At 59.9% G+C, this 57,671-nt stretch carries 45 protein-coding genes, 5 tRNA genes, 1 pseudogene and 1 CRISPR repeat array (2 of these 52 only partly in view); of the genes and pseudogenes, 28 read left to right on the top strand and 23 right to left on the bottom strand.

Annotation, left to right across the window (positions count from 1 at the left end; translation table 11 throughout):
- Window positions 1–2,148: the 3' portion of a starch-binding protein gene (locus IPK09_13250; protein ID MBK7984574.1), read on the top strand. The gene continues 24 nt to the left of window position 1, outside the view; only the last 2,148 of its 2,172 coding nucleotides appear in the window; its start codon lies off the left edge, out of view; its stop codon occupies window positions 2,146–2,148.
- Between the two features lie 59 nt (window positions 2,149–2,207).
- Here the strand turns inward: IPK09_13250 and IPK09_13245 are convergent, their stop codons facing one another.
- Window positions 2,208–2,663 (bottom strand): hypothetical protein, encoded by a 456-nt coding sequence (locus tag IPK09_13245; protein ID MBK7984573.1) that lies wholly within the window; start codon window positions 2,661–2,663, stop codon window positions 2,208–2,210.
- 178 nt (window positions 2,664–2,841) lie between these two features.
- Window positions 2,842–3,675, bottom strand: a complete 834-nt coding sequence (locus IPK09_13240; protein MBK7984572.1) for a 3'-5' exonuclease — start codon at window positions 3,673–3,675, stop codon at window positions 2,842–2,844.
- Between the two features lie 118 nt (window positions 3,676–3,793).
- Between IPK09_13240 and IPK09_13235 the strand changes: the two genes are divergently transcribed.
- Genes IPK09_13235 through cas2 form a run of 7 tightly spaced genes read left to right on the top strand, consistent with a single transcriptional unit; the run spans window position 3,794 to window position 11,392 of the window.
- Window positions 3,794–6,034 (top strand): CRISPR-associated endonuclease Cas3'', encoded by a 2,241-nt coding sequence (locus IPK09_13235; GenBank protein MBK7984571.1) that lies wholly within the window; start codon window positions 3,794–3,796, stop codon window positions 6,032–6,034.
- Window positions 6,035–6,049: 15 nt separating this feature from the next.
- A complete protein-coding gene (cas5c, locus tag IPK09_13230) occupies window positions 6,050–6,718 on the top strand; it encodes a type I-C CRISPR-associated protein Cas5 (protein ID MBK7984570.1) in 669 nt (222 codons plus the stop codon).
- Window positions 6,715–8,493 (top strand): type I-C CRISPR-associated protein Cas8c/Csd1, encoded by a 1,779-nt coding sequence (cas8c, locus tag IPK09_13225; GenBank protein MBK7984569.1) that lies wholly within the window; start codon window positions 6,715–6,717, stop codon window positions 8,491–8,493. The genes cas5c and cas8c overlap by 4 nt, the downstream gene beginning before the upstream one ends.
- The gene (cas7c, locus tag IPK09_13220) at window positions 8,486–9,373 is read left to right on the top strand and encodes a type I-C CRISPR-associated protein Cas7/Csd2 (protein MBK7984568.1); all 888 of its coding nucleotides are present in this window, start codon (window positions 8,486–8,488) and stop codon (window positions 9,371–9,373) included. Before cas8c ends, cas7c begins: the two co-directional genes overlap by 8 nt.
- A gap of 6 nt (window positions 9,374–9,379) precedes the next feature.
- Complete coding sequence (cas4, locus tag IPK09_13215; GenBank protein MBK7984567.1) at window positions 9,380–10,042, top strand: CRISPR-associated protein Cas4; 663 nt, start codon at window positions 9,380–9,382, stop codon at window positions 10,040–10,042.
- Entirely contained in the window at window positions 10,027–11,052 is a 1,026-nt protein-coding gene (gene cas1c, locus IPK09_13210) for a type I-C CRISPR-associated endonuclease Cas1 (GenBank protein MBK7984566.1), read from the top strand. The genes cas4 and cas1c overlap by 16 nt, the downstream gene beginning before the upstream one ends.
- 46 nt (window positions 11,053–11,098) lie before the next feature.
- Window positions 11,099–11,392: a CRISPR-associated endonuclease Cas2 gene (cas2, locus tag IPK09_13205; protein ID MBK7984565.1), complete on the top strand. Its 294-nt coding sequence runs from the start codon at window positions 11,099–11,101 to the stop codon at window positions 11,390–11,392.
- Between the two features lie 188 nt (window positions 11,393–11,580).
- Window positions 11,581–15,337: a CRISPR direct-repeat array (repeat unit 37 nt; unit sequence GATTCGCCCGCCTTAATTGGTGGGCGCGGATTGAAAC).
- A gap of 177 nt (window positions 15,338–15,514) precedes the next feature.
- Here the strand turns inward: cas2 and tnpA are convergent.
- Window positions 15,515–15,933, bottom strand: a pseudogene (gene tnpA / locus IPK09_13200) (IS200/IS605 family transposase).
- A 592-nt stretch (window positions 15,934–16,525) separates the two neighbouring features.
- Between tnpA and IPK09_13195 the strand changes: the two are divergent.
- Entirely contained in the window at window positions 16,526–17,635 is a 1,110-nt protein-coding gene (locus IPK09_13195) for a hypothetical protein (GenBank protein MBK7984564.1), read from the top strand.
- A 7-nt stretch (window positions 17,636–17,642) separates the two neighbouring features.
- Here the strand turns inward: IPK09_13195 and IPK09_13190 are convergent, their stop codons facing one another.
- Both IPK09_13190 and IPK09_13185 read right to left on the bottom strand, forming a co-directional pair.
- A complete protein-coding gene (locus IPK09_13190) occupies window positions 17,643–18,632 on the bottom strand; it encodes an aldo/keto reductase (protein MBK7984563.1) in 990 nt (329 codons plus the stop codon).
- 1 nt (window position 18,633) lies between these two features.
- Window positions 18,634–19,470 carry a hypothetical protein gene (locus IPK09_13185; protein ID MBK7984562.1) on the bottom strand — a complete coding sequence of 279 codons (837 nt, stop codon included), beginning with the start codon at window positions 19,468–19,470 and terminating at the stop codon, window positions 18,634–18,636.
- A 122-nt stretch (window positions 19,471–19,592) separates the two neighbouring features.
- On the opposite strand from IPK09_13185, the gene IPK09_13180 reads away from it, so the two are divergent.
- Entirely contained in the window at window positions 19,593–20,258 is a 666-nt protein-coding gene (locus tag IPK09_13180; GenBank protein MBK7984561.1) for a TetR/AcrR family transcriptional regulator, read from the top strand.
- A gap of 123 nt (window positions 20,259–20,381) precedes the next feature.
- A complete protein-coding gene (locus IPK09_13175) occupies window positions 20,382–20,771 on the top strand; it encodes a DUF2852 domain-containing protein (protein ID MBK7984560.1) in 390 nt (129 codons plus the stop codon).
- Window positions 20,772–21,033: 262 nt separating this feature from the next.
- On the opposite strand, the gene IPK09_13170 is transcribed toward IPK09_13175, so the two are convergent.
- Window positions 21,034–21,110: transfer RNA gene (locus IPK09_13170), tRNA-Arg, on the bottom strand.
- 365 nt (window positions 21,111–21,475) lie between these two features.
- Between IPK09_13170 and IPK09_13165 the strand changes: the two genes are divergently transcribed.
- Window positions 21,476–22,237, top strand: coding sequence for a cytochrome c5 family protein (locus IPK09_13165; protein MBK7984559.1), 762 nt, complete (start codon window positions 21,476–21,478; stop codon window positions 22,235–22,237).
- 71 nt (window positions 22,238–22,308) lie between these two features.
- Window positions 22,309–24,135 (top strand): ABC transporter ATP-binding protein/permease, encoded by a 1,827-nt coding sequence (locus IPK09_13160; protein MBK7984558.1) that lies wholly within the window; start codon window positions 22,309–22,311, stop codon window positions 24,133–24,135.
- Window positions 24,136–24,137: 2 nt separating this feature from the next.
- On the opposite strand, the gene IPK09_13155 is transcribed toward IPK09_13160, so the two are convergent.
- From IPK09_13155 to mutS, 5 genes are read right to left on the bottom strand one after another with little or no spacing between them, the layout of a single operon-like run.
- The gene (locus tag IPK09_13155; GenBank protein ID MBK7984557.1) at window positions 24,138–24,386 is read right to left on the bottom strand and encodes a hypothetical protein; all 249 of its coding nucleotides are present in this window, start codon (window positions 24,384–24,386) and stop codon (window positions 24,138–24,140) included.
- Between the two features lie 20 nt (window positions 24,387–24,406).
- Entirely contained in the window at window positions 24,407–25,378 is a 972-nt protein-coding gene (locus IPK09_13150; GenBank protein MBK7984556.1) for a type II secretion system F family protein, read from the bottom strand.
- Window positions 25,379–25,397: 19 nt separating this feature from the next.
- Complete coding sequence (gene treS, locus IPK09_13145) at window positions 25,398–28,721, bottom strand: maltose alpha-D-glucosyltransferase (GenBank protein MBK7984555.1); 3,324 nt, start codon at window positions 28,719–28,721, stop codon at window positions 25,398–25,400.
- Between the two features lie 53 nt (window positions 28,722–28,774).
- Window positions 28,775–29,611, bottom strand: a complete 837-nt coding sequence (gene otsB, locus IPK09_13140) for a trehalose-phosphatase (protein MBK7984554.1) — start codon at window positions 29,609–29,611, stop codon at window positions 28,775–28,777.
- Between the two features lie 57 nt (window positions 29,612–29,668).
- Window positions 29,669–32,278 (bottom strand): DNA mismatch repair protein MutS, encoded by a 2,610-nt coding sequence (gene mutS / locus IPK09_13135; GenBank protein MBK7984553.1) that lies wholly within the window; start codon window positions 32,276–32,278, stop codon window positions 29,669–29,671.
- 337 nt (window positions 32,279–32,615) lie between these two features.
- Here mutS and IPK09_13130 point away from each other — a divergent pair, with 337 nt between their 5' ends.
- From IPK09_13130 to IPK09_13075, 12 genes are all read left to right on the top strand, one after another.
- On the top strand, window positions 32,616–33,200 hold the full coding sequence (locus tag IPK09_13130; GenBank protein MBK7984552.1) for a hypothetical protein: 585 nt from the start codon (window positions 32,616–32,618) through the stop codon (window positions 33,198–33,200).
- A gap of 364 nt (window positions 33,201–33,564) precedes the next feature.
- A complete protein-coding gene (gene corA / locus IPK09_13125; GenBank protein MBK7984551.1) occupies window positions 33,565–34,527 on the top strand; it encodes a magnesium/cobalt transporter CorA in 963 nt (320 codons plus the stop codon).
- Window positions 34,524–35,024, top strand: coding sequence for a nicotinamide-nucleotide amidase (gene pncC / locus IPK09_13120; GenBank protein ID MBK7984550.1), 501 nt, complete (start codon window positions 34,524–34,526; stop codon window positions 35,022–35,024). The genes corA and pncC overlap by 4 nt, the downstream gene beginning before the upstream one ends.
- Window positions 35,002–35,535 carry an RNA 2',3'-cyclic phosphodiesterase gene (gene thpR / locus IPK09_13115; protein MBK7984549.1) on the top strand — a complete coding sequence of 178 codons (534 nt, stop codon included), beginning with the start codon at window positions 35,002–35,004 and terminating at the stop codon, window positions 35,533–35,535. The genes pncC and thpR overlap by 23 nt, the downstream gene beginning before the upstream one ends.
- A gap of 93 nt (window positions 35,536–35,628) precedes the next feature.
- Window positions 35,629–36,708 carry a recombinase RecA gene (recA, locus tag IPK09_13110; protein MBK7984548.1) on the top strand — a complete coding sequence of 360 codons (1,080 nt, stop codon included), beginning with the start codon at window positions 35,629–35,631 and terminating at the stop codon, window positions 36,706–36,708.
- Entirely contained in the window at window positions 36,686–37,162 is a 477-nt protein-coding gene (locus IPK09_13105) for a regulatory protein RecX (protein MBK7984547.1), read from the top strand. Before recA ends, IPK09_13105 begins: the two co-directional genes overlap by 23 nt.
- A gap of 31 nt (window positions 37,163–37,193) precedes the next feature.
- Window positions 37,194–39,821 carry an alanine--tRNA ligase gene (gene alaS, locus IPK09_13100; GenBank protein ID MBK7984546.1) on the top strand — a complete coding sequence of 876 codons (2,628 nt, stop codon included), beginning with the start codon at window positions 37,194–37,196 and terminating at the stop codon, window positions 39,819–39,821.
- Between the two features lie 216 nt (window positions 39,822–40,037).
- The gene (locus tag IPK09_13095; protein ID MBK7984545.1) at window positions 40,038–41,270 is read left to right on the top strand and encodes an aspartate kinase; all 1,233 of its coding nucleotides are present in this window, start codon (window positions 40,038–40,040) and stop codon (window positions 41,268–41,270) included.
- A 108-nt stretch (window positions 41,271–41,378) separates the two neighbouring features.
- A complete protein-coding gene (gene csrA / locus IPK09_13090; GenBank protein MBK7984544.1) occupies window positions 41,379–41,588 on the top strand; it encodes a carbon storage regulator CsrA in 210 nt (69 codons plus the stop codon).
- Between the two features lie 78 nt (window positions 41,589–41,666).
- Window positions 41,667–41,760, top strand: a tRNA-Ser gene (locus IPK09_13085).
- 69 nt (window positions 41,761–41,829) lie between these two features.
- Window positions 41,830–41,906, top strand: a tRNA-Arg gene (locus IPK09_13080).
- Window positions 41,907–42,136: 230 nt separating this feature from the next.
- The gene (locus tag IPK09_13075; GenBank protein ID MBK7984543.1) at window positions 42,137–42,988 is read left to right on the top strand and encodes a carbohydrate ABC transporter permease; all 852 of its coding nucleotides are present in this window, start codon (window positions 42,137–42,139) and stop codon (window positions 42,986–42,988) included.
- 75 nt (window positions 42,989–43,063) lie between these two features.
- On the opposite strand, the gene IPK09_13070 is transcribed toward IPK09_13075, so the two are convergent.
- From IPK09_13070 to IPK09_13020, 11 genes are all read right to left on the bottom strand, one after another.
- Window positions 43,064–43,140 (bottom strand) — tRNA-Pro (locus IPK09_13070).
- An 85-nt stretch (window positions 43,141–43,225) separates the two neighbouring features.
- Window positions 43,226–43,525 carry an integration host factor subunit alpha gene (gene ihfA, locus IPK09_13065; protein MBK7984542.1) on the bottom strand — a complete coding sequence of 100 codons (300 nt, stop codon included), beginning with the start codon at window positions 43,523–43,525 and terminating at the stop codon, window positions 43,226–43,228.
- 4 nt (window positions 43,526–43,529) lie between these two features.
- Window positions 43,530–45,908 (bottom strand): phenylalanine--tRNA ligase subunit beta, encoded by a 2,379-nt coding sequence (gene pheT, locus IPK09_13060; GenBank protein MBK7984541.1) that lies wholly within the window; start codon window positions 45,906–45,908, stop codon window positions 43,530–43,532.
- Between the two features lie 10 nt (window positions 45,909–45,918).
- Window positions 45,919–46,935, bottom strand: a complete 1,017-nt coding sequence (pheS, locus tag IPK09_13055) for a phenylalanine--tRNA ligase subunit alpha (protein ID MBK7984540.1) — start codon at window positions 46,933–46,935, stop codon at window positions 45,919–45,921.
- Window positions 46,936–47,044: 109 nt separating this feature from the next.
- Entirely contained in the window at window positions 47,045–47,407 is a 363-nt protein-coding gene (rplT, locus tag IPK09_13050) for a 50S ribosomal protein L20 (protein ID MBK7984539.1), read from the bottom strand.
- Window positions 47,408–47,427: 20 nt separating this feature from the next.
- Window positions 47,428–47,625, bottom strand: a complete 198-nt coding sequence (rpmI, locus tag IPK09_13045; GenBank protein ID MBK7984538.1) for a 50S ribosomal protein L35 — start codon at window positions 47,623–47,625, stop codon at window positions 47,428–47,430.
- A gap of 83 nt (window positions 47,626–47,708) precedes the next feature.
- The gene (gene infC / locus IPK09_13040) at window positions 47,709–48,230 is read right to left on the bottom strand and encodes a translation initiation factor IF-3 (GenBank protein ID MBK7984537.1); all 522 of its coding nucleotides are present in this window, start codon (window positions 48,228–48,230) and stop codon (window positions 47,709–47,711) included.
- An 18-nt stretch (window positions 48,231–48,248) separates the two neighbouring features.
- Window positions 48,249–50,165, bottom strand: a complete 1,917-nt coding sequence (thrS, locus tag IPK09_13035; protein MBK7984536.1) for a threonine--tRNA ligase — start codon at window positions 50,163–50,165, stop codon at window positions 48,249–48,251.
- Window positions 50,166–50,296: 131 nt separating this feature from the next.
- Window positions 50,297–50,373: transfer RNA gene (locus IPK09_13030), tRNA-Val, on the bottom strand.
- Between the two features lie 79 nt (window positions 50,374–50,452).
- Window positions 50,453–51,931, bottom strand: a complete 1,479-nt coding sequence (locus IPK09_13025) for an alpha-amylase (protein MBK7984535.1) — start codon at window positions 51,929–51,931, stop codon at window positions 50,453–50,455.
- Between the two features lie 200 nt (window positions 51,932–52,131).
- A complete protein-coding gene (locus IPK09_13020) occupies window positions 52,132–53,214 on the bottom strand; it encodes an ADP-ribosylglycohydrolase family protein (protein ID MBK7984534.1) in 1,083 nt (360 codons plus the stop codon).
- Between the two features lie 164 nt (window positions 53,215–53,378).
- Between IPK09_13020 and IPK09_13015 the strand changes: the two genes are divergently transcribed.
- Window positions 53,379–53,996: a toll/interleukin-1 receptor domain-containing protein gene (locus IPK09_13015; protein ID MBK7984533.1), complete on the top strand. Its 618-nt coding sequence runs from the start codon at window positions 53,379–53,381 to the stop codon at window positions 53,994–53,996.
- Between the two features lie 55 nt (window positions 53,997–54,051).
- Window positions 54,052–54,711, top strand: a complete 660-nt coding sequence (locus IPK09_13010) for a hypothetical protein (protein ID MBK7984532.1) — start codon at window positions 54,052–54,054, stop codon at window positions 54,709–54,711.
- 21 nt (window positions 54,712–54,732) lie between these two features.
- Here the strand turns inward: IPK09_13010 and uvrB are convergent, their stop codons facing one another.
- Window positions 54,733–56,772, bottom strand: a complete 2,040-nt coding sequence (gene uvrB / locus IPK09_13005) for an excinuclease ABC subunit UvrB (GenBank protein ID MBK7984531.1) — start codon at window positions 56,770–56,772, stop codon at window positions 54,733–54,735.
- A gap of 90 nt (window positions 56,773–56,862) precedes the next feature.
- On the opposite strand from uvrB, the gene IPK09_13000 reads away from it, so the two are divergent.
- Window positions 56,863–57,671, top strand: the 5' portion of a protein-coding gene (locus tag IPK09_13000; GenBank protein ID MBK7984530.1) for a pyridoxal phosphate-dependent aminotransferase. 376 nt of this gene lie beyond the right edge of the window; only the first 809 of its 1,185 coding nucleotides appear in the window; its start codon is at window positions 56,863–56,865; its stop codon lies beyond the right edge, outside the window.

Raw genomic sequence — 57,671 nt, 5'->3', positions numbered from 1 at the left:
AAAAAGCCCGCCGATTGGGCTGACGATCTCCATATCCATTTCTGGGATATCCGCCCGCCCGCGGCCCTCATCGACTGGCCCGGCGTACCGATGAACGATGCTGGAAATGATTGGTTCGTTTATCGATTCAGCGGCGTCACCAGCGCGCGCTTGCTGTTCCACGACGGGCGCGGCCGGCAGACCAGCGACCTGCAACGGGATCGTCTGGGTTGGTATACCCTCGATGGCGGCTGGTCGAATCACAACCCGGAGGAGCTGGCTTCGGAAACTTTTAGCGGTGGGGGCGGCGAGCCCGGTGGCTCGCGCGCCCCCACTCCGTCCATGTCCTATCCCGCCGCCCTGACCGGCCAGGACTTCCGTGAGGAGACGATTTACTTTCTGCTGACCGCGCGTTTTTACGAGGGCGACCCCAGCATCAGCTTCTTTTGCCGCGACCGCATCAAGTTCAACCAAAACGGCCAGCCGGAAGACCCGCACTGGCGCGGCGATTTCAAGGGCTTGATCCAGCGGCTCGATTACCTCCGCGATCTCGGCTTCACCGCGATCTGGATCACCCCGCCGGTCGAGAATCGCAGCGGCCTCGATTATCACGGCTATCACGCCTACGACTGGACCCGGATCGACCCCCGCCTGGAATCGCCGGATGCGACCTATCAGAATCTGATCGACGAAGCGCATAAGCGCGGCATTAAGATCATTCAGGACGTGGTGGTCAATCACTCCTGTCAGTACGGCATTCGCGGCAAGGTGCATATCGACCACCTGCCGATCAAGTATTACGTGCCGCAAGGTTCGGAACCGGGCCGGGTCAATCACGGGCCGTATCAAGGCAGCCTCGGCAATTACGCCTGGCCGAACCGGGACGACATCGACAATCCGGTCGCGCCCGATTGGTATAAAGAACGTCACCACCGCGATCCGAACGGCGTGGAGCCGCTGGTCGATCCCCAAACCGGGGAGACGGTGCCCAAGCCCGGCTATAACCCCGGCCGCTTCTTCGGCATCGACGCCAACCACCTCGACCCGGAATGGTACATGCAGCACGGCTTCATCTGCGGCGGCGACTGGGAAAGCGCGGCGGTGCAGTTGAAGCACATCGCCGGGGATTGCATCAACCTCGCCACCGACCGCCAGAACGTCAAGGATTATCTGATCGGTTCGATCAACCATTATCTCGACATGGGCGTGGACGCGCTGCGCATCGACACCGTGAAACACGTCCCGCGCGACAATCTGCTGGAATACGTCAACGCCTGGAAGGCGCACAAACCCGGCTTGTTCGTGTTCGGCGAAAATCTGGTGAAAGGCTACGGCTTCGGCGATCTGGGCCACGGCGACAACGGCCCGTCCTTCATCCGGCCCTGGTGGTACACCCGGCTCGGCCACGATCCGCGCGATCCCAACTCCGGCGGCGATTCCGGCTTCGCGGTGCTGGATTTCGGCCTGTTCTCGACCTTCCGCGACAACCTGAGCCGGGGCAGTTTCGGCGGCGTCAAGGCCGTGCTGGACATGGATTGGATTTTCGGCGACCCCTCGACCCTGGTGACGTTTCTGCAAAATCACGATGTCGGCCCGGACAACGACTTCCGCTTCCGCTTCAAGGGTGATCAATGGATGGCGGCGGCGGCCTATAACCTGCTGTGGACGGCGCGCGGCATTCCTTGCCTGTATTACGGCGAGGAAATCGAATTCATGAAGGGCGCGCCGCAGGACGTGATCGGCAACGACGACACCCTGGATCAAACCGGTCGCGCCTATTTCGGCGATCACCTGAGCGACGAGCGCATCGGTCAGACCCAGAGCCATCCGCTGTATCAGCACATCAAGCGGCTGAACCAAATCCGCCGCGCCATCCCCGCGCTACAAAAAGGACCGATGAGCAGCGTTAACGAATGGGGCAGCGGCCTCAGCTTCGTCCGCGATTTCAACAACGGCGAGAGCTACGCCGTGGTGGGTCTGACCATCGGCGGTGGCCAGGACATCAGCGTCGGCGGTATCCGCAACGGCCATTACCGCGACGCTGTGAGCGGTCGCGAGATCACCGTCCACGACGGTCACCTCTCATTCCACGTCCAGGGTAATTCGGCGGGAATTTATGTGCTCGACGGGCCGGGCAAGATCGGCGCGGATGGGGCGTATTTGCGGTAACTCGCCAAGCCGGTGAAGCGCGGGCGCGCCTCACCGGCTTCAAAGGCCGCGTCGCGACTTCAATCTTTTTTCACGACCATCATGGTCGTTTGGTATTCGATGACCTGCTGGTCGCGCTGGTTGTAGGCTTTATTTTGATAGATGAACAAAAATCGTTGCGGGTTCTTGGTGGCTCGCAAATCGACTACCTCGGCGTCGGCTCTGAGCGTGTCCCCAAACAGCACCGGCGAGGTGATCTTCATATTGTCCACCCCAAGATAAGCGTGAATTTCGTAGCCGTCTTGAGCGAGCAGCTCGGCGATGGTGTCCGCATGGTGGACCAGACCGTCGGCCACGGTGAAAATGAGGGGTCCGGCCAGCGAGCGCTCCTTGAACCAAGTTCCCTTGGCGTATTCGGAATTACTGTGAATCGCCATGTTGAACCAGGTGAGTTGATGAAGGATGGAGAAGTCCCCGACATCGAGCGTCCTACATACCCGGCACGGAATTTTAGCGCCCGCGACAACTTTATTCATAAGCTTTTGATTCCTTTTTTAAAGTTAACTTAATCAGGACGCTCGAAAATCCTGGGCCGAAATAGCTTGTTCGGTCCAGTTTGGCGGGGCCAAAATAAGCGATCCCTCGCTATCTGAACCGGTCGAAACTGAAAGAGCATTGAAAATCCAGTCGGCGGGCGGGTTGCGGAACCCACTGTCACGACAACACGTCCTCGCTTCGCAAATGCGATTCAGGCGCTTGCGGCCCCGGCTGGCCCAGCGGCTCGTTGACGAACAGCGGACAGGGCCGCTCGCTGGTTTGCCAGCGGTCGATGAACTCCCCCCAATGCGCGTACGCCTCGCGACCGCCTTCGAGATACTCCAGCAGATTTTGCACGCTGGCGTTGTGGCCGCGCGGACTGAGGCGGGTGCTGAAATGCGCCCAGCGCAAATAAAGGACGTAGGTGTTCAGCACGTCCCCTTCGCAGTAGCGGTTGATGGCGGTGTAATCGCCAGCGGCGACTAAATCCGCCACCTCAGCGCCATGCCCGTTCCACTTCCCCGGCAATCCTAAGGCTTGCGCCGCCTCATCCAAACCCAGGCGCGGCGATGCGCCGAAATCGCACAGCACGTCCATCAAATCGCAGTGCCAATCGGTTTGAAAGCGGTAGTCGTAGCCGAAGCGCGGCTCGGTGCGGTGCCAGTTGTAGGCCGTCAGGCCATGAATCAGCGAGCGTTGCTTGAGCACGGCGGCGTCGAAGCCGCGCCCGTTCCAGGTGACCACGCGCGGCCGGTTTCGATCCACCATTTGCCAGAATCCGGCCAGAATCTCCCGCTCGCCTCGCTCGGCGATGCTGGCCGATCCCAGCTTGCGCACCACGTAACGCTCGCTCTGACCGTCGCGCTCGATGCGCGCCAGCAAAAAACCGAGCGTGATGATTTGATGCTGGATCGGCTTGGGAAAGGCCTCTGGATCGCGGTCGGCGGGCAGGATGGCCGCATCGGGCCGGGTTTCGAGGTCGATGACGAGGAGATTGAGGGGACTAGCCATATTGGCTTTGATTACCGTTACTGTTCGAGATTTAAATAACTAGCTCTTTTCATTTATAAAACTAACTTAAAATGGATGATCGCAATTTCGCTTCTACTTAGCAATCGGGAATTTAGCCATGTCTGAAAAATCGTCTATTTTTCTCGCTCATGTCAGACAAGACCGTAATGGACAATGGGTAAAGCATCTTCTCGACGAGCATTTACGCGGCGTTGCGAGCCTAGCTGAATCGTTCGCCGCCGCGTTCGAAGCCGGCGATTGGGCTAGGCTGGCGGGTTTGTGGCACGACCTCGGTAAATATCGCGAGGCGTTTCAGCATTATATCTGTAGCGCCTCCGGCTACGACGCCCATATCGAAACCGCGCCCGGCAAAGTCGATCATTCCACAGCGGGCGCGCTTCACGCGATGGATCGGATGAAAGGTTCAGGTCGAATTCTCGCCTATCTGATCGCTGGCCATCATGCAGGCTTACCGGATTGGCAAAGCGCGGAAGCTCCCGCTTCCAGTCTGATCAATCGTTTGAGCCAAGCTGATTTACTGGCGGATGCGCTAGCTGCCGAACCGCCCGCCGACATTCTCAACGCGCCGTTGCCAGTGTCCCATCCCGGTGGCGAACGCGATCATGCGTTGTGGATCAGATTGCTGTTTTCCTGCTTGGTGGATGCCGATTTTCTCGACACCGAACAGTTCATGACGCCCGATAAAGCTGGCTTGCGCGGTTGTTATCCCACGCTGGCGGACTTGGAGCCACGCTATGACGCTCATATGGCGGGATTGGCTGAGCGAGCGAGCGACACTCCGGTCAATCGAATGCGGGCGGCGGTGCTGGAACGCTGCCGGAATACCGCCGGGCAGTCGCCAGGTTTGTTTTCGCTGACGGTGCCCACCGGCGGCGGCAAGACGCTGGCCTCGTTAGCTTTTGCTCTGCGCCACGCCCGCCAGCATGGCAAGCGCCGGATTCTTTACGTTATCCCTTACACCAGCATCATCGAACAGACGGCGGATGTGTTTCGCGCCGTGTTTGGTGCGGATGCCGTGCTCGAACATCACAGCCTTTTCGAGGCCGACCGTGAAACGCCCAGCAGTCGGCTGGCCTGTGAGAATTGGGATGCGCCGTTGATCGTGACCACGAGCGTGCAATTTTTCGAGTCGCTGTTCGCTAACCGCCCTAGCCGAACCCGCAAATTGCACAACATCCTCGACAGCGTGGTGATTCTGGATGAAGCGCAACTACTGCCACCGGATTTTTTGACCCCCATTCTCCGCACAGTCCGCGAATTGAGCCGCTATTACGGTGTCAGTTTTGTGCTGTGTACCGCCACGCAGCCGGACCTTTCCTCCCGGCATAGCTTTGATTTTTCTCTGAAAGGGTTGGACGACGTGCGTGAGATCGTGGGCGATGCGGCGGCGGTGCGCGAACTGCATGATAGCTTGCGCCGGGTGAAATTGACTTTGCCGACTGATTTCCAAACGTCGATCACTTGGGAAGCGCTCGCCGCCGAACTGGAAGACCACCCCCGCGTATTGTGCATCGTGGACCGGCGCGACGATGCCCGCATTCTGCATGGCTTATTGCCACCCGATACCGTGCATCTCTCGGGCCTCATGTGCGGCCAACATCGCTCTGACGTGATTGCCGGGATTAAAAAGCGGTTAGAAAACTCCGACGAGCCACTGCGAGTGATCAGCACCCAACTAGTGGAAGCCGGTGTCGATTTGGATTTTCCAGCGGTTTACCGGGCGCTGGCGGGCTTGGATTCCATCGCGCAAGCGGCAGGACGTTGCAACCGTGAAGGCCGCCTGTTCAATTTTGGACAGGTGGTGGTGTTTGTGCCGCCGACTCAACCTCCAGCGGGTCACTTGCGCCAAGCTTGCCAGGCAGGGCGGCAGATATTGCAGCGTCGTCCGCCCGACCCGCTAGCCCCGGCGTTGTTCGCCGAATATTTCCAGAGCCTGTATTGGCAAAAAGGAGCAGAACAGCTTGATGGAAAAGGGATATTACCACTCCTGAAGAACAACCAGCGATTGGAATTTAGCTTTCGCACCGCCGCCGAACGTTTTCAACTTATCCCGGAAATTCAAGCGCCGGTCATCGTTCGCTACGGCGATAACGAACCGCTCTTGGCCCAACTCACCCGCTCCAGCGATGGTTTGGAACGAAAGCTGCTTCGTCAATTGCAACGTTACGTCGTGAATATCCCGCGCCGGGTTCATCGGGTGCTATTGACTGATGGAGCTATCATCGAACGACAGCCCGGCATCTTCATCCAGGTCGCGCCGCTTTACGATTCGGTGCTCGGTTTGCGGGTCGATGACACGCAAACCGCCCGTTATTCGCCGGACGATCTGATCGCATGACAGGAGGTTGGAAGAATGTCGCCTAACACAGTGTGCTTGCGAGTCTGGGGTGATTACGCCTGTTTCACCCGTCCGGAGATGAAAGTCGAGCGAGTTTCCTACGATGTGATGACGCCATCCGCCGCGCGCGGCGTGCTAGAGGCAATCTTTTGGAAGCCGCAAATCGTCTGGCGAGTTACGAAAATCGAGGTGCTCAAGCCGATCCGTTGGGCCTCGGTGCGGCGTAATGAAGTTGCCAGCGTGATTTCCACCGACAATGTGAAAACCGCGATGAACCGGGGCAAGGGCGCGCTGGCGCTCTACGCGGACGAAGACCGCCAGCAACGCGCCGCACTGCTATTGCGCGAGGTGGATTATCGGATTCATGCCCGCTTTGAATTAACCACCCACGCTGGTCCTGACGATACGCCCGCCAAATATGCGGCCATGTTTCACCGCCGCGTCGAAAAGGGCCAATGTTTCCATCAGCCCTATCTCGGTTGCCGGGAATTTTCGGCCGACTTCGCTTGGGTGGACGCCACCGAATCACAACCCGAACCTATTGCCGACAACCGCGATTTAGGCTGGATGCTGTATGACCTGGACTATCGCGGCGCTGAACCGACGCCCTGTTTTTTTCGCGCTCAACTCGATAACGGCGCGGTGCGGGTGCCAGAGTGGAATAGCGAGGAGATTGTCCGATGATCCTGCAAGCGCTCTGCGATTACTACCAGCGACAGCAGAACGAACTGCCGCAACCCGGTTTCGAGCGTAAAGCGATTCCTTTCATCATCGTGCTGGATCGGAATGGCGGCTTTGTCGATCTTGAAGACACCCGCAGCGGTGATAACAAGCGGGATAAGGGACGGCTGTTCGTCGTGCCACAGGGTGTCAAACGCACTGTCGGGATTGCCGCCAACCTGCTCTGGGACGGCATGAGCTACGTGCTGGGCGCGGTCAGCGCGGCCCGTGCCGCCAAGCTGGACGCCGCCGCCTTAAAAAAAGAACAAGCGCGCGCGCGGGAAACCCATGCTGCATTCCTACAACGCATCCACGAGGTTTTTCCAGCACCTGTCACCGATGAAGGCATCCGCGCAACGCTGACCTTTTTAGAGCGGGGCGACTTCAGTTCTGTATTTGGACACCCGCTTTGGGCGGAACTCAACAAAACCACCGAATCGATCAGTTTACGCCTGGAAGGTGATTTGGAGCTGATCTGTCAGCGGGAAGCAGTCCGGCAGGCCATCATGGCCGCCCAGCAAAGTACGGCCTCTGCCCGCAAGCGCTGTCTGGTCAGCGGCAAACTAGATGCGATTGCCCGACTGCATCCAGCAATCAAAGGCGTCCGAGGCGCGCAGAGTAGCGGAGCTAATCTTTTTTCCTTCAACTTTTCCGCCGCTTGCTCTCACGGCAAGGAACAGGGTCAAAACGCGCCGGTCGGCGAATATGCGGCTTTCGCCTACACCACGTCGCTGAATACCCTACTGCGCGCCGACTCGCGCCAACGATTATCGGTCGGTGAGGATACGTTCGTATTCTGGGCTGAGAAGCCCGACCCGGCCGAGGAATTATTCGCCGCTTGGCTGCAACCCGATCCTGACGACCCGGCGCGTGGCGTGGAAGCGATCAAGGCACTGTATCAGGCTCCGACGCACTCGGGCGCGCGGCCATTGAATCAGGACGATACCCGCTTTTTCGTGCTCGGCCTCGCGCCGAATAACGCCCGGCTGGCCGTGCGGCTGTGGAGCGTGAGCACGGTGCGCGAATTAGCAGGGAACATCCGCCGACATTTTGATGATCTCGCCATCGTTCGCCCACCGCGCGATCCTGAGTTTTTACCGGTGTGGCGTTTGCTGGTCGCCATCGCCGCGCAAGGCAAAAGCGAGAACGTTCCGCCGCTGCTGGCCGGTGAAGTGTTGCGAGCGATCCTAGATGGAACTCCTTACCCGCAAACCTTATTGATCGCGGTCTTGCAGCGCATCCGCGCTGAACAAGGCGCAGTCACTTACATTCGCGCGGCTTTAATCAAGGCCGTGCTGCTTCGCCATGCCCGCTTTCACCATCCCAGCCAACAGGAGGTTGACGTGTCGCTCGATCCAAAAAATCCCAATATCGGCTATCGCTTGGGCCGATTGTTCGCCATTCTCGAACGCGCTCAGGAAGCGGCAAATCCCGGCCTGAACGCCACCATTCGCGACCGTTTCTACGGTGCGGCCTCGGCCGCCCCAGTGACGGTTTTCCCTTACCTCATCAACAAACTTACTCCGCACCATCTCAACAAAATTCCCTCAGGACAAAAAATTTGGCTGGAAATCACCATCGGACAGATTTTAGAGGCCGTCACTCAATTTCCCCCCCACCTCAATCTGGACGATCAAGGACGATTCGCCATTGGTTATTACCATCAACGCCAGGATTTATTCACCAAAAAAGCTTTAGCTAATCCATCGACCGATCAGGGAGAGTCCAATCATGACTGATGCCATTAAAACTCGTTACGACTTCATCGTGCTGTTCGATGTGATCGACGGTAACCCCAACGGCGATCCCGACGCCGGCAATCTACCGCGCATGGACCCCCAAACAGGCCACGGACTGGTTACGGATGTTTGCCTGAAACGCAAGGTGCGTAACTATGTTGGACTCAAACAGCACGAGCAGCCGCCCTTCGAAATCTACATCAAGGAAAAAGCTGTTTTGAACCGCCAGCACGAACGCGCCTATGTGGCTCTTGGCTTGACCTTGTCCGGTGAAAGCGGCAAACGCAAGGGCGGTGGCGGCGAGGTTGAAAAAGCCCGGCAGTGGATGTGCCAGAACTTTTATGACGTGCGCGCGTTTGGGGCGGTGATGTCCACCGGTGTCAATTGCGGCCAAGTGCGCGGCCCGGTGCAAATGACCTTCGCCCGCAGCATGAATCCGATCACGCCCGCCGAACATTCGATCACTCGGATGGCGGTCGCCACGGAAGCCGAAGCCGAAAAGCAAAGTGGCGACAATCGCACGATGGGCCGCAAATTCACCGTGCCGTATGGCCTATATCGGGCGCACGGCTTTATTTCCGCCCATCTGGCGGCGCAAACCGGCTTTTCCGACGCTGACCTGACGCTGCTATGGGAAGCCTTGGGCAACATGTTCGAGCACGATCATTCCGCCGCGCGCGGTCAGATGACCACGCGCGGCCTGTACGTGTTCCAGCATGACTCAGCGCTCGGCAACGCTCCTTCGCATCGCCTGTTCGAGCGAGTTTCAGCCGCATTGAACGACCCTGCCAGCACGCCGCGCGCTTTCGGAGATTACAGCGTTTCGGTGGATGAGGCAGGCTTGCCGGATGGCGTCCGTTTGTTGCGCTTGGTCGGGTAAAACCACATGACCGCGCCGGACGATGGCTCGGAAGACGCAATCATGATTTCGGCGCTCCAACACTACAGCTACTGCCCGCGTCAGTGCGCGCTGATCCACGCCGAACAAGCGTGGGACGAAAACGTGTACACCTTGCGCGGACGAGCGGCGCACCAGCAAGTGGATACGCCCGAAAGCCGCGCCGAAGGTGGGCTGCGCGTCGAGCGTGCCTTGCCGCTGTATTCACGCCGCCTGGGATTGGTGGGGCGAGCCGATGTGGTGGAATTTCTGGCGGATGGGACGCCCTTCCCAGTCGAATACAAGCATGGCCCGCGTCGTGCCCGCCAGCACGACGATTTGCAATTGGCGGCGCAGGCGCTGTGTTTGGAAGAAATGTTAGGTCGTCCCATCCCGCGCGGTGCGATTTTTCACCACAGTTCCCGACGGCGGCGCGAAGTGGTCATCACACCCGCCTTGCGCACCCTGGTCGAGGAACTCGCCCCGAAGATTCGCACTCTGCTGTCCAGCGAACGGCTACCGCCGCCGGTCAACGATTCTCGTTGTAAGGAATGCTCGCTGTTCGATGTCTGCCAACCGTCGCTGATCGCGGGAACCGCTCGCTTACGTTCGTTGCGTAAAACCCTTTATGACCCGGACGAGGACCAGGAGGAGCCGTGCACCACCTCTTGAACACATTGTATGTGATGACCCAAGGGGCCTATCTCCACCTGGAAGGAGAAACGCTGGTGGTCGAAATCGAGCGCCAAAAACGCTTGCAAGTCCCGTTGCATCATTTGGGCAGCGTGGTGATTTTTGGTGACATCATGGTTAGCCCAGCGGCATTGCATCGTTGCGCCGACGATGGCCGAGGGGTGGTGTTGCTGGATCGGCGCGGCCAATTCAAGGCGCGACTGGAAGGACCATTGACTGGAAATATCCTGTTGCGACAAGCGCAACATCGTGCCGCCGCCGCTCAAGCATTGGAACTGGCTAAAGGGTTCGTGGCGGGCAAGCTCCGCAATGCCCGGCAAATCATCTTGCGCGGCGCGCGCGACAGCGGCAATGACGCAGATCAAGAAGCATTGAGGCACAGTGGCCGATTATTGGCCGGCCATATCCGGCGGCTACCTTATGAAGAATTTCTTGACGGGGTACGAGGCGTTGAAGGCGATGGCGCTCGCGTTTATTTCGCCGCGATCCGCCATCTAATTCGTCCTGATTGTCGTGAAGTTTTTTCATTTGAGCGGCGGAGCCGTCGTCCACCATTGGATTGTTTCAATGCCTTGATCTCATTTCTCTATACCTTGCTGGTTCACGATTGCCGAGCAGCAGTGGAAGGTGTGGGATTGGATACCCAGTTGGGCTTCCTTCACGCGGTGCGTCCGGGCCGACCGGCTTTGGCGTTGGATTTAATGGAAGAATTTCGACCGCTGGCTGATCGACTGGCTCTCACTCTAATCAATCGTGGCCAGTTAACCGAGAAGGATTTCGAGCAGCGGCCAGGTGGCGCGGTATATTTGGCCGAGAGTGGGCGAAAAACGGTAGTGGCTTCCTACCAGCAACGAAAGCAGGAAGAATTAAGTCATCCGTTATTACAGCAACCTGCCCCATTTGGTTTGTTTCCGCATATCCAAGCGCGATTTCTAGCTCGTGTGTTGCGAGGAGATCTGAGTGATTATTTACCATTTTTAATTCGTTAAAAACCTGTCGATTATAAAAGTCAACGTCGATTAAAAGGTTTCCAATATGATGATTTTGGTTAGTTATGACGTTCGAACAGAAACCCCAGAAGGACGAAGAAGGTTACGTCGTGTCTCACGGGTTTGTCTTAATCATGGGCAACGCGTACAAAAGTCAGTTTTTGAGTGTCGTGTTAGCCAAGCTCAATACGAATCTTTAGAGCGAAAGTTATTAGATGAGATTGACTTAAATGAGGATAACTTGAGGTTTTATCGCCTTACGGAACCCTTGGCTCAACATATTAAAGAGTTTGGTATATTTCATGCCGTGGACTTTGAAAATGACTCTTTAGTTGCTTAAAAAATTTGAGCGCGCGAACCCCAAGTAAAGGTCAAAAATACTAGAGTTTCGCGCACAGCTTAATAAATTGAAATTATTAAATTTTTTAATTTTTTCCATGCGGATCAGGTTAAAAACTTTAACTAGGCAAGAGGGTTCCAAAGAACAGCCAATATATCTAAATATAATCAATAGCTTGAAATAATACTGATTCGCCCGCCTTAATTGGTGGGCGCGGATTGAAACGATCAGCGCGGTTACAGAACAGCCGGTGCGTTGGGGATTCGCCCGCCTTAATTGGTGGGCGCGGATTGAAACCGTTAGCGTAGTTATCGAGCACGCGGGTATCGACCGATTCGCCCGCCTTAATTGGTGGGCGCGGATTGAAACGGCTTGCGCGATTAGCGACTGGAGCCGAGCGATGCTAGATTCGCCCGCCTTAATTGGTGGGCGCGGATTGAAACCGTGTACGTTTGTACGATTTGGCCGTTGGCGTCGATTCGCCCGCCTTAATTGGTGGGCGCGGATTGAAACAGCTAACGATACCTGAATGACTTAAAGTCACCTGATTCGCCCGCCTTAATTGGTGGGCGCGGATTGAAACAGCTCCGACAGCTCCCGCTCCAGCGCCCGCAAATGATTCGCCCGCCTTAATTGGTGGGCGCGGATTGAAACCGTAAAACTCGATGACAGCTTGCGTTTTCATGCTCGATTCGCCCGCCTTAATTGGTGGGCGCGGATTGAAACTTCGGCTTTGGTTTGGCCGCGCCGGTGTCTTCCGGATTCGCCCGCCTTAATTGGTGGGCGCGGATTGAAACAATGTGTGAAAGACAAGACTCCTGTTCTTAAAACGATTCGCCCGCCTTAATTGGTGGGCGCGGATTGAAACTAATAGCCCTTCTCAACTAGCATCGAGACCTATCGATTCGCCCGCCTTAATTGGTGGGCGCGGATTGAAACAAATTAGACATTGCAGGAGTCATCGAAGCAACTCGATTCGCCCGCCTTAATTGGTGGGCGCGGATTGAAACTTTTACAAAACAGCCACTAACACTGAAACAGCAGGGATTCGCCCGCCTTAATTGGTGGGCGCGGATTGAAACATCAAAAATACTACAAGATTACTATGAAATTGTACGATTCGCCCGCCTTAATTGGTGGGCGCGGATTGAAACATACGAAAAGCTAAGAGATCATGAACCGATGGCTCTGATTCGCCCGCCTTAATTGGTGGGCGCGGATTGAAACTTGTGGGCTAAGATCACGCAATCACAAGAATACACGATTCGCCCGCCTTAATTGGTGGGCGCGGATTGAAACATTCATGACTTTCATCCACCGCTATAGTCTCAGTGATTCGCCCGCCTTAATTGGTGGGCGCGGATTGAAACCGCGAAGTGCCTGCAATCACTCAGATGATTAGGGGATTCGCCCGCCTTAATTGGTGGGCGCGGATTGAAACCTCTACGCCTTCGTGTACTTGAAGCAGATTTCCTTGATTCGCCCGCCTTAATTGGTGGGCGCGGATTGAAACTTCCTAAATCATTGGTGGTGTAATGTTCACAATGGATTCGCCCGCCTTAATTGGTGGGCGCGGATTGAAACAAGGGCAGCGCGGATGCTGGGCGCCTCTGGCAAATGATTCGCCCGCCTTAATTGGTGGGCGCGGATTGAAACACGAGGCACTTGAAGAACTGTCAAGAGTGGAATCCGATTCGCCCGCCTTAATTGGTGGGCGCGGATTGAAACAATGTTCATGCCTAGTGACTCACATGAAAACAGGATTCGCCCGCCTTAATTGGTGGGCGCGGATTGAAACATTCTCGTCAAGCGCCTCTTTCATGTCTTGCAACGATTCGCCCGCCTTAATTGGTGGGCGCGGATTGAAACAATACTCAGGTTGCTGTTTCAGGAGTTCTCGCAGACGATTCGCCCGCCTTAATTGGTGGGCGCGGATTGAAACTAGTTTTTGCTCTACATTACCTAGAGGCTGGCTAGATTCGCCCGCCTTAATTGGTGGGCGCGGATTGAAACGTAGATTCCATTAAGCTTGTAAAGAGTGATAAGAAAGATTCGCCCGCCTTAATTGGTGGGCGCGGATTGAAACAATACTCAGGTGAATACTCTCCTATATCTCTGAGGATTCGCCCGCCTTAATTGGTGGGCGCGGATTGAAACAATAATATGCACTTTGTATGGAAGTATACATCGAGATTCGCCCGCCTTAATTGGTGGGCGCGGATTGAAACCAGAAAGCCATGTCCTTCAGGGCATGGTAGTTCATGATTCGCCCGCCTTAATTGGTGGGCGCGGATTGAAACTTTATATCTACGACAAGATTTCGTAAATTTCGACGATTCGCCCGCCTTAATTGGTGGGCGCGGATTGAAACTCGCTGTATCCGGCGCGAATAGCAGCCTGCGTACCGATTCGCCCGCCTTAATTGGTGGGCGCGGATTGAAACTTGATGTAGTCGATGTTGGTTCCCGGCCGGATGCCGATTCGCCCGCCTTAATTGGTGGGCGCGGATTGAAACGGCACTCTGAACACGGGCAGCGCGGCACCAGAAAGGATTCGCCCGCCTTAATTGGTGGGCGCGGATTGAAACCAGAAACCTGGGAGATAGATAAAGCCGAGATTCGAGATTCGCCCGCCTTAATTGGTGGGCGCGGATTGAAACTCCTGTCCGGCGATCAGGCGCTTGGCGTACTCTGATTCGCCCGCCTTAATTGGTGGGCGCGGATTGAAACTTGGGTCGAGCGCAGCATCAACATCGCACCGAACGATTCGCCCGCCTTAATTGGTGGGCGCGGATTGAAACGATATGGCCCGAATGGATAAGCAGCCCTAATTGCGATTCGCCCGCCTTAATTGGTGGGCGCGGATTGAAACCCTCGCGCGAAGAGGATCGGACAGCGCTTGCGCCGATTCGCCCGCCTTAATTGGTGGGCGCGGATTGAAACATCAAGCTGGCCAACCCGACCTACGCGCCGATCTGATTCGCCCGCCTTAATTGGTGGGCGCGGATTGAAACAACTTGTTTGGCGTGTTCTGAGTAGGCGGTCGAGGATTCGCCCGCCTTAATTGGTGGGCGCGGATTGAAACAAGAACGCCGGAGCGTGATCCCGCGACCCGCAAGATTCGCCCGCCTTAATTGGTGGGCGCGGATTGAAACTCCGTGGCCTTCGGCATCGACGGCGTGACCGACGCGATTCGCCCGCCTTAATTGGTGGGCGCGGATTGAAACAAAGCGGACATCTTCCAAAAGAGCGCTCACAGCAGGATTCGCCCGCCTTAATTGGTGGGCGCGGATTGAAACCTTGTACGCCGACGACACACTCAGGGCGGATGACGATTCGCCCGCCTTAATTGGTGGGCGCGGATTGAAACACATCAGCGGCGCGACCCTGCGCTACAACACGTTGGATTCGCCCGCCTTAATTGGTGGGCGCGGATTGAAACCAGGAGCAAGCCGCCCACGCCGCCCACGAGCGCATGATTCGCCCGCCTTAATTGGTGGGCGCGGATTGAAACGATCATGCCGAAATCTGCTCCTGCAGCCGGTAGCCGATTCGCCCGCCTTAATTGGTGGGCGCGGATTGAAACAAGGGCAGCGCGGATGCTGGGCGCCTCTGGCAAATGATTCGCCCGCCTTAATTGGTGGGCGCGGATTGAAACCTGTGTGAACTGCACGGAAACCGCCACCGGCTGGGATTCGCCCGCCTTAATTGGTGGGCGCGGATTGAAACAAAAAGTGTTGTTGTCTGTGCGACGGGGGTTAATCGATTCGCCCGCCTTAATTGGCGGGTGCGGATTGAAACAGTCTTCTTCCAGGTAACTCAGCCGTGCCGTTTCCGGGATTCACCCGCCTTAATTGGCGGGTGCGGATTGAAACTTGAACCGGTGGGTCGGGCTGTGTTTGGGGGTACGATTCACCCGCTTTAATTGACGGGTGCGGATTGAAACCGCAGCTTGACCGAGGTGTTGAAGAGCCCCCCGATGCACCCGCCTTATAGCTAATCACGTAATTACCGGTAGCTTCTAATCAAGCTAAATGACCCCTGGCAAAGCCGGGGGCTTATAGGGTGAGCGCTTAAAAGGCGCTGTTACCCCGTGAGCCGCCCAAGGCGGCCAGAGGCCTCTCAACCGCATCTGGTCGTAACGTTCATCCGCCTGCTCCTGTTGGCAGATGTAGGCTCTCACCACCGCCTCATCCAGACCGACCGTCGAGACAAAATACCCCCGCGCCTAGAGCACTTCGCCGGTGAAGTCGCTCCCAACCTCCAAACTGGCGCGATCAGGATCGCGCTCTTGCCCTTGAGGTAGCCCACCACGTTCGAGACCGCGTATTTCGGCGGCACACTCAGGCACATGTGCACATGATCCGGCATCAGATGCCTCTCCCGATCCGTGGCCTCCTCGTGTGCCGCTCGCTCGTGAAAAATCACCCCTAGGTGTCGGCGCAGTCCCTCGAAAATCTTCCGCTTGCGCCGCTTAGGGATAAACATGACGCGATACTTACAATCCCACCGGGTATGACTCAGACTTTCATACTCTTTCATCGTGAACTCTCATCTCTTGGTCGAGATTTCAGGTTCACCATGACCGCCGTATAGGTCAAACCTCTGGGAGTCCCCCGGCATAGCTGGGGGCTTATCTCATGTGAGTTAGATTTTTATTACACTCTGAAAAACCATGGAGCCGGCTTTGAGAATGCCAGCGTCAATGGCCTTCATCGGGACTCGCTGAAACAATTGCAACAAACCTCAGCGCCTTAGAAATCGTACTGAAATTTTACGAGCCTAGCTTTACAAGCAGCGAATGTATCTGACCGCGACTCACGGGTTGGCGTCGTTGGACGAACATGATTTTAGCGTCCGGCTTCACCGTGCCGCTCCCAACAATTCGGGCAGCCGATGTTGCGCCCCTACCCAGTTTATCCATAACCGATTAGCGCTTAGAGAAAACCGTATGGCTGGCCCCTTCAGTGTTCCTTCCCCGAGCGCTCGGATTAACCCGGCGCTCACTCTCCAATGGATTCTCAATAACGTCCCGTGCTTCAGCGGAGCCGTTCCGGTCGAATGGACCCGAGCCGTATACCGCGAGGCCAGCCGGCAAAACATTAACCTGCTGATCCTCCGAGTCGCTTTGAGCATGGCGAACAAACACGGTTATGCGTTCGCCGAGGAGCCGGTACACGCCACCAAACCCGGCGATATCGGCGGTCAATGGCAAGCCAGGAAAGCGGAATTTATCGCGGTTGCGTCTTCGGAAAATTACTTGAGCGCCCATCAGTTGTTTCAAATCTGGCAAAACGCTTGGATGGAGCAAAGGGCGCGGGCAGGCATCGACGAGGATAGAATCCGCCGCCAAATTCACAGCGTAAATCCAGCGGTCTACGCCGATAACATGGATCGCTTCGAGCACGGCAGGCGCGATGCGCTAGGCCCGGTCTATCAAGAAGCGGCCGACCGGCTGGACACCACCAACGCCATGCTCTCCACGGTGACCGACGTGCTCAATTGGCTCGAAGCCCGTGAAGCGATGGGAGATCGTTGCACGTTACAGCAAGTTGATGCAAAAGCGATCGAGATTCTAAAAGGTTGGGAAATGTTCGAAACCTGGTTCATGCCGGTGATCTTTGCCGTCTTGGGGATGGCGAGCATGAGGGGCGCGGGCGGTTCGCGAGGAGGGCAAACACCGCCTACCCCCACGGCCCAAAGCTATTTACCGCCCGAGCCGGTTCCAGACCCATCGATTCCGGCTCATTTAAGACGGGTCATCCAAGGCGATTATCCCGCCGTCCGCCTCGGCAGAGTCGGCCAGCCGGGCAATCTCTTTGCGCGGGTGGAAAGCACGGGGGAGGGAGTGACCTATCGGGTTTCCATGATCGTCCTGCGCGGAGAAGGCAGCGCGGCCGAAATTCAATTGGCCCGCTCCACCCACCGGGCGATGATCCGCCGCGCCGCCGAAATGGCGCGGCGGGCCGGAGCGTCCACCTTTAAATTGGTGGGCGAGCAAGCCAATCCAAATTTCGTCAGACACGCCAACGAGCTCGCTGAAAAAATGGGCGTCCCAAAATCGGGAAAGGCCACCAGCAAAATCACCGGCGCGTATAGCGACTACGCAGTGACTCTGCGCGTCGATTTGGTGCTGAAGCCAACCAGCTCCCCGGCTGCTCCACCCTCCCCTAGACCATCAAGACCTTCTTCTCCTCCACCCTTTATTCCACCCGAAAAAAAACGCTCGCTCCCGCAAAAATAAAACGCTCCTACTGATTCACCAACCGCATCATCTCCTCGGTATAGCGCAAACCCGCCGCCGCATCCGGCGGGAAAATCGCGTCGATTTCGGCCAATTCCGCCGCCGTGAGCGCCACCTCGACCCCGGCCGCATTTTCTTCCAGATAGCGCCGCCGCTTGGTACCGGGTATCGGAATGATGTCGTCACCTTGCGCCAGCACCCAAGCCAGCGCTAGCTGCGAAGGCTGGCAACCCTTGCGCTGGGCGAGTAGCTGGATCTTTTCGACCAGCGCCAGATTCCGGGTAAAGTTCTCACCTTGAAAGCGCGGGCTGAAACGGCGGTAATCGTCCTCGTCGAAATCCTCCGGCTTTCGGATGGCGCCGGTCAGAAAGCCGCGCCCCAGCGGACTGTAGGCGACGAAGCCCACCCCCAGTCGACGACAGGCTGCCAGCACATCCGTTTCCGGGTCGCGGCTCCACAGCGAATATTCGGTTTGCACGGCGCTGATCGGATGCACCGCGCAGGCGCGTTCCAGCGTGGCAGCCCCCGCCTCCGACAGCCCGAGGTAACGAACCTTACCCGCTTTCACCAACTCGGCCATCGCCCCGACGGTTTCCTCAATCGGGGTGGCCGGATCGACCCGATGTTGGTAGTACAGGTCGATGACTTCCACGCCCAAGCGCCGCAGGCTGCCTTCGCACGAGGCGCGAACATAGTCAGGACGGCCGTTGATGCCGCGCTTGTTGGGGTCGTTGGGGTCGCGCACGATGCCGAACTTGGTCGCCAAAAATACTTGGTCGCGTTTGCCCCGGATCGCTTGGCCGACTAATTCTTCATTGGTGTACGGACCGTACATGTCGGCCGTATCGAGCAAGGTGATTCCCACTTCCAACGCACGATGGATCGTGGCGATGGATTCGGCGTCATCGCGCCCGCCGTAGAAATCGCTCATGCCCATGCAACCCAAGCCGATGGCGGAAACCTCAGGGCCTTGCCGGCCGAGACGACGAGTTTTCATGTCAAATCTCCCGTAACAAACGATGGACGGCCGCCGCCGGTAACCCCGATGTCGGCCATAAGGTCGCTTCGGTTCCAAAGCGAACCGCGACGCTGAGCGCTTCCGCCATCGGCCGACCTCGAACCAAGGCGTGCAGCAATCCGGCGGCGAAAGCATCGCCCGCGCCGGTGGTATCGACCGGCCGGACGCCGGGGGCCGAGGCCCTCAGCGTCTCGCTTTCACCATACGCCACAGCACCCGCCGCGCCGGCGGTGATGATCGTCCAGCGCGCCAAGCCGTTGGAAATCGTGTTCCCCAAGACTTGAGGGGAGCGCAGGGCGTCCGGCTCCAAATCGGACCGCGAGGCGATTACCACATGCGCCGGTCGCGCGTCCGGTTCGATGGGCGGCGCGTGAGCGACGATCAAGGTAGTATCCGCCTTCGCCGCCAGCAGCGCGGTCAGATCGCGGCGGCGGCTGCGCGCGTAAACCGCATCGGCGGGTAAATCCAGCAACTGCGATGAAGGCTCAGCTTCCTCACAGCGAGCGACGTTGATGACCGTCCGTTCGCCGCGTGGATCGACCAACAGCAAGGATCGGGTGCTCGGTTGTTCCAAGCGCGCCACCGACGCCGTATTCACTCCCGCGCCGGCGAGTTCGGCGATCAGAGCGTCGCCAATAGCATCCTGCCCGACGGCGGCGAGCAAAAGGACCTCGTGGCCCGCCGCCGCCAAGGCCACCGCCGTGTTCGCGCCGCCGCCGCCGAGCCGCGCCTTGCCCGTCACGCCGTTCAAATGCGCGCCGGGCCGCAGCGGTTCGGTCAGTTCGATCACCTCATCGCGCGCCGCCGAACCGATCACCAGGATCGTAGCCAGTTTGATAGCTCCCCAAAATCGCGCGGTCGTGAGTTTTGCCCCGTCGTTTCGGTAACTTGCTAGAATTCCGCCGTCGGACTCTCCTTTATCCTTTCGGCAAGTTTCTCATGATCTGGTACAAAAATAGCTCGGGAACCGGCCGCGACCGCTACCACCACGGCAATTTGCGCGAAGCGCTGATCGAGGCCGCCCTGGATTTGATCGCCGAACGCGGTCCCGCCGGCTTTACTTTCGCCGAAGTCGCCCGCGCGGTCGGCGTCAGCCCGGCCGCGCCTTACCGGCATTTTCGCGACCGCAATGCGTTGTTAATCGAGATGGCGCTGCGCGGCTTCCAGCAGTTCGAGGCCGAGCTGGTCCAGGCGTGGGACGAGGGTCGGCCGGAACCGCTGCGCGCTCTCATCAACTGCGGGCGAGCGTATCTGGCTTTTGCCCGCCAGCAGCCGGCCTACTATGCGGCGATGTTCGAAACCTGCCCGCAACCCGACACCGGTAGCGAACTGGCTCAAACCAGCGAGCGGGCGTTGGCCTTGCTGCGCCTCGCGGCGGAAAGCCTGTGCGCCAACCAACCCAAGCACCAGCGCCCGCCCGCCCGCATGATGGCCTTGCATCTTTGGTCCTTGTGCCACGGCGTCGCCTCGCTGTTCCTCAACGCCGGCGAAGGCACGCCGCAACGGTTGTCGATGCCGCCGGAAGATTTGCTGGAAGCCGGCATTCTAGTCTATGTGCGGGGTTTGGGTTTCGGCGGCGGCGACCCCATTCCGCCCAAGCCTTAACTGACAAATTTGCTTGACAGCGCTTGTTACCGCGCCTACGATTGTTAATGTGATTAACATTAACTTGGAGGGGCCATGATTCTTGCGGCGAAACCCGATTCTCTCGAAGCGAAACCCAACGGTATGGACAAGGCGGTTTGGATCGGCTTGATCGTTCTGGGTTTCATGATCTGGTGGCCTTTCGGTCTGGCCATGCTGGCTTACCTACTTTGGAGCGGAAAAATGAGATGCTGTCATTCCGATCGCGTCGACCACTCGCATCATCACGGTTTTCGGATATTTTTCAACACTATGGGCAAGGGTTGCTGCTCCCCGCGCCGTTCCGAATCGACCGGCAACTCGGCCTTCGACGACTATCGCAAGGAAACCTTGCGCCGGCTTGAGGAAGACCAGCGCGAGTTCATGGAATTTCTGGAGCGGCTCCGCCGCGCACGGGATCGGTCCGAGTTCGATGAGTTCATGGCGGAACGGAACCGTCGCTCGAACGCTGACGAGACGCCCGCCGCAAGTTAAACCGTCACGTCTTTCCCGATCATTGGCAACAACCGCCCCTCACGCCTGCGCGGGTGAGGGGCGGTTGTTGGGCGCGCTCGAAACGCTCGCCATCCCATTAGGCTCCGTCAAGGGATCAGCGTTCCCGCTCGCGGCTCTGGCGGCGAAATAATAAAGTTCAGTTACAATCGGGGCCGTGCGCTCTTGCACACAACCAGCGCGGCTCCGCGGGCGGCGGCGGGAATAGACGATGAAAACCAGTGTGACAGCAAGCTGAAGGAATTGGCGCGCCCGGCGAGACTTGAACTCACGACCTTCGGCTCCGGAGGCCGACGCTCTATCCAACTGAGCTACGGGCGCAGGGGGAAAGGGCGATTAAGATACTCGGATTATCAGGGCGCGTCCAGTCTGGCGCCGGGTGACTGATGCGCCGGCTGGGTCGCATGGCCAGAGCGCGTTCGCGGCTTGCCCGCCGGCCGAGGCTCGGGATATTGGTTTCCAGCACCAGCCAAATACCGTTATAATTAACATGTTTAGCCTTATTCAAACCACAACATAACAAACTGACCCCAAATCCCCTTCAACGGTGCTTCCGCGCAAGCTGCATGATGGATCGAGCCAGGGAGCGATCAAGACGTAGGACCACTGCGCGCCGGGGATGCTCGGGTCGGATAAACGCATTCTAATGAGGTGAAAATGTGAGCCAGCAAGCCGATAAGTCCGTAATGACCACGACCGTTACCTTGATTTCAGGATTGGTGTTGTTGGCGGTCGTGCTGTTCATGGCCGCCGCTCTCATTAGCGTCGTCGGTAACGTTGCGCCGGATGATAACTCGCGCAAGCAGGCTGCCATCCTCGAACGGATCAAGCCGGTGGCGCGAGTTTCCTTCGAACAGCCCAAGCCCGCTATTGCGGTACAGCTCTCCGCCGATCAGATCTATAACAAAGTCTGCGCCGCCTGCCATGCCACCGGCACGCTGGGCGCCCCCAAGGTCGATTCCAAAGACCAGTGGGAGCCTCGTCTGGCGCAAGGATTGGATACCCTGGTTTCCCACAGCGTCAGCGGTATCCGGGCCATGCCCGCCAAGGGCGGCGATCCCTCGCTGACTGAAGCCAATCTCAAAGACGCCATCATTTATATGCTGGAGAAGGCGGGCCTTAAGACTGGAGCTGCTCCTTCCGCGCCAGCCGCCGCCGCGCCCGCGCCAACGTCCCAACCCGCAACAACCGCCGCGCCAGCCGCCAAGCCGGTTCCGGCAACCTCGGCAACGGCGGTTCCACCACCTCCGGTTCAAGTACCCAAAGCGATTCCACCGGCCTTTATACAGCCTGTGCCAAGCGCGAAACCAACAGCATCGGCCAGCGCCGCGTCAACTGCTGAAACGGCGCGGAAAGAGCCGGCTTCGGTGGTCCCGCCGCCGCCCGTTGAGGTTTCCAAGGCGGCGCCCCCAGCTTTTGTCCAGCCCGCGCCAACTCCCTCCAAATAGCCAGCGCCTTTCAGTTAGCGCGCTGCAAAGGCCATCCGTCGGGTGGCCTTCCGTTTTTTAGGCGACCCGTCATGCGTCCCGAGCTGCGTCCCACTGAATCGCCACCTTCCACTTCACAACGCCGAGACTGGACCAACATTCGGGCTCTGCTGCCGTATCTTTGGGAGTATCGCGGTCGGGTGCTGCTCGCTCTCGGCGCGTTGATCGTCGCCAAGATCGCCAACATCGGCGTGCCGCTGACCCTCAAGCAAATCGTCGACAGCCTGGACCCCCAACATCAGGCCGTGGTCATGCTGCCGTTTTCCCTGCTGCTGGCTTACGGCGCGCTGAAAATGGGTAACGCTTTGTTCAGCGAACTGCGTGATGTGCTGTTCACGCGGGTCCGCTATCGCGCCATGCGCCGCTTGACGTTGCGCACCCTCGAACACCTGCACGCGCTGTCGCTGCGCTTTCACCTGGAACGTAAAACCGGCGCGATCAGCCGCGACTTGGAACGGGGCGCGCGCAGTCTGAGCACGCTGTTGAATTATCTAGCCTTCAGCATCTTGCCGGTGGTGGTGGAATTTCTGCTGGCGGCGGCGCTGCTGCTGGGCCGTTACCCGACCGTGTTCACGCTGGTCATCTTCGGCAGCGTCGCCGCTTACGTCGCCTTCACCCTGGCGATCACCAACTGGCGGATGGAGCATCGCCACGCAATGAACCGCTTGGAATCGCAGGCCGGCAACGAGGCCGTGGACAGCCTGATCAATTACGAAACCGTCAAATATTTCGGCAATGAAGGCTGGGAGTTGCAACGCTGCGATGCGACGCTCACCCAATGGGAAAACAGCGCCGTGTTGAGCCAGACCTCGATGTCGGTGCTGAATTTCGGTCAGGGCGCGATCATCGCCACCGGCGCGACTTTGATCATGCTGTTTGCCGCCGGTCAGGTGGCCGCTGGCCGGATGACGCTGGGCGATCTGGTGCTGGTCAACGCCCTGTTGCTGCAACTGTTCATCCCGCTGAATTTTCTCGGCATCGTCTACCGCCAGATCAAGTACGCGCTGGTCGATATGGACGATTTGATCCGCTTGTTAGCCCGGATTCCGGAAATTCGCGATGCTCCCGACGCCATCGAACTGGCGGTCACGCGCGGCGAATTACGCTTCGAGAAAGTCAATTTCGCCTATCAGCCCGACCGGCAAATCCTGTTCGAAGTCAGCTTCACCGTACCGCCCGGTCGCAAGCTGGCGGTGGTCGGCGCCAGCGGAGCCGGCAAATCGACGCTGGCGCGGCTGTTGTTCCGATTTTACGATGTGAGCGACGGCCGCGTGCTGATCGATGGTCAGGATATCCGCACCGCGACCCAGCACAGCTTGCGCGCCGCCATCGGCATCGTGCCGCAAGATACCGTCCTGTTTAACGACACGCTGTATTACAACCTCGCCTACGCCCGGCCCGACGCCAGCCGCGAGGAAATCGCCGCGGCGGCCCGGATGGCGCAACTGCACGATTTCATCAAGGCGCTGCCGGCGGGTTACGACACGCTGGTCGGCGAGCGCGGGCTGAAACTGTCGGGCGGCGAAAAGCAACGGGTCGCCATCGCCCGAGCGATTCTCAAACGGCCGCGCATTCTGATTTTCGACGAGGCGACCTCGGCGCTGGACAGCAATTCCGAGCAGGCCATCTTGCAGGCTTTACGGGCGGTGGCGGCCGAACACACGACCCTGGTGATCGCGCACCGCTTGTCCACCATCGTCGATGCCGACCAGATTCTGGTGCTCGATCGTGGCCGGGTACGGGAACAGGGTACGCACCGCGAGCTGTTGCAACAGAACGGGCTGTATACCCAGATGTGGGCCTTGCAGCAGCAGGAACGAGAAGCGCAGGAAGAAGAACGGCTGCGGGGATTGCTCTGAGATTACGGATCGTCCCAACCGTCCGCGCCGAATTCCAGCAGCGCCCGCTCCGTTTCGCTCAACACCACCAGCAAGCCGGCCCGCTGGCGCTCCAGCCAAGCAAAGTGTCGGCGCTGCTCGGCGCGGGCGTCCTCATCGTCGTTCGCCGGCTCGTCGAGCGCGGCGGTCACTTCGGCAAAGGCATCCTCCAGTTCATCCAAATCGTTCAGTAAGTCCCGCCGCCGGCTTCGCAGGTCATGAAATGTCGTCATGGTTCTTTCTCCCAACGCCGTCAATCCGGAACGGGCAGCCCCCGATAACCGCCCGCGATATTCACCGCCATAAAGATCGCCACGCCCACATAAAATAGCCGGGGCAGCCATTCGGCCAGCGTATCCCATTGCCGCTCCAACTCCGCATCCCACCGGCGGAGTTGGTGGGCGATGACCTGATCGAGCCGCCCCGCCGCTTCGCCGCTGGCGAACAGCGCCACCGCGCCGGGATCGTCCACCACACCGTAACGCTGCAAGGTCTCGGCCAGCGCCGACCGACCGTCGGCCAGCGCCGCCGCCGCGCCCGCGAAACGGGAGCGCAGCAGCGGATCGGCGACGCTCTTTCCGGCCAGGGGCAACGCTTCTAGCACCGGCACCCCGGATTCCAGCAACAGCAGCAGGCTGAAAACGCCATCGCGCCGCTGCTGGCGCGCCAGCAACTTACCGAGTACGGGTATGGCTAACAGGAATCGCGCCCCGCTGGTACCGGTTTCGCGAAGCTGTTGCTGGCGGTAGGCGAGCACCAGTAAATACAAGCCGCCGTACAGCAACAGCGGCGGTCCGAGCGCCCGCCACAAATAGCCACCCAGTCCGATAGCGCCTTGGAACAGCGCCGGAAAGGGGGCCACGAAGGTCGCCAGCGTCAGAATCAGAAAGGGCAACAGCAGCCGCGACTTCAGGCGGGCAAACAGCTTGGCGCGACTGGTGTAATGCTCGTTCAAGCGCCGGTATAAAGATTCCAGCCGTCCGCCCGTGGCCGCCGCCCTTACCAGCCGAACCTCCCACGGCAGCAGCACACCGCTATCTCGGCCCGCGCTCGCCAAATCCGCACCCTTGGCGAGCGCGGCGGCGGCCTGCGCCAAGGCGTGCCGGGCGTCGGCCGGCAAATCGCGTCCGATCGTGGCGAACGCTTGCGCCGGAGAAATTCCAGCGTGCTCCATCGTCGCCAGTTGCGAGAAGAACTGGGATCGTTGGCGGGCGGTCAGCGGCATCGGCGCGCGATCTTTCCGATCATTCCGGTGGCTCTTTCGCCGCCAACGGCAACAGCTCACACAATCCTCCGAGCGGAATTTCCACCCAGTCCGGGCGGTTGTCCAACTCGTAGCGCAATTCGTAACACGCTTTTTCCAGGGAGAACGCTTTCAACAGCATGGCGGCTTGGGCGGAATCGATGTTAAATCCGGCGCTGTCGCGGGTGGCCTCGGCATAACCGTTCAGAAAGGCGGCCCGCGTCTGCCGCTGCCAGTCTTCAAGATACGGCGCAAGCGCTGGCGAATCGGTGGCGACCTGCCGCAGAGCAGCGTGCGCGGCGTAATTGAAGGAGCGTAACATCCCGACCACATCGCGCAGCGGCGAATGCTTGCCGCGTCGTTCCTCCAGCGTCCGCGACGGTTCGCCTTCGAAATCAATGATGATGACGTCATCCTTGGCGACCAGCACTTGCGCCAAATGGTAGTCGCCGTGATAGCGAATCTTGACCGCTTCTGGATCGGCTTGGCCGATTCGTTCCAGGCATCCCAGCAGGGCGCCGCGCACCTCCAGCACGCGTTCGGCCAGCGGTTGCGCCGCCTCCGACAGCGCCGCTCGGCCTTGTGCCAAGCGTTCGAAGGTGGCGACGGCTTCGCCGCGGATCCGGCTCAACCAGTCGGCCAGATCGTCGGTGCTAATGGGTTCGGGGTCGAACGCCGCATCGCCGGTGGTTTGGGCCAAAGCCCGATGCAGTTCGCCGGTGCGCTTGCCCAGCGTGGTCGCAAAGATCCGATACAGCGCGTGCACCTCCTCACCGGCTTGCCGGACCGTCTCCGGCTGTTGCAAGCAATCGTCCAGGAAGCGTTTCAGATAATCCTGGGTGTAAGCCCAAGCATCGCCCTGATTGGCGACGAAGCCCTGCAACTGGATCAGCGTGGTCCGGTCGCCGTTATCGCCTTCATATTCGAGCGCGCCCGCCAATGGCGCGATGTTCGGAAACCCGATTTCGGTCAGAAACCGGCCCATCTCCAGTTCGGGATTGATACCGAACTGAACCCGACGATAGCCTTTCATCAACAAGCGGTCGCCGATGGCGATACTGGTGTTGCTGCTGTCCAGCGCCAGCCGCTTGGCCGGCAACGCTTCAGGCGCCTCACCAGCCAGTTCGGCAAAAATCCGGGTGGCGGAAAAACGCAACCGACCCTCGCCCATCGGAATCCGCGCGCCGGACGCCATCAGGCCGACCAGCATCTGACAGAATTGTTCGTTGGCGAACGCATCGTACAGCACGCCTATCCTGGCTCGGACTCGAACTTTAGATAAGGCATAGGGCAATAGCGGCCGGATTTTCTCCTCGGTGTCATCTCCCCAAGCCAGCGCCAGCGGCAGCGCGTAATCTTGTGGTTCCGACCGACCCTCCAGCCAGACCCGAATGCGCGCCAACAGCCATTCATTCCGGTCGGGCCAGATGTCGTGGCGCTCGAACTCCACCTTTTCAATCCGTCCGCCCTTGCCGGCAAACCAGCGCTGGGCGGGCAGAAACCCCGGCAAAATTTGGTCGACCAGCCGCTCGTGCAGGTCGCTCGCCATCTCGCGCCGCCTCGGCTCGACCAGATCGGGAAAAAAGCTGTTCCAACTCTGGAACAGCACCAGCACCGGCAACTCCAGCCCCGGTCGCTTGTCTTCGTGCCACGCCGGCGGCGCGGTCTGGCTCAAGCGGAACCAATAAAAACCGTAGCGGTGCAAGGTCAGCAGATACGGGGCGTCGTTGATCGGTGGAAAGGCGGTTTGCCCCAGCATTTCCACCGGCACCAATCCCTTGAAGCGGCGCAGATCGAGCTCCACCGGTTGTGCCGAGCGGGACAGGTTGGCCACGCACAGCACGATTTCGCTGCCATACTCCCGGATATAGGCCAGAATCTTGCGGTTGCCCGGCAGCAGCATCTCCAACTGCCCGCGCCCGAACGCTTGGCTGGAGCGGCGCACCGCGATCAGCCGCTTCATCCAGTTCAACAGCGAGGCCGGTTCGCGCTGTTGCGCCTCGACGTTGACCGCTTCATAGCCGTAGATCGGGTCCATGATCGGCGGCAGGTACAAGCGCTGCGGGTCGGCCTTGGAAAAGCCGGCGTTGCGGTCGGGGCTCCACTGCATCGGCGTGCGTACCCCGTTGCGGTCGCCCAGATAGATGTTGTCGCCCATGCCGATCTCGTCGCCGTAGTAAATGATCGGGGTGCCGGGCATCGACAGCAGCAGGCTGTTCATCAGCTTGATCTTGCTGGAATCGTTGTCCATCAGCGGGGCCAACCGACGGCGGATACCGACGTTGACCCGCATCCTCGGATCGGCGGCGTAAGTCCGATACATGTAATCCCGCTCCCGGTCGGTGACCATTTCCAAGGTCAGCTCGTCGTGGTTGCGCAGGAATACCGCCCACTGGCAGTTGTCGGGAATATCTGGGGTCTGTTCGAGGATTTCGACGATGGGATGGCGGTCTTCCTGGGCGATGGCCATGTACATGCGCGGCATCAGCGGGAAATGGTAGGCCATGTGGCATTCGTCGCCGTCGCCGAAATAATCGCGCACGTCCTCCGGCCATTGGTTGGCCTCGGCCAGAAACAGCCGGCTGCGGTAACGGGCCTCCACCACCGCCCGCATCTGTTTGATGACGGTGTGGGTTTCGGGCAGGTTTTCGTTGAGGGTGCCTTCGCGCACGCACAGATAAGGGATGGCGTCGAGGCGCAGGCCGTCCACGCCGAGATCGAGCCAGAAGCGCATGATCTTGATGACGGCTTTCACCACCGCCGGATTGTTGTGGTTCAAATCCGGCTGGTGCGAAAAGAAGCGATGCCAGTAATACTGTTGCGCCACCGGGTCCCAGAACCAGTTGGAGGTTTCGGTATCGGTGAAGATGATGCGGGTTTCCGGGAACTTCTTGTCGTCGTCGTTCCAGACGTAGAACGACCGCTCGCGGGAACCGGGCGGCGCGCGGCGCGCGGCCTGAAACCAGGGATGTTGGTCGGAGGTGTGGTTGATGACCAGTTCGGTGATGACCTTCAGGCTCCGCGCGTGCGCCTCGTTGACGAACGCGCGGAAATCCGCCAGCGTGCCGTAATCGGGATGGATGTCCTGATAATCGCGGATGTCGTAGCCGTCATCGCGCAGCGGCGAGGGATAGAACGGCATCAGCCACAAAGTATCCACCCCCAAATCCTGCAAATAATCGAGCCGTTGAATCAAACCGCGAAAATCGCCCATGCCGTCCTGGCTGCTATCGCCGAAGGCCTTGACGTGCAACTGATAAACGACGGCATCCTTGTACCAGAGCGGATCGTCCACACCGGGCCAACGATTGCGATTGCGGCTCATATCAGTCTCCTAAATTCTTGAAGTTATCGAGCGCGTTTCGGTTAAAACAACCTTCACGAGGATGGAGGCGTTAGAACAGCGCAAGGAATCGCGGCCAAGCCAGCGGCCAAGGCGGTCAACAGTGCGATCAGAGCGGCGGGATCGGGCAAGCGCGCGGTCGCTTCCGCCGGCGGCTCCGGTCCGATGCCGAGCGCGATGCCGCCCAGTTCGGCGGCGACCGCCAGCGCCGATGCGTCGTTGCTGGAATCGCCGGCATAGAGCACCGTCGCCGGCTCCGCGCCGTCGTGAGCGTGGATGGCGCGCAATGCCGTGCCCTTGTTCCGCCCGTGGGCCGGCCCCACTTCCAAGGAGAGCGGCCCTTCGAAGATCTGCAAATCATCGGCATGAGGGTCGAGCAACGCCAGCGTGTCCGCCCGCATCGCGTCCGCGCGATCCGTCGCGACCTGGCGATAGTGAACGGTAAAACCGAACGGTTTTTTTTCCATCCATGCGCCCGGATAGCGGGTCAACCGCGCTTCGAGCGCGGTGCTTAGCCCCTCCAGCATCAAGCGATTTCTTGGAGTCTCGACCGGAAGGTGGCGCACTCCGGCCAGTTCCAGTTCCAACCCGGTGGAACCGCCATAATGCAAGTCCGGCAGATCGACCATGCCGGCGACATCGCTCAGCCCCCGACCGCTGAGCACGGCGACTGTGACGCGCGGCAGCGCGGCCAGCCGCGCCAGAACGCCGCGCACGGCGGGATCGAGCTGTGCCAGCTCGGGATACGCCGCAAACGGCACCAACGTCCCGTCATAGTCGAACACCAACACCAGTCTCTCGCCACGCCGGCTGTCGGAAACCAACCGCTCTAAAATAACCGCGGCATCGCTTGACGCGTTCTGCTCGTTCATGCACTCCACTCCCAAAGCCGCCGTCGCTGAACACCCTGTCTTGAATTTAAGTCTAGATTAGGAATCGCTCAGCGTTTTGAGCCGCTTGAGTTCGGCGAGCGCCTGTTCCGGCGCAAGCGCATCGGGATCGAGTTCGGCCAAGGCGGCAACCACCGGCGCCGCGGAGTCCGCGAACAACGCCAGTTGCGGCGAGGCGGCCGGTCGCCCCGGTAATTCCCGCCGCAACATCTGCCGCTCCAGCAGCCGCAAGCGCTGGCGGGCTTGCTGGATCACCGCCGGCGGCACTCCGGCCAAGGCCGCGACTTGCAGGCCGTAGCTGCGACTGGCCGGGCCGTCTTGCACGCGATGCCGGAACACGATGGTCTCGCCGTGTTCGACCGCATCCAGATGAACGTTGGCGATGCCGGACTGCTCGTCCGGCAGGCGGGTCAGTTCGAAGTAATGGGTGGCGAACAGCGTGAAGGCGCGCACCGTGGCCGCCAGATGCGCCGCGCAAGCCCACGCCAGCGCCAGGCCGTCGAAGGTGCTGGTGCCACGGCCGATCTCGTCGATCAACACCAGACTGTGCGGGGTCGCGTTATGGAGGATGTTGGCGGCCTCGCTCATTTCCACCATGAAGGTCGAGCGGCCCGAAGCCAGATCGTCGGAAGCGCCGATCCGGGTAAAAATGCGGTCGATGGGGCCGAGCACCGCCCGTTCGGCCGGGACGAAACTGCCGATATGCGCCAGCAAGACGATCAGCGCGGTCTGGCGCATGAAGGTGGATTTACCGCCCAGGTTGGGACCGGTGACGACCAGCATCCGCCGCCGCGCGGGTTCGAGCCGCAAATCGTTCGGAACGAACGGCTCCTCCAACACCTGCTCCACGACCGGATGCCGGCCGGCGGCGATCTCAAGGCCCGGTTCGGCGACCAGTTCCGGCGGGTTCCAGCGCAGTTCGGCCGCGCGTTCCGCAAGATCGGCCAACACGTCCAATTCCGCCAGCGCGGCGGCGCTGGCTTGGAGAGCGGACAAACGGACGATCAACTGTTCCAGCAACGCATCGTACAGCAGCTTTTCCCGCGCCAGCGCTTGTTCCTGCGCGTGCAGCGCCTTGTGCTCGAAGGCTTGCAATTCCGGGATGATGTAGCGCTCCGCACCCTTGAGGGTCTGGCGGCGGAGGTAATCGGCGGGAACCGCCCGCGACTGGGCGCGGGTCACTTCGATATAGTATCCGTGGACCCGATTGAACCCGACCTTGAGATTGTTGATGCCGGTGCGCTGGCGCTCGCGCGCTTCCAGCTCCACCAAATACTGATCGGCCTTGTCGCTGAAATTGCGCAGTTCGTCGAGTTCGGCGTCGTAGCCCGGCGCGATCACCCCGCCATCCCGCAGCACTTGCGGCGGATTGGTGACGATAGCCCGACGCAATAGCTCGCACATCTCTGGATGCGCGCCGGCGCGGCGGGCGATTTCCGTTAACAGACCGGCATTCAACAAGCTGAGAAATTGTTGGATGCCGGGCAAGCGGTTTAAGGTATCGGCCAGGGCGATCAAGTCGCGCGGCCGGGCCGATTTCAACGCCACCCGCGCCAGAACCCGCTCCGCATCGCCAGTGCCGCGCAGCAGACCGCGCAGGTAGTCATAGCCGCCATTGTCCAACAGTTGCCGCACGCTCTCCCGCCGTTGGCCGAGCGTGCGCGAGTCGCGCAAAGGCCGGTGCAGCCACCGACGCAACAGCCGCCCGCCCATCGGCGTCACGCAACGGTCCAGAACGCCGATCAGCGTATGCTCGTGCCGTCCGCTCAGGCTCTGTTCCAGCTCTAGGTTACGGCGGCTGGCGGCGTCCACGATCACGCTGTCCTCGTATCGCTCCACCCGCAAGCCGGTCAGATGCGGCAAGGCGTTGCGCTGGGTGTCCTTGACGTATTGCAAGAGACAACCGGCGGCGGCGATGGCCACCGGTTGGTCGGCGCAACCGAAACCTTCCAGATCGCGCACGCCGAACTGCGCACACAGGGTACGGCGGGCGCTGTCCGCATCGAAATGCCAAGGCGCTTGGCGGCGCAGGCCAGGGTGGCTCCGCCAGGATTCAGGCGGGTTGCAATCTTCAGCGATCAGCAATTCCGCCGGCTGAAGCCGCTCTAGTTCGTTGTGCAACGCCGCCTCACCACGCAGTTGCATGATGGTGAACCGACCGCCGCTCAACGCCAGGCTGGCGAGGCCGTAAGTTCCCTTGCTCTCGTGCAACGCCACCAGCAGGCTGTCGTGGCGCTCGTCCAACAACGCCTCATCGGTCAAGGTACCGGGCGTGACAATACGCACCACCTGCCGCTCCACCGGCCCTTTACTGGTGGCGGGATCACCCAATTGCTCGCAAATCGCCACCGACAGACCGAGTTTGACCAGTTTGGCGAGGTAGTTTTCGACCGCGTGAAACGGTACGCCCGCCATCGGAATCGGTTCACCGGCGGACTGGCCGCGCGCGGTCAGCGTGATGTTGAGCAGTTCGGCGGCCCGTCGGGCGTCATCGTAAAACAGTTCGTAAAAATCTCCCATCCGATAAAACAGCAGCAGCTCGGGATGCTGGGCCTTAATGCGCAGGTATTGCCGCATCATGGGCGTATGTTTTTCAAAAGCGTCAGCCGCTGGATCGTTCGGTTCGCTTTTTTCAGTATCGACAGTCATTTAAGCCTCTTGCGCCGAGCCTGTCAGACGCATGTCAAAGTCCGTTGCGCGGATGCCTCGTAACTAATAACATACCAATCGTTGATGTGGAGCCGCGCGCGATCACTCGTGATGCCTGAAAAATCTGTAAAATTTTGGTTTTCGATAGAAGCCGACCAGCACACATCAACAGCCTGAGCGGCTTTAGCCTGATGGCGTAGGTGCCGCGCCAGGCATTCGTTGAGCCGTTACCAAAACGATTTTTAATAAAGGCAAAACTTAAGGCTCGCTCAAAGTTCCAAGTCTGCGGAACAGCCTTGAAACCCCCTACAAACCCAATCCTTATAGGAGCATATCGATGATGAATTCTCGTTTGTTGCTGGTCCCCTCCCTATTGGCTCTGACACTCGCTCTGGGGGCCTGCGAAGACAGACAACAAACCGCCGCCAAGGCTGACGCGGCCGCCGCCAAGGCTGACGTGAAAGCCAGCGAAGCCTCTCAGAAAGCCAGCGAAGCCTCTCAGAAAGCCAGCGAAGCGGTGAGTAAAGCCGGCGAAGCCGCCGGCGCGGCAGCGAGCGCCGCCGGCGCGGCAGCGAGCGCCGCCGGCGCCAAAACTGTCGAAGTGACCAAGGAAGCCGCCGCCGCCACCAAGGAAGCCGCCGCTAACGCCGCCGCCGCCACCAAGGAAGCCGCCCACGACGCCGCCCAGGCGACCAAGGAAGCCGCCGCTAACGCCGCCGCCGCCACCAAGGAAGCCGCTGCCGCGACCGCCGCCGCCACCAAGGAAGCCGCCCACGACGCCGCTGTCGTGACTAAGGAAGCCGCTTCCACGGCGGTCGAGGCGACTAAAGCCGCCGGGGCCGCCGCCAAAGAGGAGATTAAAGAAGGCGCCAGGGAAATCAAGCGCGAGGTCAACCAGCCCAGCACCAAACCCGCCAACTAATCCCGTTTGAAGCGGCCATGGCTCGCCCCAAAGAATCTCTATTTATAGAGACCCCTCTTTGGGGCGCTTGATTAGCGAAAAGCGCTCGGATCAACGGCGCGTTTTGAAAAATTTCAGAATGAATTGGGCCGGCCAGCTCTGATACGGCGGCCTCCGGCGCATACAGCAAGCACCTTTCCAAACCGATCCGCAACACGCTTTTCCCGCGACGCCCTCGACACGGCCGCGCCGGCGACTTAGAAAATCCAACTTAAGCTCGGTAAAAGGTTTGCTGGATAGCGCTAGCGACGAACCAGGCGCTTTCCTTAACTGAGCCTGCATTTCACCGCTTTTTCGTGTCACATCGCTCAACCACGTCCAATCCATGATCAACGCATTCGAACTGCAAAACGGCCGCCTCCGCCAAATTCAAATCGAAACCAAGGCCGACCTGGAGCAGGCCCGACCCATTTGGATCGACTTTTACGCGCCGACCGATGACGAGCGGCTGCTGGTCAAAGAGCTGTTCAAGCTGACATTGCCGGATGAAGACGATTTTGGCGACATTGAAGCCAGCGCCCGCTGTTTTGAGGATGCGAACGGCTCCTTGCAAATCCGCTCCGATTTTTTGCTCGACAAGGCCGATGAATCCCGCAACGTGCCGGTCGCCTTCGTGCTCAGACAAGACATCCTGTTCAGCCTGCACGAGGAAGATTTAGCGGTTTTCCGGCTATTGCGCCTGCGCGCCCGCCATCAGCCCGGCTATCTTGAAAACTGCCGGGATGTGCTGCTCGATCTGTACGCCACCGACGCCGAGTATTCCGCCGATGCCTTGGAAGGGATTTACGCTCATTTGGAAGAGATCGGCAACCGGGTGCTGACCGCCCACTTGACCGATGAAGCCGCCGCCGAGGTATTGGCCGGGATCGCTCGTGAGGAAGATCTGAACGGTCGCATCCGCCGCAATTTGATGGACACCCGCCGCGCGATTTCCTTTTTGATGCGGCGACGGTTGCTTTCCAACGAACAGATCGAGGAATCCCGCCAGATTTTGCGCGACATCGAATCGCTGGACGGCCATACCTCCTTCTTGTTCGAAAAGATCAACTTCCTGATGGACGCCACGGTCGGTTTCATCAACATCAATCAGAACAAGATCATCAAGATTTTCTCGGTGGCCTCGGTCGCCCTGCTGCCGCCGACCCTGATCGCCAGCATTTACGGCATGAATTTCGACTTCATGCCCGAACTCAAATGGCTGTTCGGTTACCCCTTCGCGCTCGGCCTGATGGCCACTTCGATCGCCGCGCCTTTTTGGTACTTCCGCAAAAAAGGCTGGCTGAAATGACCGGCTCAGCCCTGCACGCATTGGCCGCGCAAGTCGGCCAGACCTTGCATGGCCGCAACGCCCTGCTGGCCACCGCCGAATCCTGTACCGGCGGCTGGATCGCCAAGGTGATGACCGACATTCCGGGCAGTTCCGGCTGGTTCGACCGGGGTTTCGTCACCTACAGCAACGCCGCCAAAATCGAATTGCTGGGCGTGCGGGAGTCCACGCTGGCCCGGTACGGCGCGGTCAGCGCCGAAACGGTCGCTGAAATGGCCGTCGGCGCCCTGCAACGCAGTTCCGCCGTTATCGCCGTCGCGGTCAGCGGCATCGCCGGCCCCGATGGCGGCACGCCCGACAAACCGGTCGGCACCGTTTATCTGGCCTGGGCCTTAGCCGATGGTTCACCGCCCCGGATCGAGCGCCGCCAGTTCTCTGGAGATCGCGACGCCGTGCGCCGACAAACCGTCGCTGTCGCGCTGCAAGAGATCATTAATGTCTTTTCCCAACCCGCCTGAAACCCGGCGACTGTTTCTGGCGCTGTGGCCGGAGGACACCGTGCGCCGGGATATCGCCGCACTGGCGACCGAGGTCGCCGGTCGCCGCCGGATACGCGACGCCAACCTGCATTTGACGCTGGTATTTCTAGGCGCCACGGACGCCGCCCGCCATGCGGCTTACGAAGCTGCGCTCGCGGATGTGCGGATACCGGCGCTGGAATTGAGATTGGATCATTACGGCTACTGGCCGCGGCCGCGCATTCTATGGCTGGGCTCCAGCCAAACCCCGCCGGAACTTTACGAGTTGGTGGCGGACTTGAGCCGGCTGCTGCGCGATTGTGGCTTCACGCCCGAACGGCGTGCGTTCCAGGCTCACATTACGCTCGCCCGCAAATTTCCCGGACCCGCGCCGGCTCGCCCGCCCGTCACGCCAGTCTGTTGGCCGGTCCGTGAGATCGCTCTGGTCGAATCATTGCCGGAAGAAACGGTCTCACAATACCGCGTTCTGCGCCGCTGGTCCGGGGGCTAGGTTAGCCGTTGCTTCTGTGGAATAATCGCTGAAAACAACCGTTTCCAAGCTCACCGACCCCTTTTCAACCTTGCCAACAAAAGGACCCTCGAAATGGATGACAACAAGAAAAAAGCGCTGGCCGGCGCGCTGACCCAGATCGAACGTCAGTTCGGTAAGGGCGCCGTGATGCGCTTGGGCGATACCAGCATATCCCGCGATGTGATGACGGTTTCGACCGGCTCGCTGGGTCTCGATATCGCGCTGGGCATCGGCGGTTTGCCGCGCGGGCGAGTGACCGAAATCTATGGCCCCGAGTCATCCGGCAAAACCACGCTGGCCTTGCAAGTCATCGCCGAATCCCAGCGGCAGGGCGGTTGCGCGGCCTTCGTCGACGCCGAACACGCCTTGGACCCGATTTATGCCGCCAAGCTGGGAGTCAATGTCGATGACCTGTTGGTTTCGCAACCCGACACCGGCGAACAAGCCCTGGAAATCGCCGACATGTTGGTGCGCTCCGGCGCGGTCGACACCTTGGTGATCGATTCGGTGGCGGCGCTGACCCCCAAGGCTGAAATCGAAGGCGATATGGGTGACTCCCACGTCGGCCTGCAAGCGCGGTTGATGAGCCAGGCGCTGCGCAAGCTCACCGCCAACATCAAACGCTCCAACACGCTGGTGATTTTTATCAATCAAATTAGGATGAAAATAGGTGTGATGTTCGGCTCGCCGGAAACGACCACCGGCGGCAACGCCCTCAAATTCTACGCCTCGGTCCGGTTGGACATCCGCCGCATCGGCTCGATCAAGAAAGGCGATGAGGTCGTCGGTAATGAAACCCGCGTCAAGGTTGTCAAAAACAAGATGGCTCCACCGTTCAAACAGGCCGAGTTTGAAATCCTCTACGGCGAGGGGGCATCCCGGCTGGGCGAAGTGATCGATCTCGGCGTGAAAGTCGGGCTGATCGAGAAATCCGGCGCTTGGTACAGTTGCGGCGGCACCCGCATCGGCCAGGGCAAGGACAACGCCCGCACCTATCTCAAGGAGAATCCCGAATTGGCCCGCGAGTTGGAAGACAAAATCCGCGATCATTTCTTCAGCCGTCCCGAGGCGGTGCCGGGTACGGCTGAGGCAGCCGCCATCAACGATGACGCCGACGCGCCGGTTGCCGATGAACTGGACCCGGAACTCTGAGAAGCCCCCCGACGCCGCGCCGGCCGCGATCCGCGCCAAGGCGCTGGAACTGCTGGCCCGACGCGAGCACTCCCGGCTGGAACTGCGGCAAAAATTGCTCCAGCGGGGTTTCCCGATCGAGCGCATCGAGCCGGTGTTGGATCGTCTGATCGAGGAACGGCTGCTCGATGAGGGTCGCTATGCCGAGCTTTACGCCTGCGCGCGAGCCGACAAAGGCTACGGGCCGCTGCGGATCGCCCGCGAACTGCGCGAGCGCGGCGTGCCGGACGACGCGGTCGCCGCCGCCGTGGACGACTTGTCGGATCAGTGGTTTTCCAAGCTGCGGGAATTACATCGCAAGCGTTTTAAGTCGTCGATCCCCGCCGACGCGGCGGGCCGGATGCAGCAAACGCGGGTATTGCGCCAGCACGGCTTTACCCTAGAGCAAATCAAACAGTTGTTTGAAGCGGTCTAATATCCATTCCAACCCGATCAGACGTCCGACCATGACCAGCAGCGCCCAACTCCGCACGCTTTTTTTGAATTATTTCCGCGATCGCGGCCATGAAGTGGTGGCCAGCAGCCCGCTGGTGCCCATCAACGACAGCACCTTGCTGTTCACCAACGCCGGGATGGTCCAGTTCAAGGACGTGTTCACCGGCCGCGACCCGCGCCCGTACCGGCGGGCGGCGACCGCGCAGCGCTGCGTGCGAGCCGGCGGCAAGCACAACGATCTGGAAAACGTCGGTTACACCGCCCGCCATCACACCTTTTTCGAGATGCTGGGCAATTTCAGCTTCGGCGATTATTTCAAGCGCGACGCCATTCACTTCGGCTGGGAATTTCTGACCGGCGTGTTGCAGCTGCCGGCGGACAAGCTGTGGGTCACAGTGTATGAAACCGATGACGAGGCTTATCAGGTTTGGGCCGATGAGATCAAGGTTCCCAGGGAGCGGATCGCCCGAATCGGCGACAAGCCCGGCGGCAAGCGCTACGAGAGCGACAACTTTTGGGCGATGGGCGATACCGGCCCCTGCGGCCCGTGTTCGGAGATCTTTTACGACCACGGCCCGGACATCGCCGGCGGTCCGCCCGGCACGGCCGACGCCGACGGCGACCGCTATATCGAAATCTGGAATCTGGTGTTCATGCAGTTCGACCGCGGCGCCGACGGCGCGCTGACGCCGCTGCCGAAACCCTCGGTCGATACCGGCATGGGGCTGGAACGGCTGGCGGCGGTGATGCAGGGCGTGCACAGCAACTATGAAATCGACCTGTTTCAGCAGCTGATCGCGGCCGCCGCCGCGGCGACCGGGACTACGGATTTGCAATCCAGCTCGCTGCGAGTCATCGCCGATCACATCCGCGCCACCGCGTTTCTGATCGCCGACGGCGTCTTGCCGTCCAACGAGGGGCGCGGCTACGTGCTGCGGCGGATCATGCGCCGCGCCATCCGCCACGGCCACAAGTTGGGTGCGACCGGCGGTTTCTTTCACACTCTGGTCGCACCGCTGGCGGCGGAGATGGGCGATGCGTACCCCGAACTGCGCCACGCGCAAGATCAGGTGACCCGCGTCATCCAGCAGGAGGAAGAGCGCTTCGCCGAAACCCTCTCGCACGGAATGCGGCTGTTGGAGGAGAGCATCGCGCACCTGTCCGGGACCGTCATTCCCGGCGAGGCGGTGTTCAAACTCTACGACACCTACGGTTTCCCGGTCGATCTGACCGCCGACATCGCCCGCGAGCGCAGCTTGCGGGTGGATCAGGCCGGTTTCGAGCGCGAGATGGAGGGACAGCGTGAACGGGCGCGGGCGCACAGCCAATTCGGCTTGCGTCAGAGCCACGATCTCGGCATCGCCGGCTCCACCGAATTTCACGGCTACGACCGTCTGGAGGAAGACGCCACCGTCATCGCCCTGTTTCGCGACAACCGGCCGGTTGAGGAACTGCACGCCGGTGACGAGGGTTTGGTGGTGCTCGATCACACGCCGTTCTACGCCGAATCCGGCGGTCAGGTCGGCGACGCCGGTTGGCTGCGGGCGGACGGCTTGGAATTTGAAGTCCGCGACACCCAAAAACAGGGCGAGGGAATTTTCGTCCATATCGGCGCGCTCAACCAAGGCCGACTGCGGCGCGGCGCGCGCGTTTTAGTGCAAGTGGACCCGGCCAAGCGCCAAGCGACCGCCCTGCATCACTCCGCGACCCATCTGCTCCACGCGGCCTTGCGTCGGGTGCTGGGCCCGCATGTCGCGCAAAAAGGTTCGTTGGTCGATCCGCAGCGCCTGCGCTTCGACTTTTCGCATTTCGAACCGGTCAGCGCCGAACAGCTTGAAACCATCGAGCGCTTGGTCAACGCGCAGATTCGCGGCAACGTCGCGGTGGAAACCGAAATCATGGCCCCCGAGGAGGCTGTGGCCGCCGGGGCGATGGCCTTGTTCGGCGAGAAGTACGGCGACCGCGTGCGGGTGCTGCGGATGGGCGATTTTTCAACCGAATTGTGCGGCGGCACCCACGTCCGCCGGGTCGGCGATATCGGCCTGCTCAAGATCGTCTCCGAAAGCGGCGTGGCCGCCGGAGTGCGCCGGATCGAGGCGGTCACCGGCGAGCGGGCGCTCGATCATATCACCGCGCTCCAGGACCGCGCCCGGCAAGCCGCGCAACTGGTTAAGGGCGACCGCGACAATTTCCCCGACAAGATCCGCCAACTGGTGGAGCGAAGCCGGCAGTTGGAGAAGGAAATCGAACAACTCAAGGGCCGGCTGGCCAGCGGTCAGGGGGCCGATCTGATCGGTCAGGCGGTGGCGGTGGACGGCATCAAGGTGCTGGCCGCCCGGCTCGATGGCGTGGACGCCAAGACCCTGCGCGAAGCAGTGGACCGCTATAAGGACCAGCTCAAGGCGGCGGCGGTGGTGCTGGCCACGGTCGAGGACGGCAAGGTGCGCTTGGTGGCCGGCGTCACCCCAGCGGAAACCGCGCGGATCAAGGCCGGCGACCTAGTCAACGCCGTGGCCCAGCAGGTCGGCGGCAAAGGCGGCGGACGCCCGGATCTGGCTCAAGCCGGCGGCGCTGATCCTTCCCAATTGGACAAGGCCCTGAGTTCAGTGCCGGAGTGGGTCCGAGCGCAACTCACCTGAAATTGTCATAGCAGCCTCGACTGGAGAGCAAGCTGTTTCCCTTCAGCCAGCGTCCAGCCAGCTTTGCAATCTCCGTTTTGTATCAAGGGAGTGCGTTGCCGCAACGCGACATGAATTTTTTTTGGATATGGCTATTTTTCCGTTATACTTGTCCGCCTTTTAAGTCGCCATCTTCTCAAGCGACCATGAGCTTTAATTCAGATTTTGTAGGGATATATGTCGCTCATTGTACAAAAATATGGCGGTACCTCGGTGGGGAACCTAGAGCGTATCGATAACGTGGCGGAAAAGGTGATCGACTGGCACAAACGTGGCCACCAAATAGTGGTTGTGGTGTCAGCCATGAGCGGTGAGACCGACCGGTTGCTCGGTCTGGCTAAGAGTATTACCCCCCGTCCCAGCCCGCGGGAATTGGACGTGCTGCTGGCGACCGGCGAGCAGGTCACCATCGCGCTGTTGTGTATCGCGTTGGAAAAGCGCGGCTGTCCGGCTCGTTCCTACACCGGCGGACAAGTTCCCATCCTCACCGATGATGCCTTCAATAAAGCCCGCATCGAAAAGATCGCAGCTGACGCCATGCGCGCCGATCTGAACGCCGGGCGCATCGTGGTGGTCGCCGGCTTTCAGGGGGTGGACGAGAACGGCAATATCACCACTTTGGGCCGAGGTGGCTCCGACACCACGGGTGTCGCGTTGGCCGCCGCGCTCAAGGCGGACGAGTGCCAGATTTACACCGATGTCGACGGTGTTTACACCACCGACCCGCGGGTGGTTCCCGAAGCGCGCCGGTTGGATCGCATCACGTTTGAGGAAATGCTGGAGATGGCGAGCTCCGGCTCCAAGGTGTTGCAGATTCGTTCCGTGGAATTTGCGGGCAAGCATAATGTCCCATTGCGTGTGCTATCGACCTTTCAGGAAGGGCCGGGCACCTTGATCACTTTTGAGGAAGCATTTGAGGCGGACCCCATGGAGAAAGAGTTGATTTCCGGTATCGCGTTCAACCGCGACGAAGCCAAGGTTACCGTGCTCGGCGTGCCCGACCGGCCCGGCATTGCCTTCAGCATCTTGGGACCGGTTTCCGGCGCCAATATCGAAGTCGACATGATCGTCCAGAATGTCGGACGGGACAGCACCGCCGATTTTACGTTCACGGTCCACCGCAACGATTACGAACGGACCCTGGAAATTTTGCGGGCTCACGCTGTCCAATTGGGTGCCCGTGAAGTGACGGGCGACAACAAAATCGCCAAGCTGGCTCTGGTCGGCATCGGCATGCGCTCCCACGCTGGCGTCGCCACCCGGATGTTCCAGGCGCTGGCGAAGGAAGGGATCAATATCCGCATGATTTCGACCTCCGAAATCAAGATTTCGGTGGTGGTCGACGAAAAATACTTGGAGTTGGGAGTTCGCGCCCTGCACGAGGCGTTCGAACTGGAGAAGGCCGCCTGAAAGCCCGATCAATCCTGGAGAAGCGTGCGCTAGACCATAAACGCGGGCTGCCGAAAACCGCGAGATGACCTGATGCTTTTTATATGGAAGAACACGGAGTAGCTTGACATGTTGATTTTGACGCGCAGAGTTGGAGAAACGCTGATGATCGGTGACGAGGTGACCGTTACCGTGTTGGGCGTGAAAGGTAATCAGGTCCGCATTGGGGTCAATGCGCCCAAGGATATCGCGGTGCACCGCGAAGAAATCTACGAACGGATCAAACGCGAGCAGGACGGCGGCGCTGCGCCTGGCAACAGCGCACCGCCTGACGCCTGAGCGGGTTCGGGGCTTTACGCCGGCGATCTCAGGCGCTATCCTTGAAATCCCTGTAATGTTCGGTAGCGGGCATTCACCGGAGAGATGGCCGAGCGGCTGAAGGCGCTCCCCTGCTAAGGGAGTATGGGGACATAAAACTCCATCGAGGGTTCGAATCCCTCTCTCTCCGCCAATTTAGCGCAAGGGCCTGCGGAATTGACATCGGCTGGCCTGATCCGCATAATCCGCCTCCCCAATCAAAGCGCCCGTAGCTCAGTTGGATAGAGTACCTGGCTACGAACCAGGTGGTCGGGAGTTCGAATCTCTCCGGGCGCGCCAGTAAAGTAAAAAAGAGCCTGAATACGAATTCAGGCTCTTTTTTCATGCCCTGGCAAGGCTGTCTCTCAGATATCCGCCCGGCGCCGCCTTCGACGTTATGGGTTGAATCGAACGGCTTCCAGTTGGCCAGTTTTTAGGCGTCTTGCTTCGATTATGCCAAAATGATGCGGGAAGGAGGCCCCATGACACAATCGAACGCTCCAACGGCGCGTACCCACCCGCCCACCCCGATGTCGGTGGGTTTTCTGATCGGCCAGCGCGGACGCTCGTTCGCTGCCGGCTTGCTGCTGTATGGTTTGCTCGCGGTTGGCGTGGCCCTGACGCTGCTGCCTTTGCTGTGGATGGTGGCGGCGTCGCTGATGCCGGCTGGCGAAGCCAACAGTTATCCGCCGCACCTGTGGCCCAGCACCCTCACCTTCGAGCATTACGTGGCGCTGTTTACCCGGCTCGATCTGGCCCGCTACCTGCTCAACAGCGCCTTGCTGGCCGGTGCTGTGACCTTGATCTCCTTGCTGATCAATTCGATGGCCGGTTACGCCTTCGCCAAGTTCCGCTTTCGCGGCCGCGACCGGCTGTTTCGGGGGTTGTTAGCGGCGATGGTGATTCCCGCCCAAGTGGCGATGCTGCCCTTGTTCCTGCTGCTCAAGCAGTTTGGGCTGATCAACACCTATTGGGGGGTCATCATTCCCGGCATGGCCAGCATTTTCGGTATCTTTTTAATCCGGCAGTATTTGCTGGCGATACCGGACAGCTTGCTCGACGCTGCGCGGATGGACGGCGCTGGCGAGTTTCGCATCTATTGGTCGTTGATCCTACCGCTGTGCCGGCCAATTCTGGTGACGTTGGCGATTTTCACTTTCCTCGGCGCCTGGAACGATTTCATGTGGCCACTGATCGTGCTGACCGACAGCGATCGCTACACCTTGCCGGTCGCCCTTGCTAACCTGCTAGGCGAACATGTCCAAGACACTGAATTGATGATGGCCGGTTCGGTGCTCACCGTGTTGCCGGTGATGCTGCTGTTCGTGGTCCTTCAGAAATACTACATCGCGGGCATCATGCTGGGGGGGATGAAGGGTTAAATCGAGTGTCTATCGGACCCCGATAACGCAAAAAGAAAAGCGGCTTGGTGATGGTTTGCCAAGCCGTTTTTTGATTGGTCGGGGCGAGAGGATTTGAACCTCCGACCACCTGCACCCCATGCAGGTGCGCTACCAGGCTGCGCTACGCCCCGAAGCGCGGCGGACCGGCCGCCGCGAAGGTGGGTAATGCTAATGGAATCGCTTGGTTTTGCCAAGCATTTGATTCTTGTCGCGACATTACTGCGCCTCGCCCTTGAAGGCGTCCACCCGCGCCTTGAGCTTTTGGCCGGGTCGGAAGGTGACGACCCGGCGCGCGGTGATCGGAATTTCCTGACCGGTCTTGGGATTGCGGCCCGGTCGCTGGTTCTTGTCCCGCAAATCGAAATTACCAAAACCGGACAACTTCACCTGTTGGCCCGCTTCCAGGGCGCTGCGGATTTCCTCGAAGAAAATCTCGACCAATTCCTTGGCCTCGCGTTTGTTGATGCCCAGTTCTTCGAACAACCTTTCCGCCATATCGGCTTTTGTGAGTGCCATGCTCCTAAACCCTAAGCGTTGCGTCAAACTGTTCCGTGAGTCCCGCAATAATGCCGGCTACGGTCTCTTCGACTACATGATCTGTAAGATTGCGCGAGAAGTCCTGTAGAATCAATCCCAAAGCCAAACTTTTCCGCCCTTTGGGGACTTCTTTTCCCCGATAATCGTCAAAAAGTCGAACGGCGCGTAGCAATTCGCCGCCTCGCTGGCGAACGCAGTCGCAAATGGCCTGGACCGCAACGGCTTCATCGATCACGATGGCAATGTCGCGACGGCTGGACGGAAACCGCGACAAGTCTCGAAATGAAGGCACCCGCGCCGGCTGCAAGCTGGCCAGCCGCAACTCGAACACACAGGCATCGCCTTCCACGTCCAGTTCCCGTGCCGCGCGCGGATGCAGCGCGCCCAGCCAGCCCACCGTCGCACCCGCCCGTTCGATGCGGGCGCTTTGACCCGGATGCAAGGCCGGGTGCTGGGCGGCGACGTAGCTGAAAGCCTCCGGCTCGCCGGTCAGCGCCAGCAGCGCTTCGACATCAGCCTTGAGATCGAAGAAATCGAGCGGCCGCTTGGACAAACCCCATTGCTCCGGCAAGGCTAACCCCACCGCCACGCCACCCAGATAAGGCTCCTGCCACAAACCTTCCGCCGTCGGTACGAAATTCAGTCCGTGCTCGAACAACCGCACGCGCGGCTGTTGCCGCTTCTGATTGTGGATCAGCGCCTTGAGCAAACCGGGCCAGAGGCTGGCGCGCATGACCGCCAAATCGGCGGAAATGGGATTGGCCAAGGCCAGCGGTTCCCGTTCGGGATCGAGGATTTTCTGAAACGCGGGATCGACGAAGCTGTAGGTGATCGCTTCCTGAAACCCGCGCTGCACTAGCGCCGCCGCGAACCGCTCCAGCGAAACTCGGTTTTCCGGCTGCGGCGACATCGCTAGCCGGGTCAGCGGACGGTTGCTCGGCACGCGAGAATAGCCGTGAATCCGCGCGATTTCCTCGATCAGATCGGCTTCCAGGGCGACATCGAAACGGCTGCTTGGCGGGATCACCCGCCAGCCTTCGGCTTCGACCGCCACCACCATGCCCAGCCGGCACAGGATGTTCTCAACCTCCGAGGCGGGAACCTCCATCCCCAACAGTTTGCGGATGCGCTCCGAGCGCAAGCGGATCGCGGGTTGCGACGGCACCTGTTCCGGGGATACCGCCTCAATGATCGGACCCGGTTCGCCGCCCGCCATATCGATCAGCAATCGGGTGGCGCGCTCGGCGGCCCGGCGCTGCAATTGCGAATCCACGCCACGCTCGAAGCGATAAGACGAATCGGTCTGCAACCCGTAACGGCGGGCGCGGCCGGCGATGCCGGCTGGAGTGAAAAAGGCGCTTTCCAGAAACACATTGCGGGTGGCGTCGGTGCAGGCGCTGATTTCGCCACCCATGATCCCGGCCAGGGCCAGCGGCCCGGCCCGGTCGGCGATCAACAGCGTTTCCGCGTCCGGCTCGACCACCACCCCATTGAGCAATTCCAAGCGGTCGCCGGGCCGGGCGCGACGTACTTCGATGCCGCCGGTCAACCGATTGAGATCGAAGGCGTGCATCGGCTGGCCGAGCTCCAGCATCACGTAATTGGTGACATCCACCAGCGGTCCCAGGCTGCGCACCCCGGCGCGGCGCAAGCGCTCCTGCATCCATAGCGGCGTCTTAGCCGATGGATCGACGCCCCGAACCACTCGGCCGATATAGCGCGGACAGTCGGCGGGGTCGGTAAGTGTCACCGGAAAAATGGCGTCTACCGCCGGTGCCACCGCCGCCACCGGCAGCGGGCGGAACTCGTAGTCGATGAGGGCCGCCACCTCGCGGGCGATGCCTTCCATGCCCAAGCAATCGCCGCGATTGGGGGTTAGTTCGATTTCGAGCAGCGCATCGTCCAACGCCAATAATTCGCGCACGTCCTGACCGGGCCGGCTGTCGGCGGCCAGCGGCAACAAGCCATCCGAGCTTTCCGCCAAGCCCAATTCCTTGGCCGAGCACAACATGCCTTGCGATGGCACGCCGCGCAGTTTGGACGGCTTGATCTTGAAATCACCGGGCAGCACCGCGCCGATCAAGGCGGTCGGCGCGCACATGCCCACGGCGACATTGGGCGCGCCGCAGACGACTTGCAACGGCTCGGCGTTGCCAACATCCACCGTCGCCACCCGCAAGCGGTCGGCGTCGGGATGCGGGACCAAACCGACCACTCGGCCGACCACCACATGCTCGAAGGCGGGCGCGGCCGGTTCGATGTTATCCACTTCCAGCCCGGCCATGGTCAACCGCGCTGCCAGTTCGGCGCTGGATAGCTGGAGATCGACCCAGTCCCGCAACCACTGTTCGCTGACTTTCATCGTCTTGGCCTCACCGGAACTGCGCCAGAAAGCGGAGATCGTTTTCGAAGAACAGCCGCAAATCGTTGACGCCGTAACGCAGCATGGTCAGCCGTTCCACGCCCATACCGAAGGCGTAACCGGTATAGCGTTCGCTGTCGATGCCGACTTTCTCGAACACCGCCGGATGCACCATGCCGCAGCCCAGCACTTCCAGCCAACCGCTGTGCTTGCAGACCCGGCAGCCCCCGCCGCCGCAGATCACGCATTGGATATCGACTTCGGCGGACGGTTCGGTGAACGGAAAATAGGACGGTCGAAACCGCACCGCCAGATCGCACTCGAAGAAATTGCGCAGGAAATCATCGAGCACGCCTTTCAAATCGGCGAAACTCACGCCTTCATCCACCAGTAACCCCTCCACCTGATGGAACATCGGCGAATGGGTCAGATCGGAATCGCAGCGATAGACCCGACCGGGGGCGATGATCCGCACCGGCGGCGCTTGTTGCTCCATCACCCGGATCTGCACCGGCGAGGTATGGGTGCGCAGCAAGGTGTGAGCATCGAAATAAAAGGTGTCGTGCATCGCCCGCGCCGGATGGTGCGGCGGGATGTTGAGCGCCTCGAAATTGCGGAAATCGTCCTCGACCTCCGGGCCTTCGGCGACCGCGAAGCCGATTCCGGCGAACAAGGCTTCGATCCGCGCCAGGGTTCGGCTCAGCGGATGGTAGCCGCCCGGCTGCTGGCCGCGTCCAGGCAAAGTCACATCGATGGCTTCACCCGCCAGCCGCGCGTCCAGCGCCGCCGTCTCCAGCGTGGTCTTGCGCGCGGCGATGGCGGCTTCCAGCGCCTGCTTGGCGTCGTTGATGGCTTGGCCGGCGTCGCGCCGTTGTTCGGGCGGCAACCGTCCCAGTTCCTTCAGTCGCTCGGTGAGCGTGCCTTTCTTGCCCAGATAAAGCACGCGCGCCTGATCGAGCGCGGCGAGATCGCCAGCGCTGGCGATAGCGGCTTGGGCGGACTGAATGAGGTCGGGCAATGCGTCCACGCGGGCGGTTCTCTCAGGGATCAACAATGAAAAAGGGAAAGACCACGGCCTTTCCCCCGTTCGGAATCCTGCGCGATGGCCGCCGGATCGAAACGACCCGGCGCGGCGTTCAGGCGATACCGAGCGCGGTTTTGGCGCGGTTGACCAGTTCGGCAAACGCGGGCTTGTCGAATACCGCCAGATCGGCCAGCACCTTGCGATCCATCTCGATGGCCGCTTGCTTCAGGCCGTTGATGAACCGGCTGTAAGACAGGCCATTCTCGTGAGCACCGGCGTTGATGCGGACGATCCACAGCGCGCGAAATTCACGCTTTTTCTGGCGGCGGTCGCGATAAGCGTACTGACCGGCCTTGATGACGGCCTGTTTGGCGACCCGGAACACTTTGCTGCGGGCACCGTAATAACCCTTGGCTTGGTCTAAAACTTTCTTGTGGCGGGCATGGGCGGTAACGCCACGTTTCACTCGGGGCATGGCTTAACTCTCCGGCAACATCAACTGTAAGGCAACATCTGGCGAACGGCGGGCGTATCCACCACGGCTACCAGGGTGGTGCCGCGCAACTGCCGCTTCCGCTTGGTCGATTTCTTGGTCAGGATGTGCCGCAGGTGCGAGTGAGAACACTTGAACCTGCCGGACCCGGTGGGCTTGAACCGCTTGGCCGCACCGCGATTGCTTTTCATCTTAGGCATTGCATAACTCCGCTATTTTAAGAAAATTCTGGGCTGTCCCCGGCGCGCGCCGGAGATGGAAAACGTTGACCGCTGAAGGAGAATTACTTCTTCTTGACCGGCGCGATGGTCATGACCATCTGCCGCCCTTCCAGCCTGGGCCGCTGTTCCACCGCGCCATAGGAAGCGAGGTCGTCTTCAACGCGCTTGAGCAGTTGACTTCCCAGATCCTGATGCGCCATTTCGCGGCCCCGAAACCGCAGCGTCACCTTGGCTTTATCGCCTTCATTCAGGAAACGGATCAGGTTGCGTAGTTTGACCTGATAGTCCCCCTCGTCCGTTCCGGGACGGAATTTAATCTCCTTGACCTGAATCTGCTTTTGCTTCTTCCTGGCCTCATTCTGCTTCTTGGCCAGTTCGAACCGGTACTTGCCGTAATCCATGATCCGGCAGACCGGGGGCTTGGCGTTCGGGGAAATTTCGACCAGATCCAGTTCGGCTTCTTCCGCCATCCGCTTGGCTTGCAGCAGGGAAACGATGCCGGCTTGCTCGCCGTCCTGATCGATCAGGCGCACCTCGCGCCCGGTGATTTCGTCGTTGAGCCGGAGTTCATTATTTGCGGCGATGTTGGGGTCCTCCAGTGATTACTTAGTTCGTCCGCGCTGGGCGATGTCGGCTTGCAGCACCTCCACGAAAGCCGGCAGACTCATGGCGCCCAGGTCTTGGCCGGTACGGGTGCGCACGGCGACGGTTTCGTTTTCCATCTCGCGGTCGCCGACGACCAGCAGATAAGGAATGCGCTGTAAGGTGTGCTCGCGGATTTTAAAGCCGATCTTCTCGTTTCTCAAGTCGGACTCGACCCGGAAACCTTGTTGCATAAGGGATTTTTCGATCTTGACCGCATAATCGGCCTGATGGTCGGTAATATCGAGCACCACCGCCTGCACCGGCGCCAGCCAAGCGGGCAACGCGCCGGCATACTGCTCGATCAAGATACCGATGAATCGCTCCAGCGAACCGAGGATGGCGCGGTGCAACATGACCGGTACTCGCTTGCTGCCGTCTTCGGCGATGTAATGGGCATCCAGCCGGCCGGGCATCGAAAAGTCGACCTGAATGGTGCCGCACTGCCACAACCGGTCCAGGCAATCGCGCAGCACGAATTCGATCTTGGGGCCGTAAAACGCACCTTCGCCCGGTTTCAACTGCCACGGCAGATCGCTGCGATCCAGCGCCAGCTCCAGGGCTATTTCAGCCTTGTCCCACACTTCGTCGCTGCCGACCCGCTGTTCGGGCCGGGTGGACAGCGCCAGTTCCACCTCGTTGAAACCGAAGTCGGCGTAGACGCGAAACAGCAGCTCCATGAACGCCGACACTTCCGCTTGAATCTGATCTTCGGTGCAGAAGATATGGGCGTCGTCCTGAACGAAATTGCGCACCCGCATCAGTCCGTGCAAGGTACCGGACGGCTCGTTGCGGTGGCAGGAGCCGAACTCCGCGAGCCGCAGCGGCAGGTCGCGGTAGCTGCGCAAGCCCTGGTTATAAATCTGAATGTGGCAGGGACAGTTCATCGGCTTGACCGCGTAGTCGCGGTTTTCCGAGGCGGTGGTGAACATGTCCTTGCGGAATTTTTCCCAATGGCCGGATTTTTCCCACAGGCTGCGATCCACGATCTGCGGGGTATGCACTTCCTGGTAGCCATGCTCGCGCAGCAACTGGCGGATGTAGTTCTGGATTTCGACATAAATCCGCCAGCCCCGGTCGTGCCAGAACACCATGCCCGGCGCTTCTTCCTGCACGTGGAACAGATCGAGCGCCTTGCCGACCTTGCGGTGGTCGCGCTTTTCCGCTTCCTCCAGCCGGTGCAGATAGGCTTTCAGCGCCTTTTGGTCGATCCAAGCGGTGCCGTAGATGCGCTGGAGCATCTCGTTGCGGGAATCGCCGCGCCAGTACGCGCCGGCCACCTTCATCAGCTTGAAGGCTTTGAGTTTGCCGGTGGACGGGACATGCGGCCCACGACACAAATCGATGAAATCGCCCTGCCGGTACAGCGAAATCGGCTCGTCACTCGGAATGTCGGCGATGATCTGCGCCTTGTAGTCCTCGCCCATCTGGCGGAAAAAGGCGACGGCTTCATCGCGCGGCATCACCGAACGTTCCACCGGAATATCCTGCGCCGCCAGTTCCTCCATCCGCGCCTGAATCCGTTCCAGATCGTCGGGCGTGAAGGGGCGCTCGAAGGCGAAGTCGTAATAAAAGCCGTTCTCGATCACCGGGCCGATGGTGACCTGGGCGCTCGGATAAAGTTGCTTGACGGCGTGCGCCAGCAGGTGCGCGCTGGAATGGCGGATGATGTTCAACCCTTCCGGGCTGCGCTCGGTGATGATGGCGAGATGGACGTCCTGAGCGATGGGGTGCGACGTATCCACCAGGCGCTCATCCACCTTGGCGGCCAAGGCGGCCTTGGCCAAGCCGGGACCGATCGCGGCGGCAACGTCACGCACGCTGACCGACGCATCAAAGGTGCGCTGGCTGCCATCGGGGAAAGTGATTACCGGCATTGCTGCAATTCTCTAAATTCGCGGATTCCGCTGCGTAAAAATAGTAAAGGGCGCACCCTAAAACCCTTCTTTTGGAAGGAAGGCGCGCCCTTTGTAAAACCTGTCTGCCTTGCGACTCAGACCAGAGAAACTGGTAGGCGCGATTGGACTCGAACCAACGACCCCCACCATGTCAAGGTGGTGCTCTAACCAACTGAGCTACGCGCCTGAGCGATTAGGAGCGGAAGGTTAACCAATGCAAGGGGGCCTTGGCAAGAGGAGGCCGATTTTTTCCACGAAATCGGCGACTATTCTTCAACCCAAACCGAAACCGAACCGCCCAGACATTGAAACTCGCCCCACCCGGCGTCATTGCTGTAAATCGGTTCTTGGATATGCCCGGTGAGGTCGACGAACTTGGCGTTGGGCTTGCGGACTTCCATCCATTTGCCGCCCCCTTGGCCATCGCTGAGTAGCACCGCCATCGCCTTGGAGGATTCCTCGCTGCCTAGCCGGGTCCAGCCGATCCGGTTCCAATGATCGAAATAATCGTACTGCGCACCGTACGCGTAATGGCGGCGCGCGTGGAGCAACTTGTCGATCAACGCGCGGTGAGAAGGCATGACGATCTGGTAACGCCGGCCATCCCGGCCTTGGTCTTCGTACTGCGCGCCGAAATAATCGGCGTAAAACACGCACGGATAGCCCTCGCGCCGCAACAGGATCAAGGCGTAGGCCAGAGGTTTGAACCAGGGTTCGACCACCGATTCCAGCGATTGCAGCGGTTGCGAATCGTGATTTTCCACGAAGGTGACGGCCTGATAGGGCCGCTGCTGCATCAGCGTGCCTTCTAGGATGCGCCGCATGTCGTAATTGCCGCCCATCCGGCTGGCGATGTGGAAGTTGTAGTGCAACGCCACATCGAACAGGGACATTTTCGGCCCCAGCCGATTCAAGTACCAATGCAGGTTGTTGACATCGGGCGACCAGTACTCGCCCACCGCGAACAATTCGCGGCCGGCGTGTTCGACCATCTCATCCAGCCAAGTCGGGAAGAACCACGCCGCGATGTGCTTGATCGCATCCAGTCGAAAACCGTCCACGCCGGTGGTGTCGAGATACCACTTTCCCCAACGCAGCAAGGAATCCCGCGTCTCCTCGTTTTGAAAGTCGACCGCGCAGCCCATCAGATGCGCGAAATTGCCTTTCTCCAGAGCGACCTGATGATCGAAATGCTTGCCCTCGAACAAGTACACCTTGTGCGTTTCGCGGGTTTTGGCGTCGTAATCGACGGCATCGAAATGCCACCAGTGCCATTCGAACGGCGAATATTGGCCCCGCCGTTCCGGAAAGCTGAAATGGGTATAGGCCTCGATCTCTCGTGGCTCGCCTCTGGGATGCAAGCGGTCGTCCTGGTGATACGGGGTGGCCTGGGCGATTTCGGTGCTATCGCCGCCGATGCGATAGGTCAGCACGGTGTCGGCATAAACCTGAAGCCCGGCGGCATGGAGCGCGTCGATGGCGTGCAGGTACTGCTTGCGCGTGCCGTATTTGGTGCGGACCGAGCCTTTCTGGTTGAATTCGCCGAGATCGTACAGATCGTAGGCCCCATATCCTACATCCCGGCTTCCATCCATTCCCTTGAAGGCCGGCGGCAACCACAATGCGGTGAGGCCGGCGCGCGTCAGTTCCGCCGCGCGGCGGCTCACCTCCTCCCAGAACGTGCCGTCACCTGGAGAATACCAGTGAAAGCACTGCATCATGGTGCCATTCAATTCGTCGCTCATGGTCTCTCCTGATCGCTCGGCTATTGCGGATGTATCGTAGAAAAAAACCATGACTGTCAAGTCAAATTTTAACAGGTCATTAACCCAGCATGGCAACGCCTACCGCTTCCGGCTTGAAGCATGGAAATTTTAGAACCGATGCGCCGCTCGCTTGCGTCGCGCCCCGCTTTCAAGGAGCCCTACAACCAACGACTTTCGACTTACGGCGTCGGTAGGCTTGCGGCGAGATCGGTGGCGAGTTGGCGGAGGACGGCGGCGTTTTCCAATCCATCGAGAAACCGCCGGGGGATGCCGATTAGTCCGACTTGAGCGCCGACTAGCGCGCCGGCCAGCATGGCGCGGGCCTGGTTTTGCCCGCCGCCGTTGACGGCGTGGAGCACGGCCGATTCGAAATCATCGTGAAACCGCGCCGCCAGATAGTAAACGGCCGGTAGTTGATGATAGATCGCGCAGGGCATTCCGTAAACCAGCGAGACTTTCCAGGCCGGCTCGATGCGGATGGTTGGATCGGCGGCGGCGATGGCCATATAAGACGGCGTCAGCAAGGCATCTGGTGAGGCAAACAGCCCGACGCGCGGCGGCTCGGGATCGCCGGGACGCGGCGGTTGCAAGCGGTCGCCGGTCACGGCATGAAACGGTAGCACCCCATCCTTGACCTGCTTCATGAGTTTGCCCGAAACGCTGGCGTCGAGGGTGTGGCCCTGCACCAACAGCCCCAACACCGCCCCATAAGCGACCGTCATCGCCACTACCGTTTCATCCACTTGAGTCAGCAAGGTATTTTGGGTGATGCTGCGGGCGAGGTGTTGGGGTTCCAGCGCGTAGCGCACCGCCAGCGCGAGCGTGCGTTCAATCGCTTCCGTGGTGTCGGCATGACCGCCGGTCTTCCCCCACGGCAGATGCTGCTCCACCCGCCGTCGCCACGCCTCGCGAATCGATTGGCTGGTGTAACCACCCGGTCCGTTCATCGGCGTACCGTCGAGCAAGGGAAACAGTTCCTCATCAAGGCGATGGCAGAAATCGCTTTCGTCGTAGCCGCCACACGCCACCAGCGAACGCAATGTGAGTTCGAGGATAAAACCCGCTTGCGAGAGTTGGCCGGCCCGCAGTCCGGCATGGTAGCGGCCGGGTTTGGGATCGGTGTAAGCGCTGATCCACGCCCCGTAATCGCGGTGTAGTTCGTCCAGGTCGTAATACCAATGCGGGCCGAGGGCGAGAGCGTCGCCGATGAAAGCGCCCATGATGGCTCCGGCGGCGCGATCTTGGAGATTTGCGTTCGACATGCGGATTTCTCCTTTCAGTGTGATGGCTTTGCTCTACAGTTATAGACGTTCCTTGGCTTGATTTGGGTTATGGTATTTGGAAAGATCAAACGTTTAGTAGCGACTGGCGAACAGATACCCAAACAGAGCCAGGCAGCCAATAGCGGGTGATATGGAGATAGAAAATGACCAAGGTGTTTGTCAGTTATTGTCACTGTCAGGGGAATTGGGTTTGGGAGCGGTTAGCGCCTTGCCTGAAAGCCGGTGGCGCGGAGGTGTTAATTGACCGAGAGCGGTTTGTACTGGGTAAAGCATTGATTGGGCAAATGGATGCACTTCAGGATCAGGCCGATAAACATTTGCTGGTTTTATCGGATGATTATTTGCGCAGTGCGTATTGTCGCCATGAAATGGATCGTGCCATTGCACTAGACCCCGATTTCAACTTGGGCGTTGTTATTCCCTTGTTGCGTGGTGCTTGCACCTTACCGGCTTCCATAACCAAACCGAATCCGCTTTATGCCGATCTAATTGACGATAGCAAAGCTGATCCGTGGGCGCTGACGCTTCAACAATGCGATGCAACGGACTTGGGGACGACCGCACCGGCATGGCTGGCCGCACGCGATGATATAGCGCGATACTTGGAACGCAATGCATCAGTGAATCTGGTGGTGGATAACGGCGTTTCTAGCCGAAATCATGCGGTAGGGAGCAACAGCCACTCAGTTTATTCAAGAGACTCCAAAATCATCGGCCACAAATCTAAAAAAATTTTTTCAAAGGCTTACTGCTTGCAATAGCCGCCTCCAAGAAACCGATGAGCGGCTACTCATCGCCATCGACGAATACGAAAACTTGGATCGCAAACTGGGCGAGAACGTTTTCCAGGAAGATTTACTCGCTGCAATCCGCGAATCCATCCAAACTCATCGCCAAATCACCTGGTGTTTTGCAGGCAGCCACGCTATCACTGAATTAAAGAACGCGCCTTGGTCTTCGTATTTGGTCAGCGCTCGCACGTTGGAAGTACCGCCCTTCACCGAAGCCGAAACTCGGCAATTACTCACCGAACCGCTCAATCATTCGGCGCTTTGGGCAGAGGGCGATCCGAAACGTCCCTGCTTCGATCCAGCCTTCTGGGGTGAAAACGGCATCGAACGCATTCATGCCGAAGCGGGCGGTTGGCCGCATTTGGTGCAGCTCCTCGCCGAAACGGTCGTCGATCTCTGTAACGACCGCGAACAAGACAAAGCAGATCAGGCGCTGCTGGGGCAAGCCATTGCTAAAGCCATTGTCGCTGGCGATGCTGTATTGCGGCAACTGATACAACCGGAAGACGCCTCGCCAAGCGAATGGGCGTATCTCTGCGGCTTTCGCATCCGCGACACCCAGCCGCCACCGGATGACGCAGCCGTCTACCAAGCACTGCGGCGACGTTTATTGGTGACCGATGAACAAGGCCAGTGGCAGTTACGAGTGCCTTTAATGGAGCGCTGGCTGCGGGAACGGGGATAAAGTGAGTACAAACAGCCCACCTCATCCAGTTTTCACTTCCAGCATCCCCAGCCCAAACTCCCGAATTCGCTGAATCTCATCTCGCAACTTCGCCGCCTGCTCGAATTCCAAATCGCGGGCGTGGCGGTACATGTCCTGTTCCAGCTTCTTGATCTTCTTCATCAATAAAGCTGGCGTTTCGCGGGCGTAAACCGCCGCTTCCTCGGCGACCTTGGCGTATTGCGCGGCCGGAAGCGGCGCGCCGGGATGCGAGTACGCGCCTTCCATGATGTCCGCCACCGCCTTTTCGATGCCGCGCGGCGTGATGCCGTGCGCTTGGTTGTACGCTTGCTGCTTGACGCGACGGCGCTCGGTTTCATCCAGCGCCCGCCGCATCGAACCCGTGATGTGATCGGCGTACAAAATCGCCTTGCCGCGCAGGTTGCGGGCGGCGCGGCCCACCGTTTGAATCAACGAGCGGTCGGAGCGTAGAAAACCTTCCTTGTCGGCATCGAGAATCGCCACCAGCGAGACTTCCGGCAAATCCAAGCCTTCCCGCAATAAATTGATGCCGACCAGCACATCGAACTGCCCCAGCCGCAGATCGCGGATGATCTCGACCCGCTCCACCGTCTCGATGTCGGCGTGCAGATAGCGCACCTTCACCCCGTTTTCGGCGAGATACTCGGTCAAATCCTCGGCCATGCGCTTGGTCAGCGTGGTAACCAACACCCGTTCCTTGAGATTCACCCGCTCGCGGATTTCGCCCAATAAATCATCCACCTGATGCACGGCCGGCCGGACCTCAACGTCGGGATCGACCAAGCCGGTCGGTCGCACCACCTGCTCCACCACCGCGCCGCCGGAATGCTCCAGCTCGAACGGGCCGGGCGTGGCGGAAATGAAGATGGTCTGACCGCTCAAACGCTCGAACTCGTCGAAGCGCAACGGCCGATTGTCCAGGGCCGAAGGCAGCCGGAAGCCGTATTCGACCAGCGTTTCCTTGCGCGAGCGGTCGCCTCGGTACATGCCGCCCAATTGCGGCACGGTCACATGGCTTTCGTCGATGAAAATCAGCGCGTCAGGCGGCAGGTAATCGAGCAAGGTCGGCGGCGGCTCCCCTGCTTCGCGGCCTGACAAGTGGCGAGAGTAGTTTTCGATGCCGCTGCAATAACCCAACTCCAGCATCATCTCGATGTCGTAACGGGTGCGTTGTTCCAGCCGCTGCGCTTCCAGAAGCTTGTTGGCGGCGTTCAATTCGTTCAGCCGGTCTTGCAACTCGTCCTTAACCTTATCGACCGCCCGCAACAACTGCTCGCGCGGGGTGACGTAGTGGGTTTTGGGATAGACCGTATAGCGCGGCGTCTTGCGGATTACCTTGCCGGTCAGCGGATCGAATAGGCTGAGCGATTCGATTTGATCGTCGAACAATTCCACCCGCACCGCTTCGGTATCCGATTCGGCGGGATGGATGTCGATGATCTCGCCGCGCACCCGAAAGGTGCCGCGCGCCAGTTCCAGATCGTTGCGGGTGTACTGCAAATCGGCCAGCCGGCGCAGGACGGCGCGCTGGTCGACTTTCTCGCCGCGCACCAGATGCAGCAGCATCTTCATGTACGATTCGGGATCGCCCAGCCCGTAAATCGCCGACACCGTGGCGACGATGATGGTGTCGGGCCGCTCCAGAATCGCCTTGGTCGCCGACAAGCGCATCTGCTCGACGTGCTCGTTGATCGAAGCGTCCTTTTCGATGTAGGTGTCCGACGAGGGCACGTAGGCTTCCGGCTGGTAATAATCGTAGTAGGAGACGAAATACTCGACGGCGTTTTCCGGGAAGAACTCCTTCATTTCGCCGTACAGTTGCGCCGCCAGGGTCTTATTGGGCGCGAGCACCAGCGCCGGACGCTGCACGGCGGCGATGACGTTGGCGACGCTGAAGGTCTTGCCGCTGCCGGTGACGCCGAGCAGCGTCTGACGGGCCAGACCGTCGCCCAGCCCGGCGACCAGAGAGCGGATCGCATCCGGCTGATCGCCGGCGGGCTGGAAGCGAGCGCGGAGGGTAAAGGTTTTTTGAGCGGGCATGAGAATTGGTCAAGATGTGAATTTTCAGTATTATCCGACAGTCTCTTCAACCCCAGTGTTCAACCTTTCGGTCAATCTTCAGGAGCCGCTGTGAGTACCCCTCTTTCCGAGCGCGTCCAGCGCATTAAGCCGTCTCCCACCTTGGCCGTCACCGCCAAGGCCAACGAACTCAAAGCCGCCGGCAAGGATGTGATCGGCCTGGGCGCGGGCGAGCCGGATTTCGACACGCCCGATTTCATCAAGGACGCCGCGATCAAGGCGATCCATGCCGGTTTCACCAAATATACCCCGGTGGACGGCACGGCCGGACTGAAAAAAGCCATCATCGCCAAGTTTCAACGCGATAACGGTTTGAATTACGATCCGAAACAGATTTTAGTGTCGGTCGGCGGCAAGCAGAGTTTCTATAACTTGGCGCAAGCGTTGCTCGGCGCTGGCGATGAAGCGATCATTCCCGCGCCGTACTGGGTTTCCTATCCAGACATGGTGCTGCTGGCCGACGGCGTACCCGTGATCGTCGAAGCCGGCATTGACCAGCATTTCAAGATCACCGCGCAACAGTTGGAAGCCGCGATCACGCCGCGCACCAAATTATTGGTGATCAACAGTCCGTCCAATCCGACCGGCGTGGCCTACAACGCAGCGGAATTGACGGCGCTGGGCGAGGTGCTGCGCCGGCATCCGCAGGTTTACATCGCCACCGATGACATGTACGAGCACATTCAATGGACCGGCGAGAAATTCTGCAACATCCTCAACGTCTGCCCCGATCTCTACGACCGCACCATCGTCCTAAACGGCGTGTCCAAGGCCTATTCGATGACCGGCTGGCGCATCGGCTACTGCGGCGGTCCCAAGGATTTGATCAACGCCATGAGCAACATCCAGTCGCAGAGCAC

It is taken from the genome of Candidatus Competibacteraceae bacterium (assembly GCA_016713505.1).
Classification (GTDB): Bacteria; Pseudomonadota; Gammaproteobacteria; order Competibacterales; family Competibacteraceae; genus Competibacter_A.
The sequence above is the reverse complement of the archived record's forward strand: the minus strand, read 5'-3'. Positions and strand labels throughout refer to the sequence as shown.

Excerpts from the sequence above, each read along its gene's own strand:
- ihfA (MBK7984542.1), bottom strand. The coding sequence starts at position 43,525 with ATGGCACTCACAAAAGCCGATATGGCGGAAAGGTTGTTCGAAGAACTG.
- recA (MBK7984548.1), top strand. The coding sequence starts at position 35,629 with ATGGATGACAACAAGAAAAAAGCGCTGGCCGGCGCGCTGACCCAGATC.
- IPK09_13155 (MBK7984557.1), bottom strand. The coding sequence starts at position 24,386 with ATGACGACATTTCATGACCTGCGAAGCCGGCGGCGGGACTTACTGAAC.
- rplT (MBK7984539.1), bottom strand. The coding sequence starts at position 47,407 with ATGCCCCGAGTGAAACGTGGCGTTACCGCCCATGCCCGCCACAAGAAA.
- treS (MBK7984555.1), bottom strand. The coding sequence starts at position 28,721 with ATGAGCCGCAATCGCAATCGTTGGCCCGGTGTGGACGATCCGCTCTGG.
- IPK09_13105 (MBK7984547.1), top strand. The coding sequence starts at position 36,686 with ATGAACTGGACCCGGAACTCTGAGAAGCCCCCCGACGCCGCGCCGGCC.
- IPK09_13150 (MBK7984556.1), bottom strand. The coding sequence starts at position 25,378 with ATGCCGCTGACCGCCCGCCAACGATCCCAGTTCTTCTCGCAACTGGCG.
- IPK09_13245 (MBK7984573.1), bottom strand. The coding sequence starts at position 2,663 with ATGAATAAAGTTGTCGCGGGCGCTAAAATTCCGTGCCGGGTATGTAGG.
- uvrB (MBK7984531.1), bottom strand. The coding sequence starts at position 56,772 with ATGCCCGCTCAAAAAACCTTTACCCTCCGCGCTCGCTTCCAGCCCGCC.
- IPK09_13020 (MBK7984534.1), bottom strand. The coding sequence starts at position 53,214 with ATGTCGAACGCAAATCTCCAAGATCGCGCCGCCGGAGCCATCATGGGC.
- cas7c (MBK7984568.1), top strand. The coding sequence starts at position 8,486 with ATGACTGATGCCATTAAAACTCGTTACGACTTCATCGTGCTGTTCGAT.
- IPK09_13180 (MBK7984561.1), top strand. The coding sequence starts at position 19,593 with ATGATCTGGTACAAAAATAGCTCGGGAACCGGCCGCGACCGCTACCAC.
- pncC (MBK7984550.1), top strand. The coding sequence starts at position 34,524 with ATGACCGGCTCAGCCCTGCACGCATTGGCCGCGCAAGTCGGCCAGACC.
- pheT (MBK7984541.1), bottom strand. The coding sequence starts at position 45,908 with ATGAAAGTCAGCGAACAGTGGTTGCGGGACTGGGTCGATCTCCAGCTA.
- IPK09_13195 (MBK7984564.1), top strand. The coding sequence starts at position 16,526 with ATGGCGAACAAACACGGTTATGCGTTCGCCGAGGAGCCGGTACACGCC.
- thrS (MBK7984536.1), bottom strand. The coding sequence starts at position 50,165 with ATGCCGGTAATCACTTTCCCCGATGGCAGCCAGCGCACCTTTGATGCG.
- IPK09_13075 (MBK7984543.1), top strand. The coding sequence starts at position 42,137 with ATGTCGGTGGGTTTTCTGATCGGCCAGCGCGGACGCTCGTTCGCTGCC.
- IPK09_13235 (MBK7984571.1), top strand. The coding sequence starts at position 3,794 with ATGTCTGAAAAATCGTCTATTTTTCTCGCTCATGTCAGACAAGACCGT.
- IPK09_13015 (MBK7984533.1), top strand. The coding sequence starts at position 53,379 with ATGACCAAGGTGTTTGTCAGTTATTGTCACTGTCAGGGGAATTGGGTT.
- IPK09_13095 (MBK7984545.1), top strand. The coding sequence starts at position 40,038 with ATGTCGCTCATTGTACAAAAATATGGCGGTACCTCGGTGGGGAACCTA.
- IPK09_13165 (MBK7984559.1), top strand. The coding sequence starts at position 21,476 with ATGACCACGACCGTTACCTTGATTTCAGGATTGGTGTTGTTGGCGGTC.
- csrA (MBK7984544.1), top strand. The coding sequence starts at position 41,379 with ATGTTGATTTTGACGCGCAGAGTTGGAGAAACGCTGATGATCGGTGAC.
- cas2 (MBK7984565.1), top strand. The coding sequence starts at position 11,099 with ATGATGATTTTGGTTAGTTATGACGTTCGAACAGAAACCCCAGAAGGA.
- thpR (MBK7984549.1), top strand. The coding sequence starts at position 35,002 with ATGTCTTTTCCCAACCCGCCTGAAACCCGGCGACTGTTTCTGGCGCTG.
- alaS (MBK7984546.1), top strand. The coding sequence starts at position 37,194 with ATGACCAGCAGCGCCCAACTCCGCACGCTTTTTTTGAATTATTTCCGC.
- IPK09_13160 (MBK7984558.1), top strand. The coding sequence starts at position 22,309 with ATGCGTCCCGAGCTGCGTCCCACTGAATCGCCACCTTCCACTTCACAA.
- otsB (MBK7984554.1), bottom strand. The coding sequence starts at position 29,611 with ATGAACGAGCAGAACGCGTCAAGCGATGCCGCGGTTATTTTAGAGCGG.
- IPK09_13130 (MBK7984552.1), top strand. The coding sequence starts at position 32,616 with ATGATGAATTCTCGTTTGTTGCTGGTCCCCTCCCTATTGGCTCTGACA.
- cas5c (MBK7984570.1), top strand. The coding sequence starts at position 6,050 with ATGTCGCCTAACACAGTGTGCTTGCGAGTCTGGGGTGATTACGCCTGT.
- cas4 (MBK7984567.1), top strand. The coding sequence starts at position 9,380 with ATGACCGCGCCGGACGATGGCTCGGAAGACGCAATCATGATTTCGGCG.
- IPK09_13240 (MBK7984572.1), bottom strand. The coding sequence starts at position 3,675 with ATGGCTAGTCCCCTCAATCTCCTCGTCATCGACCTCGAAACCCGGCCC.
- mutS (MBK7984553.1), bottom strand. The coding sequence starts at position 32,278 with ATGACTGTCGATACTGAAAAAAGCGAACCGAACGATCCAGCGGCTGAC.
- cas8c (MBK7984569.1), top strand. The coding sequence starts at position 6,715 with ATGATCCTGCAAGCGCTCTGCGATTACTACCAGCGACAGCAGAACGAA.
- IPK09_13025 (MBK7984535.1), bottom strand. The coding sequence starts at position 51,931 with ATGAGCGACGAATTGAATGGCACCATGATGCAGTGCTTTCACTGGTAT.
- IPK09_13190 (MBK7984563.1), bottom strand. The coding sequence starts at position 18,632 with ATGAAAACTCGTCGTCTCGGCCGGCAAGGCCCTGAGGTTTCCGCCATC.
- corA (MBK7984551.1), top strand. The coding sequence starts at position 33,565 with ATGATCAACGCATTCGAACTGCAAAACGGCCGCCTCCGCCAAATTCAA.
- IPK09_13175 (MBK7984560.1), top strand. The coding sequence starts at position 20,382 with ATGGACAAGGCGGTTTGGATCGGCTTGATCGTTCTGGGTTTCATGATC.
- rpmI (MBK7984538.1), bottom strand. The coding sequence starts at position 47,625 with ATGCCTAAGATGAAAAGCAATCGCGGTGCGGCCAAGCGGTTCAAGCCC.